This window comes from Paenibacillus kribbensis (assembly GCF_001705305.1).
Taxonomy (GTDB): domain Bacteria; phylum Bacillota; class Bacilli; order Paenibacillales; family Paenibacillaceae; genus Paenibacillus; species Paenibacillus kribbensis_B.
Map to the genome: position 1 here is coordinate 1 of NZ_MCBP01000001.1, position 57,671 is coordinate 57,671.

Below are 57,671 nucleotides of genomic sequence, written 5' to 3' on the forward strand. Positions count from 1 at the left end.
GATTGTTCTGGTACTACTTGATGAGTATACATATCAGCAGATGGTTCCTGTTGGGTAATAGAATCAATCTCCGTTTCAAAGCGTTTTAGTATATCATGTACGTCTATCTGGTATCGGTTTGCCATCATCATAATATTCAACAGTTGGGTAACCCTATCTTGGTCAGTTGTATCTGACGATGCATCAATATATTCTACATAATCATATAAGGCCTTTATATCTCCAGATAAAAGCCTATATGCAAGTATATTAGCTTGTGACCAGTGTTTAAACAAACCGATCCAGTGTTGGGCATCCTCATCGGTCTCTCTAACCCAATCTAAATTGGAGTAGGCGTATGTATAATGTAATGCCAGCTCATAATCACCCTGCTCTTCACATGCATTGGCACACAGCAAATCTGCATAAGCGATGTACACAAACATGGGACGACTCAGCTTCTTAGCAGCCTCATTGAGTTCTCGGCTGTTCTGTTGGTGTTTCAAAGTATATTGGATTTTCGCTTTAGCTCTCATTTTTCTTGCCATTTCATCAACCTTGTCCCATTTACGCAAAGACCTGTACACGTTTGCCAAATCCTTCAATGCGTCAAGCTGCTCTACTTCATCCAGGCGCTCTACAAAAGCTTCAAATATCGAAGCTGCCCTGAGATTTTGATTTTGATCGTCTCCAACACGAATCGTAAACAAACGATACTGGCAAACTGCCAATCTATCTGAATACTGATACTTTTCCCCTTCTGCTACATTTTCATAAAGGTACGCCGCTGCTTCATTATAACCTTTTTTAAAAGAATTCTCGGCTACTTTAAAAAGTGAAGGAAGATAAACAGGATTATCTAGCAACATACCTACAACTCGTCGCAAGCAATCAAGTCGCCCTAACTCCACGCAGCGGTACAAAAAAGGGCTAATTCTTTTCCAGTTGAGCGGTTCTTCTTCAATACATTCATCAATATAACGTTCATAAAAATAGTCCGGTGGTAAATCCATTCCCATAGTAATGCGATCTAGCTGGTAAACAGATAAAGAACGATTGCCTGTGATGATGCCGCTAAGTGTACCTACATTCAAATCAATAATGTGACCAAACTCGGTCATGGTTAATCCTTTCCGTATCAGATAGGTTTGAACTTCTGCCTGTATCGTAGGTGTGATTTGCATGAATAAACCACCCAATCGTCATAGGATGCATACTCAAATAAACTATGAAGCTGAGAAATAAGCAGTAGAACATTTTTTATTGCTCATGATTGTACCATTTTTTAGAATAAAATTATATACCTTTCAGATATTTACTTAAGATACCTTTTCGGATAGTTTGCGATGATTTCGTGATTAAGGGTATCGTCATTTTGCTTATGTATAGTTTATTGTAGGTGTTAATATTGATCAGTAGAGACATAAAAAAACCTAAACGAATTCATGTCTAGGCTGGCTATCTAAAAAGGTATATAATACGCCCATATTGTATACTGCTGGAAAGAACAGAAAGGGTGCGCGGGCCATGCATAACGGAACCATTTTATTAGTTGATGATGAACCCGAAATAATTAAGCTCATGCAAATATATTTGGAAAATGAAGGATACCGACTGCTCATGGCACGGGACGGACTGGAAGCGCTGGAGCAGGTCAGCCGGGAAACGATAGATGTGATGGTGCTTGATGTGATGATGCCCAACATGGATGGGATCGAAGCCTGTATGAAAATCAGGGAAACCGAGCATTTTCCGATCATCATGCTATCTGCGAAGGGACAAGACATGGACAAAATTACGGGACTCAGTGTGGGAGCGGATGATTATGTCACCAAGCCTTTCAGTCCGCTGGAGCTGGTGGCACGCATCAAATCCCAGCTGCGCAGGATACGGAAATATACCCACCCTTCCCCTGCACTGGAGCATGAAATCATACTGGATGAGCTGTCCGTTAACTCTGCTACGCATGAGGTTGCTCTCGCCGGAGAGTCGATTAAGTTGACACCACGCGAATTCGCCATTCTTGAGCTCTTGGCTCGAAATCGTGGTCAAGTGCTGAGCATGGAGCAGATCTATGAGAAGGTCTGGAAGGAGCAATATCTGGAATCCAACAACACGCTAATGGTTCATGTACGTAAAATTCGCGAGAAGATTGAGACTGAGCCGAGGAAACCCAAATACCTGAAAACAGTGTGGGGCATCGGCTACAAAATGGAAAAATTCGATTAATGGAGGACTTGCGTCTTGAAGGCAAAACGATACGATACGCTGGGATGGAAGCTGGCAGCCCTTAGCCTTGCGGCATTCACTTTAACCGGACTGATTTTGATGGTGTTTTATTATGGAGCGTCATTGCTGTTATGGCTGAATCCTTCCCGTTCATTTTTTGGCACTCGTTTGATCCGCTGGACCGTAAATCACATTGGTTCCTCACTGATCATGCTGGTCGGCGGGCTGCCTTTATATATTTATTTCTTTTTCCTTTTTACGAAAAATACGATCGGCTATCTACGCGAAATTACGTCAGGGATGCAGAAGTTCGCGGACGGAAATCTGTCCTATTCGATTCCTGTGTCTTCAGCGGATGAGCTGGCAACCTTGGCAAAAAATATGAACACCATGGCGGACAAGCTCCGTCTCTCTTTGGAAGACGAACGAGCTTCCGCCAAAGCCAAAAACGATCTGATCACTGGCGTATCCCATGATCTTCGCACACCGCTCACATCCGTGATCGGCTTTCTGGAGTATATTGAAACCGACCGCTACCGGGACGAAATTGAGCTGCGCTACTATGTGAATATTGCTTATGAAAAATCACTGACGCTCAAAAAGCTGATCGACGACTTGTTTGAATATACGCGCGTAAGCGGTGGCAGTCTGCCACTGGAGCTGGAGCCTGTAGACCTCGGCAAATTGCTCACTCAGCTTGCTGAGGAATTTGTGCCGTCGCTGGAACAGGCGGACATGTCCTACCGGGTGCGGATCGTCGAGCCTGTCCGAATTTTGGCCGATACGGACGAGCTGGTGCGTCTGTATGAAAATTTATTTTCCAACGCCATTCGCTACGGAAAAGATGGCAAATGTCTCGATATCACCATAGGACGTGAAGGCGATGAGGCGGTCGTGATCTGTACCAATTACGGCACTCCCATTCCGGCAGAAGATATCCCCCACTTGTTTGAACGGTTTTACCGGGTGGACAAATCACGCTCCAAGGCAACCGGAGGCACCGGGCTGGGGCTTGCCATTACAAAAAGCATTACCGAGCTGCACGATGGCCGCATTTCGGTTAGAAGCAATCGCAGACAAACGGATTTTGAAACCCGTTTTCCGCTCTATCATGCTCATTAGGCTGTGTACACACCCTAGCAAATCAATAGCATTCGTATCAGATTCGGCCCCGCTTCCATTCTACTCTTGCATATAAAAAACAAACCGGCCATAGATCGTATCTTTGGCCGGTTTGTTTCTGACTCTTATGGAATGGGGGTACATATCCCTTTATTTTTGCGATTCAAACAATACTTTCCCGTTGGATTCAATAATCTTTTGGTACCAGTAGAAGCTGTTCTTTTTCCTTCTTTCCAGTGTACCCGAACCATCGTTGTTTTTGTCCACATAGATAAAGCCGTACCTTTTTTTCATTTCCCCCGTTCCTGCACTGACAATGTCGATTGGACCCCACCAGGTATAGCCAAGCACTTCGCAGCCATCCTCAATAGCTTCATGCAGCTGGATCAGATGCTTGTTCAGATAGTCTATCCGCTCAGGATCATGAATTGAACCGTCTTCCAGAATTTCATCATGACTGCCGTAGCCGTTCTCTACAACAAATAGAGGCTTCTGGTATCGGTCGTACATTTCATTACACACATAGCGGAAGCCTTTCGGGTCAATCGGCCATCCCCATGGCGTTTTTTCCAAATAGGGATTGTCGAGTCCCATAATTCCCCCTGTATTGCCCAAGATGGGCATCCCTGCTTTATGTGTCGTACTTCGATAATAGCTAAATCCCAAATAATCAGCCGTATGCTCCCGCAGTAATTGTTCATCTCCGGGCTCCATTTGAATCATGATGTTATGCTCTTTCCAGATCCGTTTGGCATAACTTGGATAATAGCCTCTAAGAAGGACATCGGAATAAAATAAGGATCTTCTTCTCAGCTCATAGGCGTCAAACACATCGTCCGGATTGCAGGTATTCGGATAGATCGGACTCAGGGATAACATAGCGCCCATCATCGCGCCCGGGATAATTTCATGACACAGCTTGGTAGCCAGAGCGCTGGCAACGAAAACATGATGACTGGCCTGATAAATCGTCGGCAGTTTGTGCTCATCGTCTTGAACGACAATGCCTCCTGCCGCCAAAGGAATCGTGTGAAAATGGTTGATTTCGTTGAAATTCATCCAGTATTTCACTTTGTTTTTATAACGCTTGAAGACAACTTCCGCATATTTGGTGTAGAATCCGATTAGCTCGCGGCTTTTCCAGCCTTCGTATTTGCGGATCAGATTCAAGGGCAGCTCAAAGTGGGAAATGGTGATGACCGGCTCAATTCCATACTTCAGCAGTTCATCAAACAAATCATCGTAAAATTGCAATCCTTTTTCATTCGGCTCAGCATCATCCCCATTCGGGAAAATTCGGGACCATGCAATGGAAGTCCGAAAGCATTTCATGCCCATCTCCGCAAACAGGGCGATATCTTCTTTGTAACGATGGTAAAAATCAATCGCTTCGTGGCTGGCATAATACTTGTCCTCATCAATCGTATCATCAAATGTTCCGCCTACAATTCCTCCCCGGAATGCGTCGCTGATCGCTGCTCCTTTACCATCCTCGTTCCATGCCCCTTCGGCCTGATTCGCCGCTATAGCACCACCCCACAGAAAATTTTCAGGAAACCTTTTGGCTATATGTTCTGTCATGACTCATTTCCTCCCTTATTTAATGTACTGTGAGCACAACACTTTGCAAATCTACGGATTTTTGCTGTGTCTGGATAACCTTTTGGTAAGCAGTGCTGTTGGTAACGATGATCGGAGTGGTCAGGTCATAACCGGCTGCCTGGATTTTCGGAATATCAAATTCAAGCAGCAAATCGCCCCGCTCAATCCGTTGCCCTTGTTCTACATGCTTCGTGAAATAGTCGCCTTTCAGCTTAACCGTATCCAGTCCCACATGAATTAACAATTCCAGATGGTTGTCGGAGGTGATGGCTACCGCGTGGCCGGTTCGGAATACGAGCGAGACAACGCCGGACACTGGTGAATATACCTTCCCTTCGCTCGGTAAAATGGCTATCCCTTGGCCCATCGCTTCCGTAGAGAATGCCGGATCATTCACTTGACTAAGCGGAACAATTTCGCCATTTATCGGTGCATAGACCTCTTCGCGGACTACGGTTTGTCCAGGTTCTGGCTGTAGGGCGGACACAGATTGGTCTGATTCCGTCTTTCCTGTCTCCGCATCCGTTACCCCGTCTCCTTCATTAAAGCCCAGAATATACGTTAATACGGTCGTAACCACAAATGAAACCGTGATACTGATCAAGTAAAAAGCGATTGTATTTGTAAAGAACGCTGGAATCGTTGTTATGGCCGGGAACACATAAGCAAGCACGGTCGCCTGGAAATGACCGGCGATGGCCCCTCCGACCATTCCTCCGATTACAGCGGCAATCATCGGTCTTTTCAGTTTCACGGACAGACCGTAAACGATAGGTTCCGTGATACCGGCGAACAGTGAAGGGAAAATAGATGACAGTGCGTAAGCTTTTAGTTTTTTGTCCTTGGCTTTCAGAAAGACCCCAAGAGCGACACCGGATTGGGCGAAGGTCGCGGAAGCCATCATAGGTCGGATCGTGTCAAACCCTTTGAGCGAAAGATTGTTGATCATCGCAGGCGCGATCCCCCAATGTAAACCAAACATCACCAGGAAGGTCCAACCGCCTCCCAGGATAGCCCCGGTCAAGAGACCGCTTTGCGTACTCAAAAATTCAATACCATCTGCAATACCTTTACCGGTGTACACTCCGAGCGGGCCAATCACAATGGCAGTAAGCGGAACCATAATTAGTAAGGAAACAAGCGGGACCATAAATAATTCAATGCTTTTCGGAACCACCCGCTTCAGGAATCGTTCCAGATAGGAGTACAGCCAAATGGCTAAAATCGCAGGAATAATGGATGTCGTATAACTCATCAGGACAACGGGAATATGGATAAAGGAAGCAATATCCCCCGTGTTTTCCATCAGCTTGGTAAAGTTAGGCTCCAGCAAAGCGGCCATAATGGCAGCAGATACGATAGGCTGGGTCTTGAACGTTCTCGAAGCTGAAAACGCTAACATCAGTGGCAGAAAGAAAAATACGCCGTTGCCTGCGGCAGCAAGGATAGCATAGGTGCTGGAAGCACTGTCCAGCCACTCTAACTGCGTAAGAATAACCAGGATGGCTTTCAGCATCCCTGCACCAGCCAAAGCAGGTACAATCGGCTGGAAGATAGAGCTCATGACGGTAAAGGCACGACTGATGAAATTACCTTCCTTTGCATCAGCCTCTTTCTTGTCGTTGTCGCCTTTTACCTGAAGGTTATAGTTCTTCGCAATCGTATCATAAACCTCGCTCACATGATTGCCGATCACCACCTGGTACTGCCCTCCGCTTTCGATCACGGAAATGACTCCGTCGGAATTTTCCAAAGCCTGTTTGTTGGCTTTTTGCTTGTCCTTGAGTGTAAATCTCAGACGGGTCATACAATGATACAGATCACGGATATTTTCTTCTCCGCCTACATTCATTACAATGAATTTCGCTAATTCATCATGTTTGCTCATAAAGTCTGCCTCCAATGCTCTCTGGTTGATATAAAAAAACCTGAGTAATCTCTGATACCAAAATGCATTTTAGTATCGAAATCACTCAGGTAATGCCCACGAATGGTAACACCCTGTTAGTTTTCTGTTCTGTTGACCAATCTGGAAATGTGAATCATCAAATACATCATTTCGTCATTGGTTAATTTCTGCTCAAACTGCTTATTCACATAAACCCCTATTTTTTGTACGCATCTGTGCTCTTCCGGAAATTTAATTTTCAGGTCTTCGAACAAATTCATGTACTGTGGGTCTGCCGATTCGTGGGCAAAAAGCCGCTGGGCAAAAAATTTAAGATGAGTTACAAATCGGTTGTAATTCCATGAATCTTCATCAAACTCGACATTAAAGTGATATTTTACAATATCCATAACATCTTTGATGACTTTTGACGTTTTTAGCGTCAGGTCAAGCTTCTGGTTATCCAGGCGGGCGTTGACGAAATGCAGGGCAATAAACCCGGCTTCATTTTCATCGAACGTGATATTGATCCTGTTGCGAATCATCTCCAGCGCATGTTTCCCGATCGCGAATTCTTCGCGATAAAACCGCTTGATTTCCCATAGAAACCGGTTTTCAATCGGGGTCCCCCGTTCATGCCGTTCAATGGCAAATGAAATATGGTCAATCAAGGCCAGATAAATATAGTCACTAATGTCTCCGGCCAGTCTCGGTCTGGCATACTCCACAATTTCATCCGCGATTTCAATACATTCCATCTTTACATCTTTCAGCAAATCCGCCAGCTTCGTGGATAAATCCTGAGTTTTGACAACAAACAGCTTGGTGATTTTCCGCTCATCGATAGTATCTCCCGGCTTCAGGTTGAATGCGATTCCATTCCCTGTCGCAATGACCTCTTGGGCGTCCTCTTCCTCTGCTAATACGACATTGTTGTTAAGCGCTTTCTTCAAAATCATGCGACCACCTGCTTTTTTTTACTGGAAGGCCATTTTTTAAAGAGACTCTGTTAAAAAATGTGAATGCACTAAAAAACCTGAACAGAATTCCGCTTAATAGACGTTATCGCCCATTTACCGGAACTCCATTCAGGTTATGCCTAAAATAGTAACACCCTGAAAATTATGAGATTCATTTTTGTAATCGTTTTCTTGGCTTCATTATAATAGAGTTTCTTTTTTTCTGTCAACCCTTTATTAAAAAAAGCCTTCCATCCGCTTACCGCGGCTTTGGAGCCCCTGAACGGTTCACAATCCAGATGCCCGCCAGCACTAAAATAATGCCAAGCAAGGTAGCCGCTTTGAGTTCCTCATGAAGAAAGATCCAGCCGGATACAACACCGATGATGGGAACCAGCAGAAGCGTAACAGAAGCTTTACTTGCTTCCATTCTGGTGAGAATATGGGTCCACAGCAGGAATGCAAGAGCAGACGCCACAATGCCGGAAAATAAAATATAAAAGATCGACTCGGTGCTAAAGTGCGGCTCCCATCGTTCAAACAACAGGGAATACAATAACAATCCGAGCGCACCGAACGCCATTTGCCAGGTTGTGAACTGGGTTTTATCGCAATGCTGTAGCTTGAGCTTGATAATCAGGTTCGAGAGTGCCCAAGCAATTGCTGAACTCACCCCAAGCAGCATGGCCCACAAATTGCCGCCCAAATGAATGTCCATAGCAAATAATAGTCCCATGATCCCTGTAGCAATTCCGACCGTTTTGCGTGTATTAAGCCGCTCACCCGGAATCATAAAATGAGCCATAATGGATAAAAACAGCGGCATGCTGTACGTAAGCACGGAGGTTAAGCCAGCATTAATGTAGTTCAAGGATATCTGAATTGCAATATTAAAATAGGTCGTCTGGAGAATCCCGCAGAGTATAACCCATTTCATCGTGTGCCTGTCAGGGTTCGGAACCCGTTTCCAAATGAGAATTCCGAACAGGAGCAGCGTGCCTGTGAGAAACCGGAAAGCCGCAAATTGGACGGGTTCAAAGGCTCCATTGCCCAATTTCATGATGACAAAATTAAAGCCCCAGATCAGGCATAAGAGCAGGCTCAAGCCTTTCATGCATCATACGCCTCCGTTTAGAGCACTTCTCCGCCCGATTCAATCACTTTTTTATACCAGTCAAAGCTTTTTTTCTTGTAGCGGTTCAATGTTCCGTTGCCCAGATCATCCTGATCGACGTAGACGAAGCCGTATCTCTTGGATGCCTGTGAGGTCGAAGCACTGATCATGTCGATTGGACCCCAGGCGGTATAGCCGAACAGGTCCACTCCATCCTCAATCGCTTCCCTCATTTGTTCGATATGTCTTTTCAGATAGTCGATGCGGTAATCATCATTAATCGTGCCGTCGGGGTTCATTTGATCTGTCGCACCCACGCCGTTTTCCGAGATGAACAGCGGCTTCTGATAGCGGTCATACAGGTTGTTCAGCGCATAACGTAATCCTTTAGGATCAATCTGCCAGCCCCATTCGGACTGCTCCAGGTAAGGATTTTTCACGCCGCCAATCAGATTTCCGCTTGCTTTGGCATGCTGGTCGGCAGTGGCGCTGGCATTGTTGGACATATAGTAGCTCAGGGACACGAAGTCCACGAGATTATCTCGCAAGATTTCATCGTCGCCGGGTTCTTTATGCAGGACAACGCCCTTTTCCTTGAACATGCGTGCCGTATAGGACGGATAATACCCTCTGGCTTGTACATCGCTGAAAAAGAAGGACACTCGTTCTTCCTTTTGGCATTCAAGCACATCATCCGGATTGCAGGTATTCGGATAAAGCAGCAGATAGCTGATCATGCACCCAATCTGGGAGTTTGGTATAATCTCGTGACAGGCCTTGACTGCCAGCGCACTGGCTATAAACTGATGATGGGCCGATTGATACTTGTCCTGTTCCAGATTCGGGTGATTCTCTTCAATGATCCCGGCGCTGACAAACGGATGGTGTTTGACACAGTTCATTTCGTTAAACGTAATCCAGTATTTTACTTTATCCTTGTAGCGGGTAAATACGGTCTCGGCAAAACGAACGAAAAATTCAATCAGTTTCCGGTTTTTCCAGCCACCATATTCGGTGACAAGATACAAAGGCATATCGTAATGGCTTAGCGAGATGACGGGTTCAATTCCTTTGGCCAGCAGGGCATCAAAAACCTTGTCATAGAATTGCAGCCCTTTCTCATTGGGTTCTGTCTCATCGCCATTCGGGAAAATACGTGTCCAGGAAATAGAAGTACGGAAGCATTTAAAACCCATCTCGGCCATCAGATGAATATCTTCTTCATAACGGTGGTAGAAATCATTTCCCCGACGCTTGGGATAATTTTTGGTGCTGTTTGGGTCCAATGCTTCCTTGACCTGAGCATGGGTCATCATATGCCACTGATCCAGCCAATGCTTTTTGTCGAGTGTCGGATCAAAGGTAAATACATCAGAAATCGAGAGCCCTCTTCCATCTACGTTGTAAGCCCCTTCAATCTGCATGGCAGCGGCTGCTCCGCCCCACAGAAAGTCTTTGGGAAAACCTTTTGCCTGTTCCATGTCGCATTCCTCCAAGTAGGTTATAATTTGTGAAGAAGTATGCGGAACCCGTGTCCCTCAAATGCATTCCGGATTGCTGCATACGCTTTATGCTTTCATGCTACAATCTGGGATGCATTCCAGGTCAAGAACTAAATTTTTGGAGTTGAATGTCATGCACAATATAAAAAGAATTGCTGAAATTGCGGGGGTATCGACAAGTACCGTGTCTCGGGTGCTTAATCATCATCCTTATGTCAGTGAAACTACGCGTACCAGGGTGATGGAAGTCATTCGGGAACTGGATTATATTCCGAATATTAATGCGGTGCAGTTAAAAGTAGGCCGTACCAAGGTGATCGGGATCATGGCCCCAACGATTAACAATTATTACATGCAAATCATCAAGGGAGTATCCAATGCGGGTAAAGAGCAGGATTATCAGGTCCTGATCTACCAGACGGAGGAAAACCGGGATTTGGAAAGCGCGGCTTTAGAGCTGTTGAGGCAGAAAAAAGTGGACGGGATCGTCATTTTACGGCGTATGCTGGATTGGTCTGCTGTGAGGCGTTATACCAAATATGGGCCGATTGTGACCTGCGAGCCATTAAAAAATAAAGAAATTTCATCCATTTATCTCGACCATTATGAAGGATTTCGAATCGGATTGGAGCATTTGGCCGAGCTGGGATTTGAAAAAATCGCCTGCACCGTAGGCAGGAAAAACAGCGTCAACAGCCAAAGAAGACTCCAGGCCTATTATGACCTGCTCGCGGCAAGGAAGCTGCCAGTGAATGAGGAATGGCTGCTCAGCGGTATCCATACGGTGCAGGACGGAATGCAGGCGTTCGCCAAGCTGGAGTCGTTAAAGGAACGTCCGCATGCCATCATGACCACCAACGATCTTGTGGCATGCGGTATAATCTCAGCCGCCCGCAGTAAGGGCTGGAATGTTCCCGGGGATTTGGCGGTAGTTGGTTTTGAAGCTGACGAAAGTCAGGTAGCCGACGCCATGGGACTGACCAATATTACGAACCCGTTGCAGCGAATCGGACAGGAAATGTTCCGTACGTTGTATCGACAGTTGAACGGCCAGCCTCTGGAGCCTGCCTCCCTTGCTTTTGAATTGAGGGTTCGCCAGTCTACCTGCTAATTCCACCTACAAATTAGCCAATCAACAGCGTATAAACGATGCCGGGTCCATGTACGCCGATGGTCAGATCATTTTCAATATCCGATGAGCGGCTGGGTCCGGTAATAAAATGAATGCCTGCGGGCAATTGCTCACGCCCGGCTTCGTCAAAACGTCCTAAAATCTCACCGAGTCGCGTTCGCAGACGCTCCACTGGCAGGAGAATGATCAGCACGGTCGGCAGCAGACTGACCGAGCGGCCCTTCTCCGGCGAGGATAGCACCGCTACCGAGCCGGTGTAGGCGGCGGCCTCATCGGCCATGACGAGGCCGATATCCGCCTCGGCGGCGCGCGCCTTCCAGTCTTCGGCTGGATCGGTGTTCCACACCGACAGTCGGACTTCCGGCAGCGCCGCTTCCAGCTGGAGCGCATCCAGGTCCGGCTCATTCTGCCGGACAATATAGGCCGCTCCCAGCTCTCGCGCCTTGCGCGCGATCCAGTCTGCCGATTGCTCCAGACTCGGCAGACGCACGACATGCCCGCCAACACTTGTAAAATTGGCGGTAAACTCTTCGATGCGCTGCTCCGCGCTCCAATCGAATTCGTGCCAAAAATCAGGTGCGCCGCGAAACGGCTGCACAGGCGGCTCCGTCTGCCGCGGACGCTTGAGCCGCGACGCAATGCCACCCATAAAGCGTGCCTGTTTGGCGCGCGATTCGGCTTCCCGTTGGCGGAGCCATGCTTCGTGGTCCGGCTTCGCCTGTGCAGAAGAATGTGGCCGTTCACTCATGCTGCATTCCTCCTTTATGTCTGTCCGCCAAAATGGCCTCCATTCGGCTGCGAACATTCGATGGCATCACGCTGCGTTCCTGCTCCAGTTCCCGTTCGAGTGTATTCCACTGCTGGCGGAAGGACTTTTTGGCCAGAGAGGGGGCCACACGGTACGTATTCCAGCCCTTTAGCGGACCAAGCTTTAGCGTGACTTCGCCCTTACGGACAACCACCTTCTGGGCAATCTGTCCCAGCCGAATCGCAGCTGTGAAACGTTTCGAGCTGGAAACCACTGTCGCAAACCCCTTCATCCCTGCCCCTTCCAGTTTATCTCCTCGTCCCGCCTCCACCTTGCGTCTACGCAAATAAACCAGCATGTCATGCAACGGTATTTTGACCGGGCAAGCCTCATAACACGCCCCACACAGACTGGACGCACTTGCAATATCGTTCCATTCCTCAATGTTGCCATGCAGAGCAGGTGTAAGTACCGCACCGATAGGGCCGCTATATGTCCCGCCATACGCGTGCCCGCCAATGTGCCGATATACCGGACAGGCATTCAGGCAAGCTCCGCAGCGAATGCAATTCAGCAGCTCTTGAAACTCGGGATTGCCTAGCTGAAGCGAACGTCCGTTATCTACGATGATGATGTGCATTTCCTCCGGTCCATCGGCATCCTGGCTGCGCCGTGGGCCTGAAATACCGGACATGTACATGGTCAGCTTCTGTCCGGTAGCGGAGCGTGGCAGCAATGTGGCCATCACCTCCAAATCTATCCAGGATGGAATAATCCGCTCCATGCCCATCAGCGTAATTTGCGTTTTGGGCAAAGTAGATACCATCCGTGCGTTGCCTTCATTTTCAAACAGAATCATGGAACCTGTCTCGGCGATGGCAAAATTACACCCGGTCATGCCAATATCCGCTTCCAGAAACTTTTCACGCAGCTTTTTGCGGACAAAGCCCGCCAATACCGTCGTATCCGCAGACAGTTCCTCCCCCGCTTCCTTGGACAGCAGCTCGGCAATCTGATAGCGATTTTTGTGAATCGCAGGGATAACGATATGGGACGGGGCTTCCCCTGCCAGTTGAATGATATATTCACCGAGGTCACTTTCAATCGTCTCAATATCTGCCGCTTCCAGCGCCTGATTTAAATGCAGCTCCTCCGACACCATCGACTTGGATTTGACGACAGAACGGGCCTGGCTGTGCGCAGCGATATCCAATGTAATTTGTACGGCATCGGCGGCTGTATCGGCAAAATGAATATGCACCCCGTTGGCACGGGCATTTTCCACGAATAGATTTAAGTAATAGTCCAGATGGGCAATGGTATGCAAACGAATTTGACGGCCTCGCTCACGCCATTCCTCCCAATGTCCATGCTGCGTCGAAGCCACCTGCTTGCCGTTACGTAGCCGCTCTGTGGTAAATCGAACAGCCTTGCGCAAAAAATCATCATTGAGGGCCAGATCTGCACGTTTTCGGACCTTTTGACTCATGGAATGTGAATGTACAGCGGTCATGCGTGCTTCACCCCTTCATACAGCAGCTCAGCCAGATGCATCACCCGGACCGGCTCTTTCCGATACCGGAGATTTCCGGCAATGTTCATCAAGCACGCCATATCCAGTCCGACCAGCACCTCGGCTTCCGTCTCCCTGATATGATCCACCTTTTCCGTTACCATCGCTCCTGAAATATCCGGCATTTTCACCGCAAAAGTGCCCCCAAAGCCACAGCAATCCTCGGCAAAAGGGAGCGGCACCAATTGCAGGCCCTTCACACTGCCGAGCAGTTGCATCGGCTCATCCTTTACGCCGAGCAAACGTGTGCCATGGCAAGACGGATGGTAGGTTACCGTATGCGGAAAAGACGCGCCCACATCGGTCACGCCAAGCACCTGTACCATAAATTGCGTAAATTCATACGTCTTTTGCTCCAGCCTGCGCGCCGAGTCCAGCCATTCGGGCTCATCCTTGAACAGCTCGGGGTAATGGTGAAGCATATATGTGCAGGAACCGGAGGGAGATACGACAAAATCGCTATCATCAAATGCTGTCAGAATCGTTTTGGCCGCTGCCCTCGTTTCATCCCAATAGCCGCTGTTATAGGACGGCTGGCCGCAGCATGTCTGTACCTTTGGAAAATCCAGCTGGACACCATATCTGGCAAGTAAACGTGCCATCGCTTCCCCTACCTTGGGATAAATCGCATCACTCAGGCAGGTAATAAATATAGATACCTTCATACGAGACACCCCTTCCGTCATGGAATAGCTATAATATAAACTGAGCTTAAAAGTTACCTGTTGCGCCACTGCGCAGTCGGATGGTGCTTCCCATCGCCACCGCCCCCGGATTTTTTTAATAATTACTCAATGGTAAAAATCCGGGGACAAAAGCGACCGCTCACGCTTGTACAGCACCATTCCGCCTACTCCGTTTTTATGTGAATTTTTCGAGTTCAGCTTATATGAAAAGTAAACGCTTTCTAATTATCTTGAATGTTGTACCTTTTCCTGTTGAGCTGTCTTAGTTAGTCTAACGTCACTATGTTTGAACCGATACCTACTCATTATCAAAAAATCCACTTATGGAGGATACCAGCGGAGCGGTTCATTTGAATCTGGAGAAGCGTCAGCGCTCGCCTAAAAGCTTTCCAAAGGAAAGCTTTCATCGTAAGCACAAGCTTGCAGTGGGATTCTCACCTATACGTGTTTTACATCATCAAAGAATCCCACTGCAACAGCGATCGTAAGATCAAATGAAACTCGGAGCGGCCTCCACCCCGGCATTTTTAAATTCACACAACCGTAACCGGAATTGACAGCTCCGCGAGCTGACTGCGAATCGGGTCTGACAACCGTGAATCCGTAATGATTTCGGACACTTGCGACAGGTTCACAACATGCGTAAACGCCTGCTGTCCAAATTTGCTCGCATCTGCCAGTAAAATCACACGGTCCGCGATGCTGACCATTTTCTGCTTCAGACGAGCTTGCAGCTCATTCGATTCACTAACGCCACGTTCCAAATGAACCCCCTGGCTGGAAAAAAACAGCTTATCCACATAATAGGTTTCCAATGAACGCTCCGCGAGCGGGCCTACGAACGACAGCGAGCGTTGAAGCAGCTGCCCGCCTGTGGAAATTACCTCGATTTTTTCCTTACCTGCCAGCTCTGTAGCTACCCGAATCGAATTCGTTAATATCGTCAGCGGAATATCCGGCAGACTCGATGCCATATACCAGGCGGTCGTGCTGGCATCCAGCAAAATACGATCATGCGGCTCAATCAGCTTGACCGCTTCCTCGGCAATCCGGCGCTTTTCCTCTGCGTTCATAATTTCCCGTACTGCATAGGGTGTTTCAGGCTGTTCGTTTTTGACGCTGACCGCTCCCCCATGCGAACGACGCAATCGTCCCGCCTGCTCCAGACGGTCCAGATCGCGACGGATCGTTTCCTCCGTTACTTTGCACAGCTCGCTCAATTCCGACACCCGTATGCTGCCTTTTTCATTCACGAGCTGTACAATCATTTCATATCTTTCTGCGACCAGCATGGCAATCTCACTCCACATCTTTAATGTACAAAAAGTCTCGCCACCTGCCGGAATCGACCGTAGGCATCCTCCCACGCCTCTGAATCGGCAGGTTCATATACCTCCACGGCAATAGAATCCGCGATGACCCGGCGTGCTTCCCATATATCGGCGAACTTTCCCTGTGCTATCCATTGTACCGCAAGATTGCCGATTGCGCTTGCTTCTGCTGGTCCTGCCCACACGGGTTTTTGAATCGAATTGGCCGTCCACTGACACAGCAGCCGATTTTGAATGCCGCCACCCACCATATGGAGCCCATTAAACTGCTGCCCCGACACACGCTCCGTCAACTCCAAAACGTAACGGTACTTCAAGGCCAGACTTTCCAAAATACAGCGTGTAATCTCCCCCGGTGTCTCTGGCAAGGGCTGCCCGGTATTGCGGCAGTATTGGCGTATACGTGTTTTCATATCCCCGGCGTGCAAAAACAGTTCATCATCCGGGTCAATCAAACTAGTGAACGCCGGAGCCTGCTCCGCCATGTGAACCAATTCAGGAAAGGAATAGGAGCTTCCCTGCCGCTCCCACTCTCTGCGTGCCTCCTGTAAAATCCACAGTCCCATGATGTTTTTCAGCAGCCTGTAGCTCCGACCCACCCCGCCTTCGTTCGTAAAATTAAAGCGAAGCGTATCATCATTGATTACAGGCTGCGCGGTTTCCGTTCCCATCAGGGACCATGTTCCGCAGCTCAAGTATGCAAACGAGCGCTCCAGCGCAGGTACGGCAGCCACAGCTGATCCTGTGTCGTGCTCTGCTACTGCAATCACAGGAATCGCTCCAATGCCCAGATCGGTCATGACCGATGAACGGATGGTACCTGCAACGCTTCCCGGTTCCAGGACCTTGCCAAACCAGGAGCGGGGAATGCCGATTCCGGACAAAAGCTCATCATCCCAGTCTTGCTGCAACGGATGATATAATTGCGTGCTGGTCGCATTCGAAAACTCGTTGTACATTTCACCTGTCAGAAAATAACGCAGCAGATCAGGAATCATCAAGAAATGCTCTGCCTGCTCCAGCAAGGGTGATTTCATATTGCGCATAGCAGCCAATTGATAAATGGTGTTAAACGTCAAAAACTGAATGCCTGTGCGCTGAAAAATAAACTCTTTTCCCAGCCGTTCCTGTACTTTCTCCATCACCCCGTGGGTATGCCAATCGCGATAATGATAGGGGTTGCCCAGCAATTCTCCGGTTCCTCCGATCAGTCCAAAATCGACCGCCCAGGAGTCAATTGCCAGGCTGGACGGATTCACCCCCATATGCTTGGCTTTGAGCAATCCTTGCTGAACCTCATGATACAGACGCAACATATCCCAGTGCAGGCGTTCGCCAACCTTGACCGGATCATTCGAAAAGCGATGGATTTCCTCCACCTCTATACGTGAATCTGTCAATCGTCCGAGCAGAACCCTGCCGCTGCTTGCCCCCAAATCATAAGCGAGGATGCTCACCAGCTTGCACCACCCTTGCCTCTTTGCAAAATCTGCCTGCCATAATCAGACGCCAGATAGGCCTTCATCGGATCAGCAGGCAAACCTTGCTCTTCACGTATCGCTTTGAGCAGCGGTGCCACATCAAACTCAAACGCCTGGCGTACAGCATCCTCCGCACCCAGCACATCCTGACGGTTGGCCGCCTCTTCCACCTCTGCATGATTAATCAGCAAGGCCTTCGCATATTGAGTCTGCACATTCAGCACCGAGCGAATCATGGCCGGAATTTTGGACTCGATATTGTGCGACTGGTCGATCATATAAGCAATTTTATCCACGGTATGGCGAATATCTGCATCCACATCCTGAGCCGCGTTCAAAATCTGATAAAAGATTAAAAACAGCTCATACGGATTGACGGAGCCCACGATCAGATCATCATCCGCATATTTATAGCTGTTAAAATGGAACCCGCCCAGCCGCTTCTCATCCATTAAAAATGCGACAATATGCTCCACATTGGCTCCCGGCAGGTGATGCCCTGTATCCACAAGCACCTGTGCCTGCGGCCCCAGCTTGGTGGCGTAGTTGTACGCCATGCCCCAATCGGCAATATCCGTATGGTAAAAGGCCGGCTCGAACGCCTTGTATTCAATCAGCATGCGCATATCAGGCGTGAGCGCCTTATACATTTCGCCGAGTGCCTCCAGCATCCAGTTTTTCCGTTTGCGAATGTCTCCCTGACCGGGATAATTCGTTCCATCTGCGAACCATAGGCTAAGATCATTGGAGCCCGTCTCCTTCGCAATATCCACACATTCCAGCAAATGGTTGATGGCCTTGCGGCGGATGGCCGGGTCTACATTCGTAACGCTGCCTAGCATATAGTCCTCGTCTTGAAACAGATTGGGGTTGACCGCACCAATCCGCAGACCGAGACTTTCGGCATGACTGCGGAGCTTGCCGTAATTGTCCACCTTATCCCACGGAATATGAATGGCGACCGATGGACATAAGCCCGTCACGGCATGGACCTGCGCTGCATCCTCCAACTTTTCGAACGGATCACGCGGTACACCCGTTTTCTGAAAAACTTTAAACCGTGTACCTGAGTCACCATAGCCCCAGGATGGCGTTTCTATGCTAAGCGCTTTCAGCTTTGTCTTTACCTGCTCCAGGTCAATACCTCGTTGCTGCTGCTGCTCCTCGAATAAGGCATAGGCTTTGTCACTCATCGTGGTTCCTCCTTGGAAAATAAAGTGAGTTATGGAGGTGGGAGGCCGCTTCACGTGCGGATTGTTCTTCCGATCGCTGTTATCCCCAGGCGAACGCTACGCTTCTTCAGAACAATTCCGCCCGCTCCGCTGCTGACCACCCATAAAGTCACTTCTATTTTTTAAGTGTTAGTGTGTATATATAAAAGGATGCAAACACGTAAATAAGCGTTATTACTTATTTACGTGTTTTTTTTACTAATTAACAAACTCTTCGGAACTATGGTCATGTGGTTTGAATTAGTGAAATGGATCTATCGCTTACTAAGGTTCATTTTAATAAAGCTAGTTCTTGTTTTCATCATGTGTAGCTTTATTGACTGCCCTTCTTTCTTCCTAGCGTGTAAAGGCAGCGGGTACGCCGCCGTCGATGGTCAGCATACAGCCTGTCGTTTTTTCCGCCTTGGATGAGGCGAAAAAGGCTATGCCTTCCGCGATATCCTGCGGATAGATATTGACCAGCAATGTCGTCCGCTTGCGGTAATGCTCCTCCAACTGGTCTGGCTCAATACCATAGGCGGCGGCGCGCTCGTTGCGCCAGTTGGAGTTCCAGATCGCCGAGCCTTGCAGAATAGCGTCCGGCAAAATCGTGTTCACACGGATGCCGTATTCGCCGCCTTCTGCGGCAATACAGCGGGCCAGATGCGCCTCCAGCGCCTTGACCGAGCTGTAGGCCGTTACATTTTTACCTGCGTAGACCGAGTTTTTGGAGCCGACGAACACCATGCTACCGCCAAGCGTCTGTTCCTTCATCAGCTTGAACGCTTCGCGCGCGACCAGAAAATAGCCTGTTCCCAGCACATTCACGTTCAAATTCCATTCCTTTAATGACGTTTCATCGAAGGGACTGGAGGTGGCCAGACCTGCATTATTGACGATGATATCAACACCGCCATAGGTCAACGCAGTTTCTGCATAGGCAGCCTGGATCTGATCCTCCTGCGTTACATCCATTTTTACGGCAATGGCACGGTTTTCTCCGTAGCTGCTATTTATCTCTGCGGCTACCTTTTGCGCACCTTCCAGATTCAGATCTGCCAGTACAACATGCGCACCTTCCTCCACCAAACGTCGTGCAGTTGCACTTCCGATTCCACCTGCTCCGCCCGTAATGAGCGCGATTTTGCGTGAAAATTCAGCTTCTGCCGGCGCGAGTGACAGCTTATAAAGCTCCAGCGGCCAGTACTCCACGTTATACGATTCGTTTTCACTGAGCGAAACAAACTGCCCTAACGCAGTTGCCCCCCTCATAACAGCGATAGCTCGATGATACAAAGCACCGCTCACCTGTGCATTGCTCCAGCTTTTGCCTGTATTGATCATACCAACACCCGGAATCAAAATCACACGCGGCGCAGCCTCAAACCTTACGTCACCCTCATGACGGTTGCGTTCAAAATAAGCTTGGTATTGCTCCTTATAGGCTGCTATACCTTCCGCAAGCTTGATCTTCAAGCCCTCTACGTCCTCCACATCCGGTGTCCATTCCACAAAAAGCGGCTTCATCTTGGTATGAACCAGATGATCCGGGCATGCTGCCCCGACTTGAGATAAAGCAGCAGCGTCATGACCGTTTACAAACTCCAGCACGTCCTCCGCATCGTCAAAGGTGAGGATCATCTTTTTCTCATTACTAACCGCTCCCCGGACGGCTGGCATGACCTGAGCCGCAATGCTGCGGCGCTCCTCGGAAGTAAGCGCTTTATAATTTGCGCCGCCAAACGGCTGTTTTTCCTCTTGACGTGCTTTAATATAGCTCTCTGCTTCCTGAATGATTTCGATCGTTTTTGCATACGCCGCTTCGGACGTATCTCCCCATGTCACCAGGCCGTGCTTTTCCATTAATACCAATTCTGCCTGAGGATGATCCAGTACACCTTGAGCAATCATTTTGGACAGCTTAAAGCCAGGGCGGATATAAGGCACCCATACAAAACGGTCACCGAAAATTTCCTTTGCGATTTCCTTGCCGTTGTGTGCACAGCACAAGCTGATAATCGCGTCCGGGTGTGTATGGTCCACATGTCTAAAAGGCAAAAAAGCATGTAATAGCGTCTCAATCGAGGCACGCGGATGCTTGGCATCAATCATACAATTCGCCAGATAAGCAACCATATCCTCGTCAGACATATCTTCCCGCTCAAACAAAGGACGGATATCTTCCATACGAAGCCCTGTAAAGTTATGCGCTTTCATGGTTGCGAGATCGGAACCACTGCCCTTGACGTACATCACTTCCACTTCACGTCCGCGGAAATCCTGTATCGTTGTTTTGGCCGAAGTATTGCCGCCTCCCCAGTTGCACACGCTTCTATCCGTACCGATAAGGTTAGAACGGTAAACGAGCTGTTCCAGCGTGCTTTTTTGCTCAGATGCTTGTGAAGAATTCCACAGACTTTGTACCATAGGAAAAAGACCTCCAAGTTCTGTTTTGGTTTTGAATTGCTTTATTACAGTGGTTATTTTTGCTTACGGAGACTATAACACTTTTGTTTTAATTTGAAAATATGTAATACAAAAATAATCAAAAATAATTTTTAATTTTTAACAACCTGTAAAACGAATACATTCATCTGTAAAACGGCAATTGCCAGCCAGAAAAGAAAGCGCTTTAATAAATGTGAGCTTGAAAGGTCATCCGGAGCCGCCATTCAACTTACAACAAGCACAACCTTCCCGGTCAATAACACTTAGCCATAAAGCTGGCTGATCGTTGTTCGCAGGAAAGCTGTGCTGCTGATTTTATTCTCTAATCATGCCAAATTGGTATCATAGGGGGTTGCGGAGGAATGAGTATGGTTACAAAGACAGGCATTTGGAAACAGCGTTTAGGCTATGGTGTAGCTGATTTTGCATGTAACTTGATTTGGCAAATGATCACGCTCTATTTAATGTTTTTCTATACAGATGTTATGGGATTACAGGTACTTGCAGTCAGTGCGCTGCTGTTAGTCACACGCATTGTGGATGGTGTAGCAGATGCCATTATGGGGATTATTATCGACAAAACCCGTACGCGCTGGGGAAAATCACGCCCTTATTTTCTGTTCGGCGCCATTCCGTTCGGCATTTTGGGAATCCTTACTTTTTATGTGCCGGATATCGGTCCTGTCGGGAAACTGATTTACGCGTATATCACCTATATGGGCTTATCGCTGGCCTATACGATGGTCAATATTCCAATGGCCTCCATTTTACCGAGTCTGACTCGTGATGGACAGGAACGCACGGTGCTTGCGACCACTCGCATTATCTTTTCTTTCATTGGAGCGACGGCGGTTAGTGTCTTGACGATGCCGCTGGTCCGTATGCTGGGTAACGGCTCACAGGCACACGGATTTTTTTGGACCATGGTCATTTTTTCGATAGTGGGCATGATGTTGTTTTTTGTAACCTTCAAAAACGTGGAAGAAAAGGTAAAGCTACGGCAAGAAAAAGTGACTGTCGCTCAAACCTTTTCGGCGCTCAAGGGAAATACCCCTTGGTACATCTTCGCAATCAACATCATCTTTATGTTCGGAGGCATGTTTTTTCATCAAGGCAGCTTGATTTATTATTTCACGTATTATGTGAATCGGCCCGATCTGATCGGCCTGATCGCAGGGATTGGCTCCTTAGTTCCGATTATCGGCACCTTTATCACCCCATGGCTGGCACGGCATTTGTACAAACGTAATTTGTTTCAAATTGCAAGCGCCATCACTTTGGCAGGCATGCTGATTATGCTTATTTCCGGTACACATATCTTCGGTTTAATTGTTGGTGCGGTCATTTCGGCCTTGGGCAACGGCGTTCGGATGGCGATCTACTTCTCCATGCAGGCGGACCCGGTGGATTACGGGGAATGGAAATCCGGCATCAGCGCAGCAGGCTTTATTTCTTCACTGAATGGTTTTATCGGGAAGGTAGCTCTGGCTTTGGCAGGTGCTGTTTCCGGTGTATTTCTAACATGGGGGAATTATGTTCCCAATCAAACGCAAGGCGCTTCCGCCCTGTTCGCCATTCAACTGAATTATCTCATTATCCCGTTGATTCTGACGATTGTTTCGATGATTATTATGTATTTTTATCGTCTGGATCACATTTTCCCACAAATCCGTAATGACATTCAGGAACGGAATCAGGCGCTGAATGCGTCTCACGGGAAAGACACTCCGGATGTTAGTAAAAATCAAGATACCTTACCTCAATCGGTTTGATGATCACAAAGGAGGCATTCACATGTCAGATCAATCCCCTGTTCAACAAGCTACAAAAACAACGATTCTACGTAACGAAGCTTTTATCAATCTGGCGGTTCAAGCACAACCGCAATTGAATACGTCTACTGTTCACCCACATCAAATGGTGGAGATTGTCCGTGATACAGACGTGATACATGGCTGGAAAACGAGTCCGGTTCAATGCGTTTCCACGCTGTCGCAGCAGCATTATGGCAAGGGAGAGGAATTTATTCTCGACTTTGGCACACATCAGGTGGGATACTTGTCCTTCTCTGTTCGTCCAGTCGGCAGTCCACCGGATGCGCCGCTTCATCTCAAACTGACGTTTGGTGAAATGCCTGTCGAAGTCGCAGAGCCTTTTTCCAACTATACAGGCTGGATCAGCAGCTCATGGCTACAGGAGGAAACAATATATGTCGACGTGCTGCCGGGTGTCATTGAGCTACCACGCCGTTACAGTTTCCGTTATGTGAAATTTGAAATTAAAGATACGTCCAAGAAATATCGTGTAGCCTTCGATGACATCCGAATTCAAGCTGTGACCTCGGCAGATGCCTCACACCTTGTCCCGTTGGAACATGCCGATCCACTTCTGCGTGATATTGATCAAGTCAGCATCCGTACTCTGCAAAACTGTATGCAGGAAGTATTCGAGGATGGCCCCAAACGTGATCGGCGATTGTGGCTGGGTGACTTGCGACTTCAGGCGTTAGCAAATTATGAAACCTTTGGTAATCATGAGCTTGTCAAACGCTGTCTCTACTTGTTCGCAGGAGTACCGAATGACCGGGGCCAAGTCGCGGCCAATCTGTTCATTACGCCATCATTAATACCGGATGATACGTATTTATTCGACTATTCTTTATTGCTCACCATCAGTTTGTACGATTACTATGAGGCCACTCAGGACAGCGATACTTTGCAGGAGTTATGGCCCACTGCCTACCGTCAGGTCGAGCTGGCTCTGGAGTGTCTGAATGAAGAGCATCTTCCACCGCATAATGATGAATGGTGGTCTTTTATCGACTGGCATCAGCAGCTCGATAAGCAAGCCCCTTCACAAGCGATACTTATTTACACGTTAAAACGAGCCATTCCATTGGCTAAACAGATTGATCCTGACAAGCTTCCGTTCCTGAACCGTCGGTTAGATGACGTCACAGCAGCAGCACTTACCCGATTGTGGGATGAAGAACAAGGCTTCTTCGTCAGCGGTCCCAACCGCCAAATTTCATGGGCCGGGCAAATCTGGATGGCTTTAGCCGAAGTGCTGGATACAGAGAGCAATGCTGCTCTCATGCAGCGCCTGCTGTCCGAGCAACCGGAAATCGGCCTGACAACACCATATATGCATCACTATTTGGTCGAAGCTTTGCTGATTACAGGTGACCGGGATGCAGCCGTCAAACACCTCAAGTCCTATTGGGGCGGCATGCTGCGGGACGGAGCCGATACGTTCTGGGAATTGTACGATCCCGATAACAAAGCCTTCTCGCCCTACGGCAGTTATCTGATCAACAGCTATTGTCACGCGTGGAGCTGCACCCCAACCTACTTGATTCGTAAATATAAGCTGTAAATATAAGCTTTAAACTATAATGAAGCTGTGCCAGTATAGGTTATGCGAACCTTGCTGGCACAGCCTTTTTCGGGGGCTATGGTTACTTACCATTTAGATATGATATTGACTTTTGAATTCGAAAATCTCATCAACAGCCTGATGATACCCGCCTGATTTTCGAAAGGATTCCCTAATATTTGCAACAGCTTGCTTGAAAGTTGAGCGGCTTAACACATGATCTACGGCTTCACGCAGCTGATTTGCAGTCAAGCTTTGCATTTGTAATTTAATGCCTGCTCCGATATGGGAGACTTGCTCCGCAATGATCGGCTGATCCGCGCTTTGTGGGATTACAATTAGCGGAACCCCGTAATAGAGACCTTCATGGGTACTGTTCATTCCACCATGTGTAATAAATAATCTAGTGTATTGCAGTACTTCAGTTTGTGGAACATAATTTTTTACGATGAAGTTTTCAGGAATTTCCCCTAAATCAGAGATTTGGGCTTTATTCCCAATAGACATGACAATCGTATGATCAGTGTTCCCAAATACCTCAAAACAAAGCTTATAGAAATCAATGCTTTGGTTAAAGACTGTACCCAATGAAATATAAATTGGGTTTTTGCCCTTGATTGCAGCAAAGTCGAAATTTTCTGGAGTTAATCGTGAAGAGATGGACGGACCCACAAATTTATAAGTTTGGTCGAATGCTTCTCCATAAGGTTGAAACTCCCTTGTTGTATAAACGATTGTAAGTGATGCAGGATTACAAAACACTTCGTAAGGAGAATGGATCTCCACATCATATTTTTCCTTCACCATTGCTGTCAGGCTTTGAAATTTATCGTTTATAGGTTTAACTATTTCTGCAGGGACTTCCTTCGAGAATTGATCCAGCATTTTATCGAATGATACTTTTGTCTGCGCAAAAGAAGTACAAGAATTGATTGCAGGAAGCTTAAGCATTTGAGCAAGTAAACGTCCACAACCAAACATGGAATCATGGATGATATAATCAAAATGCTCTCCTTTGATCTGTTCCAGAACGCTTGGTATAACTATATCTGCCGTAAGTAAAAGACCGTTGATTCTTTCGAATAAATAATCTCTTCCGCCTGAGATAAAGGCTTTTATAAATTTTTGATCGTCAAATGTTTGTACTGAAGCTCCCGTCTTCTCGATGCGCTCCCGAAAAGCTTCTATACAAAAGTACACTACTTCTTCTCCACGCGAAATAAGCTCTTGTACAACTCCAATAGTTGGATTGATATGTCCCTCTGATCCGCCATTAATAAATAAAACACGTGCCATTTCTACCACTCCTTAGGTATACTGTGTCTGATTCAACAGATTCTTGCCCTGTCCATGTCAAACCTGATCCGTCCGTCCCTTACACGCACGATATTGACTTGGCGTATACCCTGAATATTCCCTAAATTTTCGATAAAAAAAGCCCAAACTTTCATATCCTACCTCGTACGCTATTTCGCTAATGTTCTGATCGGTATGACGAAGCAGCGTCTCTGCGCACAGCATTCGCTGGGTTTGAACCAGCTCCCGAAATGTCTTGCCTGTCTGCTCCTTTAACAAATTCCCCAGATAATTAGGGTTAAAATTAAACGCTGCCCCCAATTGGGGAAGTGTGCAATCCCGGTAATGCTGCTCAATGTACTGCAAAATATCAATCATGCTCGCCTTACCCGGCCTGTCGTCCAGCTCAAAATTCATATCCAGCTGATACACCCGCATCAGCTCGGTAAGCAGCAAAGGCACATAATGACTAAGCATCTGCTGGGCATAATCCTGCCCGGACCAAAATTCACACAGCATATTTTTAAAAATATATTGTACATTCTCATAATGCTGGGAATGAAATAAAATATAGCGTTTGTGCTGCCTGTCCCGGGATACCGCGTCAGCCAAAAAATCGGCCACAATGCCTGTATTGCTAAAACGTCCAAAAAAAGTAGTTGAGAACGTTTCCATTTTCATAATCAAATTGACTAAAATATCATTTTCCCCAAGCGCATAAATACTATGCGGCACATTGGTATCCAAAATACATATCTGCCCCTGCTCCAGGCTGATCTCCCTACCATCAATGATCTGTCTGCATCTTCCGGAATACATATAATTCATTTCAATAAAATCATGATTGTGTAAAGGCATGTCCGCAAACCGATGATGCTTGCTCATATAAATGGAACCGCTATCAAAAAAATATTTGCCTTGCATACGAAGAACCTCATGCCCGATTTCACTTTCGGTAATCTGAAACCCTAGTGGTTCCAAATCGTTCACGTTTTTCCCGGTGCGAATCTGTATTTGCTCTACAGCATCCAGGCTTCTCAGAAATTGATCCAACTGCTGGTGGTTCAAGTCGCTCCCTCCTGTTCTCTCCCAGATGTCATGTAGTGAACTACGGATATTTGCTGATTTTAATAATCTGAACAATAGAAGCATACTTCCAGTGTAACTTATGAATGTTTACCTTTCCAGCCTGGCGTTCAAAAGCTGATCATATCCGTACTGCTTGCGTGTAAGCTCCTCCTTACGCTGTTTTTCCATAGCTTTTACCCCCAGGTCCCATGCTTCCTCCGGCTTCACCACAAATACGCCATCGTCATCGCCCAATACGAGGTCACCCGGATGTACACTGACTCCAAACAGGCTTATCGGTGTATTCACCTCCCCCTCCAGTTCCAAAGCGCGTGTAGTCAAAGCGCTAATTCCTTTTGAAAAGACGGGAAATTGCAGTTGATTCAGCACGCTAACATCCGTGACACAGCCGGAAACAATCACTCCGGCCAGTTGTTTTTTCATCGCTACATAGGCTCTGAATTCCCCCCAGCAGGCTCTGGCATCGTCTCCAGACATATCGACGACAAGCACATCACCCGCTTGTGCCAATTCCAGTGCATGACGGATCGCGGTGGAATCCAGATGGGGAAGCCTCACCGTAACCGCATTCCCCAACAAACGAATAGGACGAAACAATGGCTGCGCTCCCTGCATACATCCAAAATCCGTAAAATGCCCTATCGTGGAAGCACTGATATGCTGATAAAGCTCCAGTAGCTCCTTCGTTACACCCTCGACACGAGGTTGAATCCGAAACATGCAAGCCAGCTCCTTTCAGGATCATAGTTTCTGCTTAGCTCGTACAATGTATTTTGGGACAGGTAGGGCAATAGCCGCCCTTGTCCTTCATCTGATAAAAATAACAACAGGTTTTGCGCACACGCACTGCTTTCACAGTGCCAATAGAGACGGTAGATACTGATGACATTGGGGGACGCTGTGTACGAGCAGCCCCCGCATACCGAGCCAGCGGATTGTGCCGTTCTCCAAACAAGTGAGCCGGTGCTTCACAGATCAAATATTCAAAATCCTCTTCTATTCGCAGCCGATCCCCGCCATTCAGTTCCTGCCGGATGCGGTTCTCATACAGCGCATAGACATAGATGGCGGTGTTTTCCCACAATACCGTTCTCGGAATGGAGGCAACAGCAGAAACCGAGCGCCATATCGGGGCCAAATGCTCTGCAAATACCTGCCCGATGACGTAATCACGCCAAGCATAACGCTGGCGCTGGTCCGCATCACCATTGTCCCTGTCCCCATGTTCCATTTCGTTGCCATATTCCGTTTCTTTGTTATATTCACTAACCCGCAGTCTGTTCAAATGCAGCCTTGGAAGCCACGTATCCTTGACAAAATCAGAACGGATCGTACAATCGGCAATCCCGACTCCCAGCGTCTTGTTATATACAGACATCGCATACAGAGCCGGGGATACGATCAAAAAACCGTATCGTTTCGCCAAGGCAGAGGCCGTCACCTTGCGTGAAGAAAAATCATGCAGTTCTGACAGGCGATCCAGATACATCGTACATGAAGAGGCATCCAGCAAATCGCCAGCGGGTAGATCATATCGGCCAATGGGTGCTTGTACATCGCTGCTGATTCGCAGCTTTTCCGTGAGATACGACCATTCCGCAGGCTCAAACAAAGACCTTTTGCCGTACGGCATCCAGCTTCCTCCCCTTTCCATGAGGAATAAACATCGGAGTCCCGTACAACGGATCAGGAATGACTTGACAGCGCAGCTGGAATACCGTTTCTACCGTCTCCGAGGTCATGATTTCTTCCGGCTTTCCCTGCGCATAAATACGCTTATCGTGTACTGCAACCATATGGTGCGCATAACGACAGGCCAAATTCAGATCATGCAGCACCATAACAATAGTCCGTCCTTCGCGTTCGTTCAGATCAAACAGCAGGTCCAAAATCTCAATTTGATGTGTCATGTCCAAATAAGTCGTCGGTTCATCCAATAAAATCATGTCCGTCCCCTGCGCCAAAGTCATGGAAATCCATGCACGCTGACGCTGTCCACCGGATAAAGAATCCACCGGACGGTCCGCAAAGGCCTCCAATTGTGTTGCCCGCAGCGCATTTTGCACCTGCTCCTCATCCTCTACCGACCACTGTTTGAGCCAGCTCTGATGCGGATATCTGCCCTGCTTGACCAACTGATATACCGTTAGCCCTTCCGGGGCCGAGGGTCCCTGCGGCAAAATGGACAGCCTTTTGGCAATTTGCTTGGAGGGGAGCTGGGCAATCGCCTGCCCATCCAGCAGCACCGCTCCCGCTGCAGGCTTTAACAGCCGTGCCATGGCACGTAAAATCGTCGATTTTCCACAGCCATTACTACCGACCAGTACCGTAATCTTTCCCTCCGGAATTTGCAGGTCCAGCTCTTGAATAACCGGATCTGTCCCATAGTTAATCATCAGGTCCTTCATCTCTAACCCCATACAGCTTCCCTCCCATATCGTGAAGTCATCTATTTTAGTCGTACAAACGTCTATTCAAATATCCAAAATTTCAAAAGCGCTTCAGCTCGCCCTTAATGCCGATTCCGTCGCTGAACCAGCAAATACAGAAAAAACGGTGCCCCTACTCCAGCTGTAAAAATGCCTGCGGGAACATCAATCGGATAAAAGGCCGTGCGGGCCAGCAAATCAGCGAGATACACCAGCAATCCCCCTACCAGTGCTGACACCAGCGTCAGTCCGCCCATGGAGCGGCCTACCAATCGACGTGCAATATGTGGCGCAATTAATCCAACAAAGCCAATCGCTCCCGCGACTGCTACCGCAGTTCCGGCGAGAATTACACTGAGCAGCAGCAGTATCACACGGTGCCGCTGCACCTCTACGCCCAGCCCGGTGGCTACATCATCCCCCAGCTCCTGTGTATTGAGACTGCGTGCAAAATAGAGAACCAGAGGTGTACAGACCCCAATGGCGATCAACATCGTATATACGTTGTTCCACGATGCCCCATACACGCTGCCCGTCAGCCAAATGTAAGCCTTGCCGGCTGTAAAGGACGAGCTCATAACCAGCATCAGCGTCGTAACCGAACTCATGGCAGAAGCCAAAGCAATCCCCACCAGCACCAGTCGGATTGGTGTTACGCCGTCCTTCCAGGCCAGCATGTACACCAGCAGCGATACGACCAGTGCGCCAGCTACAGCCGCCACAGGCAGCCATTGGAAGCTCAAAACAGCTCCTCCATAAGCAATGAACGTCACTGCTGCAGCAGATGCCCCGCCTGTAATGCCCAGGATATCCGGGGATGCCAACGGATTGCGAATAATGCCCTGAAGCACCGCCCCCGCGATGCCCAAAGCCGCGCCAACCAGCACTCCCGTAACCGCTCGCGGGAACCGCAGCCTGTACAAAATAAAGTCATGTTCGCCTGAACTGCGTCCCCATATCGCTCGAAGCACTTCCCAAGGATGTACATACGTATCTCCCCAGCCCACACTGATTACACCCATGATCAGAAGCGCCAAGGCCAAACCACCCATCATCCATAACACTTTCTTTTCCAACTGGATATGAAATTGGCCGTTCCTGCTCCGCAGCGTTACATAACGCTTCTTGTTCAACCTACCTGTGCTGGCACCATGCTTCACCTTCATAAGCTTCATTTCCACGCCCCTCCTTTACGGGCAATGTAGATGAAAAAAGGAACCCCGATCAAAGCCGTAATCACGCCAATCGGAATTTCCTGCGGTGAAATCAGCACTCTGGCGGCAGTATCAGCCGATACCAATAGCAAAGCACCCAATACCGCCGAAAAAGGGGTACTCCAGCGGTAATCCGCACCAACCAAAGCACGCGCCACATGCGGAATGATCAGACCGACAAAGCCAATCGCCCCTGCAATCGCAACAGAGCATCCAGCCAGCACCACAACAATGAGGCCCATGGCACATTTTACCCATAAGGTATTTTGTCCCAAGCCCTTCGCTACATCTTCCCCGGTCACAAGCAGATTCACCGCTCTCCCCATCAACATCGCCGAGATCCCCGCCACCAGCATAAAAGGAAATAAAGGCTGCAGCATCTCCAGCGAACGTCCGCTCACAGAGCCAGCCATCCAGAACAACACATTTTGCATCCCCGTTTCATTCATCACCAAAATAATCTGGATCATGGACATAAACAAGGCGTGAATGGCGGAGCCAGACAATACAATCTTGATCGGTGTCAAGCCATCCCGACCTAATGATCCGATGACATATACCAGCACAGCCGCCAGTCCTGCACCGATCAAGGCAAAGCCCATCAGAGACATCATAGACTCGACCGAAAACACGACCGCAGCGATAGAGACGAAAAACAAAGCACCCGCATTGATACCGAACGTGCTGGGCGAAGCCAACGGATTGCGAGTAAGCGCCTGCATGAAGGCTCCTGCGATCGCCAAGCTCGCGCCTACAACAGCAGCAATGATTGTGCGCGGCAAACGTTCGGTATGTATCAGCACATGCTCTACATTTTGAGCATCATAATACAGTAGAGAAGATATCATCAATTGCGGTGGAATCAGCGTTCTGCCCAACAGCAGGCCAAGGAACAAGGCGCCCGCGAGCAGGAGCAGACATACGCCAAGTCCGGTCCATTTTCTTATAATCGTCGTTAGCATCGTTGCATATCCTCACTCTTTCAGCAGCAATGTACAACACAAAAGAAGGATGAGAGATATAGACCCCTCACCCCTCTGCTGTATTTCCGTCTTGCTTTGTGATATTTATTTATAATTTCAGATCATACAATTGATAAAGATCATCCAGCATCAGATTTGCGCTCAAATAGCCACCGGCCAGATTCCAATTCACTTCATTAACCTTGAAAATGCTTTTTTTCTTGTATGCATCAAGGTTTTTCCACAAAGGATGGCTTGTCCAGGCCTCATAATTTTTTTCAATAGCAGCCTGATCCTTACCCGAGTTAAACACGAACAACGTATCTGCATTCATGTCAGGTATGCTTTCCTTGCTGTTGACTTTGATTCCCCATTTGTCCCCTTCTTGCTCAGGAGGGCGGGTGAAACCCAGTTCCTTCAGAATCTGTCCTGCGAAGCCCATATAATAAATACGCGCATGGTCTGCCCGGAAATTAACGATGGAAGCCTTGATCGGCAGGCGATCACCCATTTTCTTTTTAAAGTCCGCTACACGCTGATCCCAATCCGCCAGCAATTGTGCTCCCTTGTCCTCCTGATTCAACACTTGCCCGATCAGCTTCACCGTATCTTTCCACTCATATAGCTGATCGACTGCAACCGTAGGTGCGATTTCCGACAATTGCTGGTACGTCGCTTCGTTACGGAATTTGGTTGCAATGATGACATCCGGCTTCAGCTTATAGATTTCCTCCATATTCGGCTGTGTCTCCAGACCAACTGTTGGAATCCCTTCAAGATCCTTTTTCAAATAATCATATACCGGCTCGGTTCCACTCGCCTCCACAATCCCCACAGGCTTTATACCATAAGCGATCATAACATCGTTGGCTCCGTTATACAGCGTTACGACCCGCTTGGGTGTACCCTTAATTTCGGTTTTACCCAAGACATGCTCGATGGTGCGTACGGAGTCGGTTGAGGCAGCTTCTGGCGCTCCACCGGAATTCGTACTCGTACCCGCGCCTCCAGCACCGCAGCCTGATAAAAGCAGCAATACAACCATGAGTGCAACCCATATACTCCCTTTGCTTGATGCTCGAAACATTTCTCTATTCCCCCTATTTAGATCGCCAATAATGATATTCATTCTCATTATTAATTATAAAGAGGGGTCTTAGCATGACCATGGACGTTAACGTCCTTTATTTGGACGAATCAGACAACAGCAGCTCTAACGATTTGTCCAATAACAGATCGTGAGACAACGAAGTATAGCATGTATACAGGTGCCTGCTATCACACATATGGTGTACGGCCCCATTCCGTACCGCCTTTAGCTGCTGCCATTCGGGAGAACGCCACAGAGCCAGACACTCCTGCTGAATTGCTTGTTCTTCACAGGCGTTGCCATAATGGCGATAACACGTCAGCAGAATGCGGTCTGCATCAAATTCATTCAGCTCACTCACCGTTACCTCACGGTAATGGGCGATATTTTCGACCCCCGCAGGCATCACCAGCTTCAAGTCTCCATACAAAACCGATCCCACATTCCGCTGTCCATACACACACATTTTCTGGTTCCCAACCCCAACGATCAGCACGCTCTCCCCACCGAGCTTTTGCCTGACCTTTCGGGAAATCCGTTCTGCTTTTGTTTCATATCGCTCCAGCCATTCCACCGCTTCCACATCCTTGCCGACAATACGGGCAATCGACTGAAAATGAGTACGCCAGCTTTGGAAAAAGGGTACGGTGACGGTAGGCGCAATCTGCTCGTACATCTTCTCCTTTTTTGATTTCTCAAAATCCCTGAATTCACAGGTTAAAATCAGCTCAGGCCGGGCCGACATCAGCCTTTCCAGATCGGGCTGAACCTCACCTACTGATATCGTGTTGCAAAAGCCTTCGGTGACAGGGTAAGCCTTGTTAATCACCGCCGCATATGGCTCTATGCCCAGTGCAATCAAATGTCCGGTTAACAGATGCTTGAGCGAAGCGATTTTGTCCGTATATCGAATCGTATTGACGTAGGCTGAGGGAGAGCGTCCAGTGGCGGCTTTAAATTTACGGCTAAAATAGAACTCATCGCTAAAGCCGACACCGTGAGCAATGGTGCGAAAAGAATCACGAGTGAGCACCAGCGCTTGCTTCGCGTGATTCATACGAATGTCTGTCAAATATTCCATCGGGCTTTTGCCGATCATTTTTTTGAACATACGCGAATAATAATCAGCGCTCATTCCTGCCAGCTCTGCCAGCTTGTCCCGCGTAATATCGGAAGCGTAATGCTGCTCCATGTAGTGGAGCGTCAAGGTCACCGCCTGCTGCACGTCCGGCTTCTGATCCCGGCTCGCATGCTGAAACAATGACATCAGCATTTCCTGAAATAAAATATTGGCCTTCATTTGGTCCCATATACGATCACAATGATGCTTCTTCTTGATTTCTTCGACCCTGTCCATCACAAAACGAAAGTGGGGAATGTTCCATTCTTGTGGCCCGATGGCCTCTGCAGGTATGTAACAGTCCAGCTCCCCCGACGGCTGTAATGCCAGAAAACGGATGACATAATAATCCGCCGGAGCGCCGGACAACAGATGGAGCTTCATGACTGCGCCAGGAGCGAGCATAAAGCCCTTTTGACGGTAAAGAGGATACGTCATTCCATCAATAACGATATCCCCTTCCCCTTCATTGAATAATAACAGCGTATGAAAAGACGTTTCTTGCCGGGAGAAAGAACGGCCAGAGCACACATGCTGAATATCTTGCAGTTTATAAAGAAATGAAGTAAAGGATTGATCCTGCGTATTCATGGCTCCCAGCCTTTCTATATATTGATCATTATTCTCAATGCTATGAGAACTCTTTTCATTATATATAGACTGAGTCGGATTTTGCAAAATGGAATTGCGCTCAAGCTTATAAAGGATCTAAATTTTTGGAATGATCAATATTCAAATGATAAAACGGGTTCTGTATACGGCTTTGACCAGACGGCATACTGCCGGGTACGCCGGACTGCTCCAGCAAAGGTTTAACCAGCAGCTTGAGCGGCCACTCCGGATTTTCAAATACCATTTGCTTGATTTCCCGGCGAACGTCAGCCTTGAAGGGCACGCGGTGGATGGCGTTCTCCAATTGTTGCCTTAATACAGACCACAGGGACGGTTCGTCTATGCCATAAATATCTGAAAGTGTATCTATAATCGCGTACAGATTTACTTGAATGCCCAGCGTTTGCAGGTAGAATAGCAATTTCTTTGGTGTTTCATTGTACAGGCTGTTGGAATAGCCGGGTCGGATTTGGTATTCAGGATCGGCAATCCCATGCTCTGTCAGCCAGGGTAGATGCAGACGAACAGAGTCATGGTCGCGTAGCAAAATGTGTTCGATCTTTCCGTTTTTCCAAACCAGCACACAGTTTTGTCCATGGATCTCAGGCATAAGCCCGATGCGGTACAGGCGCAACATGATTTCAAAAAACGTCAGGCAGACTTCACCGAACAGCTGTTTTACCGAAGTTGATGTGTCAGGAAGTCCGCGTTCAGCAGCCCATTCCCGGAAAAAATAATGCTGCTTTGCAGCCAATGCAGACATGGGAATAAGGCGAACGGCAGGATCATGGATTAATTCGTGCGGATACATCCGCGCCATCGCAGCCAAATGCCGGGGTGGATCGTCATACAGGCTGCCGTTTTTCGGCATATAAGCCCACCAGGAGCCTTCATCGCATAAAAACAATCGCTCCTGAAGCTGCGGGTCACGTGCTTTGGCCTGCTGCAATAAGGCTTGTCCGCGATCCCCGTTAATCAGCTTCACAGCAGGCAAATAGCGGGATGCCCCCAGTGAAAATACGCCTAGCGGCAGCTTCACATAATTGGGACCGCCATCCTTCGGAGACAAGGAGCGTACAGACGAGGTCGCCTGAAAGGTTCCAGCCTTTACATCCAGCGGAACCCACACTTTGTCTGCCTGCTCGGCGTGCAGATGTTGGGGCAGCATATACGTGAGCTGCCACGGATGAACAGGTATCGCGATATAGTCGGCAGACAGTCCGCGTTCCTGCATCTCCTGCTCTACCAGTTGACGTTCGGAGCTGGACAGAAGAAGGTCGTCAGGCTGCTGTCCATCGTATGGACGTTGTATGTCCAGTTCAGCTTCGGTTGCTGTTGCTTCTGCTTCTGTGCCCGCAAAATGAGGCCCCTGTGTGATGCCCGCTCCGGTCATAATCGCGTCCTTGCAAAGTGCTACCCAGCTTAGCGTGATATCCTGTCCAAATTCAGCGATATATTTTCGATAGTCCTGCTCGTTCAAGCCTGTTTTAGCTTTGGATACGGGGTGAAAAGGGCGATCACGCAACGAGGAATGCTGTTCCAGGCGTTGAAAAGCCTCAGTGGGTGATATTCCCAGGATATTGTCATCTGCCAGTCCACTATCCAGCGACCATGCGGTTTGCTGAATTGTCTGCTCCAGTAGCTGAACAAACCGCCCCACTCCTTCCTGGCGACGATATTCCTCGTCCAGACATTCCTCAATTACACGTTGCATCAGCGTCACCGGGTGAAGCCATTGGGCATAGAATTCTTCTTCCTCTGGATGCCGCTGAATTTCGTACACACCACCTGACCGCAAGTAGCGATAGGGCTGAACCACCGCAGCGTGTACAGGGAATAAGATACTGTGCTGCTGCTCCCGATCCACCCACCAGCGGTAAAGGCTAATCGGACCGCCATTTGCAGCCCTATCCCCATTGGAGTCAGCAGCTTCATTCTCCTTAAAAGAAAACAAGTCGCTTAATTCAGGCTGAACGCTAGCATAGTAGCTTTGCCATTGCGGGATAGACAACAGTTCAGCATCGGCATGCTCCCAAAACCCTTCCGCCAGTAATGTGTTTACAAGATCCTGCATAACATGGCTTTCAGCCTGTTTTTGTCTTTGCAGACGCGTTGCTTCTTCGGATGAAAGCACCGGGTTCGTGTTTAATGTGGACTTCATACAGATTCATTCCTCCTTCTTCATGTTAGATGGGAAGCACCATCTGTCTGCGCAGTGGCACTAAAGGTAACTCTCAAGTTTGGTTTATCAAGTCTGGTTTATATAGTAGAAACGCGGATGGGGATGGCTGAGGAAGTCATGATGCGAAATCGTCCAGCCGTAGGCCCCGGCAATGTGGAACAGCAGAACGTCTCCGATCCGCAAATGCTCTACGTGCACCTCGTGTGCAAGCACATCCTTGGGGGTACAGAGCTCTCCTGCAATCGTCACCGCTGTCTGTCGCCGCTCTGTTCGCGGGAAAGGATATGCCCAATTGTCAACAGTAATTACCTCAAAAGGCTGATTATGCTGCCACGACACCGGCAAACGAAAGTGGTGGGTTCCCCCGCGAATAATGGCGTAATGCTGATCATGATTGGTTTTGAGGTCGATTACTTCTGCCGCATAATACCCGCAGTGTGCCACGATGTAGCGCCCGGACTCAAAAATCAGCTGGATGCCGGGAATACGATAGTCCTCCAATACTTGCTGCAATTCCTCTATAAAATCATTCCATTCGAACCTGCGCTCCAGATCGGTATACGAAATGCCAAAGCCGCCGCCTGCATTCAGATAGCGGATGGATAGATCATGCTCCTGAATCCAGCCCTGCACGCATTGCAAATACGTAGCAACCATGCGGGCGTGTAGCCTGGCATCCAGGTTGTTGGAGAGGGAATGCATGTGAAAGCCCTCCAGCTGCACAAACGGCAGACTTTGAACAAGTCGGATTGCTTCCGGTACTTGAATTTCGTCTATGCCAAATTGAGTAGGCCGACCGGACATTGTAATGCTCGCCTCTGGCAAAGTACGCCGCAAATTAATGCGCAGCAAAATAGCTACATGCTGTTGTCTGCGTTCTGCAATCCAGCCGATACGCTGCAGCTCATGCAGACTTTCGGCATGAATCAGCATCACATTGCGCTCTAGCGCTTCCTCGATTTCAGCGTCCTTTTTCCCCGGACCGCCAAAAATAATCGGCACATCGGCTGATACTTCACGGATGATACGAATTTCTCCGATGGATGCCGCTTCAAAGCCTTTCACAATGGGAAGCAGGCTGGCGATCAATTGAGGATCGGGATTGGCTTTGACCGCGTAAAACAAACTGCAATCGTCGGGCAAGCTGCTCACACAACGTTGTGCCCGTTCCCTCAGTGCACCCAGGTCATAGATATAGGCGCATACCGGTTGCTGCTCTCGTTCCCGTGTTTGCTGGATAAGCTTTTCCACATACGAAACGATCTGCCTCCCAGACAGTGCTGTAACAAGCTGACTCATGTTCATCCTCCTTTAATGTTGCGAGCTAGCATAGGCCGGACCTTCTTGCTTGCAGGGCACGAAAAGCAATTCCCCGCTCATCACCCAGCACGAAGGCATGGACCCCTTGCTCCACCCATGCACTGTATTCCCCGTCCCTTCGCGGAATGGCACAGTACGGAATATTGGCTTCCCGTGCAGCTTCAAAGACCCGCTGTAATCCCTCCTGTACAATCGCCGCATCAGTCTGCCATGGCACACCGTACGATTGCGATAAATCTGCGGCTCCTTCCAGCACCATGCCAAGGCCTGGTACGGATAAAATATCTGCAATACGCTTCACGCCTAGTTCGCTCTCAATCATCGGCACCAGCATGATCTGATCATTGGCCTGCTTCATGTAATCCACCAAACTTCCCTTGCCAAATGCGGCAGGTCTGCCACTGTTCAGGCTTCGCTTGCCCTTCGGGCTATATTTTGCAGCCTGCACCAGTTCCTCCATCTGCTTCCTGCTCTCCACATGCGGAACGACGATCCCCTGTGCTCCGCTGTCCAGCACCCGTAATATGACCTTCGCATCGACCTCGGGCACACGCACCAAGGGCGTGATTTGTGCGGCTTCCGCAGCACGGATCATATGCTCTACGGTCTCGGGATTGATCATGACATGCTCCATATCAATGATGACAAAGTCATATCCGGCATGTCCGATCATCTCGACCGTAAGCGCCGCCGGGATGGAGGCAATCAGGCCGAATACCTCCTGCCCTTTCCGCAGCTTCTCCTGAAGCCGATTGATCGTTAGCATTGGGGCTCCCGGTGTGCATACAACGGATTGGTCCCCGGCTTGAAGTGAAGATCCTCATCCCCGAGCAGACGTCTTTTCATCAATTCTTCAATTTGTACGGTTGGGGCAAACAAGTCAAACAAGTGGAAACGCTCCTCGTGCTGAGGATGCTGGCGCTGATAATCATGAATGACCTGCGCAGACATCTGCCAAAATCGCTGCTCGTCCAGTTGATAATGCTCGGCAAGAAACATCGCCAGTTCGGCGGCTGCAATAAAGAAAAAAGCATCGTAAGTAAAGTCGCGTACATCCTCCGGATTATTCGTTTTGATAAAGGAATTACGGTTAATGCGGGCATGACTTGGCGGCTCAGGATGAAGATGCGGACATTGATCCGGCTCCGTCAGATGGTTCACGGAAAACCTGACGCCATCATGGAAATCCTTAAGTGCCACCCGCGTCGGTTGTCCGTTTCGGTGAATCAAAATCAAATTCTGACCATGAGATTCCATACCGATCCCATGCGCATACAGCATATGAATAAGCGGCGATATGGTAGCCTCCAGCACCCGGCGGGTCCATTCCTCTACGCCGAATTGCTGTACCCATGGATCAATGAGCGGAACCCCGTTTTTCTGCACATAACATAATCCGTTAAAAGGTATCGCGTCCTCATCCGGCTGCAAATAGCCGTGAATACTTTCCCGCCACACCGTCCCCAGCGAGCCGTACGTTTTCGCCTGACGGTATTCGGGCAGCTGCTCGTAGTCAAATGTGATACCCAAAACCTCACGCAAAACAAAGAATCCCTGTTGAGCGGCGTATTCATCGTGCTCCAGCAGTCCATGCAGCCAGTCCGTGATGAGTGCCCCGTTCAGCACGGTATGCCCAGCCATGATCCGGCTGGTCGAGGTGTTCGTAATACTGAGCGACAGCTTCACATAAGCGCGCTCCGGTGTCGTTCGGTTGGACAATGTGCGGATCGACTGCTGCGCCTGATACACATCGCTTGCTTCACCGAGCCATATGATCTGCTGCTCCGCCAGCTCTTGATGGAACCGGGGCAAAATGACCTGCTGCCACTGCCACGGATGCACAGGCATGAGCCGATATGCCTCCGGTTGCTGACCGTAGCTGGTCAACAAGGCTTGGAAGCGCGCAACTTCACTTTCTCCCAGCTCCTGGTGAATAAATGTCTCATAATCAATCGCCTGCGATTGTCCCGCCAGACTGTGGCTTTTGGCAATGGCCAGCCACACAGGACGAATCGGCTGCTTGAACTCTGGACCATACAGCTCATTATCTGTCAGCGTGAATCCAATTCTGGATTTATAGCATGGATGATACGGATGTCCGTCCCCCAAATTGCCTTCCAGCTCATCATATCGACGCTGGTCATCTGCGAGAGATGGCGCTGTCAAATAACTTTGCGCCTGTACATCCTTGAGTAAAGTTTGCTCCAGCTCTTCTATAAAGCGTTGAAGTCGTTCTCCCTGCTGTGCGGCGCTGAGGACTTCGTTCGCAAAATCTGCCAGCGTAGCCGTCGTTTCGCTTCCGTCTGTCCCGACCCGTATGACTGGAATACGAACCAGCCGAATACGCCCAAAGCTGTTCATTCGTTTTCCGACAGAACGGTATTGAACGGGCTGCCCTGAGGTGTCCTTGCCGTATAATATATAATGCTGGCGACCATCTTCCACAGCATCGCCGCAAGTGTCATAAGGCAAAATTTCTTCATATAACAATGCCTGAATCAGTTGTCGGATGATGCGCTGCTCGACCTGTGTAAAGGTATCTGAGCGAAGCGCTTGAATGAAGCGCTGAGTGGCCGAAGCGGTGCCAGAGGAAGTTGTAGAAAGATTGCTTGTGGACAAGTTATCTGAATTGTTAGTTCCAGAATTGTCAGTTCCAGGAGTGTTGGTTATAGTCATGAAGTCACCTCACGAATCTGAATTGGATTAGGAATCGGGATAAACGAAGGTGTATCCCCTCTGGATTGAAAGCAGCTTATAAAATTGGCTTTGGCGGGCAGTGTAGGATTAGTCAATAAATCCTGGATATACGCGGCTAGACGTACACGAGCGTCTGAATCTTGCTTCGAGCCTGTTTCCCGCTCCTGTTGTACTTGTACTTCATCCTGTGCTTCTAGTTGTTCCTGTAATTGCTCCAACACCTTGCGGACCACTCCCCAATACTCCTGCTCACTATGCTGTTGATGAACCGCAAGGGCATGAATCAAAGCACCCAAGTGATTCACAAAAAAATAATAACGGGTACGCAGCCACGGCTCTTGTGCACCATATAAGACAGGACTATCCTCAGAAATCAGTGAACCGACCCATCCGGCTGCCTCAGCCTGTTCACGTACAATACTCACACCCTCCAAATCACGTACATAGTAGCATTCCGGCCATCCGTCCTGAAGGGACAGAAGCGAATTTTGCACATGGGCTTCGAAGGCGATCCCTTTCACCGCAAGCAAACGCAGCATGGGGACCATGGATATGTGGAGATACCGCTCCAGCCAAGCTGACAGGTTCGGCTGCTCTCCAACGTTACTCGAAGAATGGTCCCGAATCACTCCAATCAGCCGCGGCTCCTGTTCACCAGGCAGCGGCTCCAGCAAGGATGCCATGACATAGGTTGATTCAGCGTTCAAGTCCATCGGACGGTAAAGAACCGTAAACTGGTCCGACAGCTGCTCCAGCTCGTGAACCGCTGCTGTTCCTTCTTCTAGTGCCACTGGACCAGACTCCTGTCCGGCATCATATTTTGCATCCGAACCTCCCACCCATTCTGTCTCGTTATTCGGCTTGAAGCATACACGGCTATAGCCCGTTTCTGTCAGCACCTTGAAGGCCTCGGATTGGATATGGGATGACCATTCGGCTGAAAGATCATGGATGACCTTCGCAGCATCCAAGGTACGCCGAGCCTGTTCCTGCGTATTATCGCGCACCAGATTCGTAATTCGGACATGCAACGGCAGCTTGTAGCCGTTTCCGGTTTCTACATTCCATACTGTTCGTATGGAAGAAGTCGGATAAAAAACAGGGCCTAGCGCTCCCATAGGAATCAGTTGCCGCTGTCGTATCAGGCTTTGAATATACGGTTGCCGCAACACATGCTTGGCCTGCCAAGGATGCATTGGCAACATACAATAGTGTTTCAGTTCCTCTCCCCATTGGCGCTCGGCATGCAGTCGTACAGACGGGTCGATGGCGCCCCTGCGATACTCTTCACCAATCCATTCCTCCTGTACGTTATTCTTATGAACCGCGAAATAATACAGCTGGAACACCGCGCTCATCTCGGGACTGTATAATGGAAGCTCATCATCGGCAAATCCCTCCGTGCTTTTCGGAAAAGGATGAAAGGGATGTCCGATCAGCAAAGACTGCTCCGAGTCTATATACGTTAAGTCTACTTCTTGGCTTGAGCCTGTGGATGTACTCCCGTTTGCAAGCTTCAGATGCTTGCCCATAAAAAGCGTCATTTTGTGCAGGCTGTTGCGAATGCGCTGCTTCATCTTTTGCTGCTCCGCTTCTCGCTGCTCGGGATTGGCGTGGTAGCCCAACTCGTCCAGCAGCCATTGTATGATCTCATCCATCTCAAGCAGTCTGCCGGCTCCTTCTTCCTCCGCCTCGTACCACTCGTTCCCATACACATGTTGTCCGGTCGTAGAAAAATGAAGCAGCGTACCTCTGACCTGTCGCCCGGTCCGTGGCAGAATCATCCTCACATCCTGTGCCACCGCATCCATTCTCGGGTCAAATTGCTGCGTTTCCCGCAGATAGCTGTTAACCAAGGCCCGCAGTGTCGCTTGTTCCGCCCAAATTCTGCTCTTGGACCATTCTCCAGCGGCAGCGGAAGCCTCCTTTGATTGTGTCAGCATGTATTTATTCTCTCCCTTCCTGTTCAAGCTTTAGGTGCAGACGCAGGCGCTTTCACTTCCGAGGTATCACGGGATGCACGACGCGCTTCTTTTTCAGGAAGGAATGCGGGTGGCTTGAGGAAAAAAGCGGCGGGAATCGTGAGTAAAATGAGTATGCTCATTCCAATAAAGCCTTCCCGGATCGCTTGCAGCGTCCCCGTTTCCACCGAATAGCCCGCCACCAGCAGCTGAGCCTTGCGAACCTCAAAATAAATCGAAATGACGACCATTCCAAGCGAGGAGGTCAGTCTGCGCATTACATTATTCATCGCCGAGCCTTGGGCTACAAGCTTATCGGGAATCGCATTCAATCCGGCGGTGGTGGCAGGCATATTGGACAGCCCCAATCCAATTCCCCGCAGCATCATGAGGACAAAAATAACCCAGAGCGGTGAATGGAGCTGGAGCATACCGAGCATCGCCGTAGCCGCACACGTAAGGATGAGCCCCGTGCTGATAATCCCTTTAGGCCCCTTGCGATCCAGTTGCTTACCTGCAAGGGTGACGAACCAGCCTGTGCATATAGCAGAAGGCAAAAACACAAGCCCTGTCATCATGGCGTCATAGCCATATACTTGTTGAACCAGCATCGGAACCAGAAAAATGCTGCCAAACATCGCAATCGCCTGTACACTCGCCACGATCACGCTGAGGCTGTAGGTAGATATTTTAAAAACGTGTACATTCAGCAAGGGCTGTTCCTTGATCAGCTCCATTCGTACAAACACCACCAGCAAAATCCCCCCGACAAGGAACAGCAAAATATGCAGCGGGTCAACTACATCTGCCGCCGTCGTTGTTCTACCCAGCGCAAACAGAATGAATCCTACCCCCAAGGTGATCGTTATAAATCCGCTGCGATCAAAGGTGCGCGACGGATTACTGCGCGTGGCGGCCAAGTAGCGTATTCCCAGCAGCAATCCCAGCAGTCCAGTTGGCACATTCATAAGGAAAAGTACCTGCCAGCTGCTAAGCGACAGAACGACTCCTCCAACTGTAGGCCCAAGCATCGGGGCTGCCATAATCGCGATCCCCCATATTCCCGTAACCCTGCCGCGTTCCTCTTTGGGAAAGGCTTCAAAAATCAGCGCCAGCGACAACGGAATCATCAGTCCGCCCGCTATCCCTTGCAGTCCACGACACATGATTACAGCAGTGAGCCCCCATGATATCGAACCAAGCAAGGAGCCTGTAACAAAAAGTGCGAGTCCCCCCAGGTAGATTTTCTTTTTTCCAAAGCGATCCGCCAAATATCCGGTTAAAGGCATAGTCATCCCCATCGTGATTAGAAAAATGGTAATGAGCCAGCTCGCCGTAGCAGCGTTCGTATCGAACACCTTAATGAAGGACGGAATCGCCGGATTCAGCGAACTGTTATTCAGCAAAACCGTAAAGGTGCCGAGCATCACCGTGATGACGACCTTCCATTGATCAGCCACAGCATGGTTTTTCATCCCGTAGCCTGCTTAGTCGTGTTCGTGCTGCAACCCGGCATAGGCTGCATGTACCGCTTCATTGAAAATAAGGAATATGTCGTCAATTTGGCGCTCCGTTACAATCAACGGTGGTAAAAAGCGAATCACGGCAGAATGCCTTCCCCCAACCTCCAAAATGAGTCCACGTTTCAGGCATTCCTGCTGTATTTGAGCAGCCAGCTTCTTGTGGGCTGGATGATGTCCCAAATGATCCACCGGTTGTCGGTCGTCCACAATCTCTACCCCGATCATAAGCCCCCGGCCGCGTACATCTCCGATGCAGCCTGTTTGCTGCTTCAAGATGTTCAGGCGGCCCATTAATTGTTCGCCTCTGGCTGCAGCATGGTCGGGTATATGGTGCTCCTTTATATATTTCAGCGTAGCCAGTCCGGCAGCCATGGCCATCTGATTGCCACGAAAAGTACCGATATGCGCGCCCGGATTCCATACATCCAGTGCTTCGTTATAAATGACCACCGACAGCGGCAGACTACCGCCAATCGCTTTGGACAAGATCAATACATCGGGGATAATATCCGCATGCTCAAAAGCAAACAGCTTGCCTGTACGTCCAAGACCGGTCTGGACTTCATCAATAATCAACGGGATATTCCGTTCCCTGGTAATGCGGCGAATTTCCCGAATCCACTCGACAGGCGCAGGAATAGAACCGCCTTCCCCTTGAACAACCTCCAGAATAAAAGCACATGGCGTAACGATCCCGCTCTCGGGATCATCCAGCAGATTCTCAATATAACGACTGCTAAGCGCATGCGTCTGCTCTCCACCTACTCCAAATGGGCATCGATACGCATAGGGATAGGGCATAAAATGAACATCCGGTATTAAGCCCTGCACCCGCTCTTTTTGTCCCAAAGTCCCGCTGAGACTCATCGTTGCGTGGGTCGAGCCATGATAACCGCCTTGGAAGGAAAAAATGCTTCGACGGCCCGTAGCCGTTTTGACCAGCTTGATCGCAGCTTCCACCGCATCGCCTCCGGTTGGACCACAAAATTGGATTTTGGCTTGACGGGCAAATTCAGGAGGCAGACTGGCGAATAGCTCTTCTACAAATTGCTCCTTCACTGGCGTGGTCAAATCCAGCGTATGCAGAGGTCGTTTTTGATCCAGCAGCTCTCTGATCGCTTCCAGGACCACTGGATGGTTATGACCGAGTGCCAAAGTTCCGGCCCCGGCCAGGCAGTCAATATAGTTTTTTCCATCCATATCCTTGACATAGATGCCTTCTGCTTCGGCGATGGCTATCGGAATACGCCGGGGGTAGGATCTGGCATTGGATTCCCGTGCAGCCTGGCTTTCCAGGTAACGGGTGTTTTGCGAGATAGCAGTTGCAGCTTTTGACAACTCGATCACTCCTTTGATATTGATAATCATTTTCATTAGATTCACCTCCTTATTATATGGAATAAATACCCTGATTCCATGGACATTTCAGACCGGAATTTGGACAAAAACTATTTTAATTCCTAAAATAGAATAAAAAACCACAGTAAAAATCGTCATTTCGACCATTTTCACCGTGGTTCTGTGGCTTTCCATCCTAAAGAATCAGGAACGTGGTTTTTTATATGAGATTTTCGCTATGGCATCATGCAGATGAATGGATTCTTCATTTCGGCACTCCACCGTGAAGGCACGAACGGCCTTCAGCTCGACCAAATCAGCGGCAATTAGCCTCACCATATCCTCGACAAAACGCGGATTTTCATACGCTTTTTCAGTTATCGCCTTCTCGTCCGGGCGCTTAAGGATCGGATGCAGCGGAGCGCTGGCATTGGATTCTGCTGCATTCAGCAGCATGACCTTCCAGTCCTGCTCCATGTCCAGTTCATCTATGCGCGCTTCCATAGTTACCACGCCACGCTGATTGTGGGCGCTGTACTCGCTGATTTCCTTGGAGCACGGACACAAGGTTGTTACCGCCACTGTCAGACCAACCACGACACGGCTTCCCCGTCCTTCCTCATAGGTGATTCGGATTAGCCCCTCGGCATGGTTCAGTCCCGTTTTCCCCAGCATAGGGGAATGCCGTTCGTAGAACCACGGGAACGAAAGCTCCAGTTCAGCCCGTTCCTGATTCATCCGCGCAGTCAGACCTCTTGCAAAACGGGCGAGCTGCGCCAAATCCGTTGTTCCACCCTGCTGCCGATACTCCTCCAAGTGCTCTGTCAGACGGCTCATGTTAATTCCTTTGGCCTCACGATTCAACGAGGTTGTTAGCTTAAAGATTCCGATGCTTACCTGTGAAGCAGGGGCTAAACCCGCCTCCACGGTAATGGGGTGCTTTACTCTGGCGATGCCCACCTGTTCAATGTCGAACAAATAGTTGCGCTGCTCATTTTGCAAATCGGACATATGCTCTTTTAATGTGGGCTTATCTCCCGGAATAGGGTCCACCGAACCGAACAGCCGATGACGCTCTGCCTTGGAAGGCAGTTTCGAGGTTACTCTATTTTCTCTCACACTGATGACTCCTTCAATTATAATTGCCCAAGGCTACCAGAAGCTGTTCTCACCATCTTGTCTTTAATTGTAATAATTACGATTAATCTATATTACTACAAAAGAAACCCACGGTAAACCTTCATAATCCTCTCTCCAACGAAAAAAGCCGCCAATATGGCGACGTCCTCTATTCACTCTATGATTTTATTTAACGGACCCACCCACCTTGGACCTGATTTATGCTTGACTGGTCTTTTTTACGCTCTAATATTATTCTGCTCGATGTGCCGCTTTAGCAAGTGCGCTGTTTGCTCCGGTTGCGAGATCGGAAAATGATGTGCTGCCGGAATATGCAGCGTGTGAAAGCCATGAAATTGTTCGGGCAGCTTATAAATTTGATCCTTCATTCCCCATACAATCGAAATCTTCTCCTTGGACGGTGGCCCGGGGATCTCGGATGCAAACCGAAAATTATCCGCTCTTGTTAACATGGCCAGCGTTTCCGCAGTCGTCTTTCTTACGCGGGGAGAACGCAATTCCTCAAGGACATACGTGATGTATGCTGGCGGGATTTCCTCCATGTTTTCAAAACAAATCTGCGACAGCAATTGCTTGCGCAAGCCTGACTCGTTGAGTCTGCCCAGCACGCTCTCCGTAATTCGTGCACTCCGATATCTGCGCGGAGCGGGATGGAATACAGGCTGCAACAAATGCAAGCTGCTAAGGCGCTCAGGTACACGTTCCCACACTTTGACAGCCAATAATCCGCCGAAGGAATGACCAACAAGGTTGATCGGTGTTTCAAAAGTTTCGATCGCTTGTACTAACGATTCGATGTGACCCTCCAGTACATCCTCCTGATGATGGTAAGGAGATCGCCCAAACCCGGGGAGATCCACCAGGCAAACGGAGGATTCCGGAAACTGCTCGGCCAGCGGTATCAAGCAATCCGCCCCACTCAAAGTACCGTGGACAAACACCATCGGTGGATTTTCATTTTCCACTCTTCGTTCTAGCGTAGCCAAAGGCCCGCGCCTGCTGCGGACATATCCATCTGTATCCATGCGGGAATGTGTAATTCTGTAATCAAGGTCCGTAATGACAAATGGGAAAATGTCCGTATTTACCGTCTGTGTCAATCCGTGTTTATGCTGAATCCCTCGCGTCGCATCCAGTGGGTAGTCCACATCCACAATAAAATCGAGTGACTCCTTTGGAATCCCCAGCTTTCGCCCCATTGGAGTGCCCAGAATGCCGGATAGCCAAGCGGGTGAAATGGAGCCCCACGGTTTCCGAACTCGAAGCTCCTTCGCCATACTCGTTCCCAGCTCCATCATGGTCGGGCTCTGCTGCCTTTCATCCATTAGGTAGTATGTTTCACTGACAGGGTGTGTTTCCTTGGCAAGCACACTGATGAATTCGGCTGCATGATCTACGTGAACCATAGGAAGCCAATGAGACTTGCCGCCCGGAATAAGACCCATGAGCTTGCGCGCTGTAGAAGCCACAAGAATGCCAAGCCCACCGGTTTGAGGCGTATCCCCGTGTGCTGAGTCACCAATGACCACGCTCAAATGGATAACCGACAGTGGAAATCCTTCTTTGTGCGCCCCCTGACGGATACGCAAATCAGCCAGGAATTTCATACGCTCATAGGGAGGAGCCTGTTCCAAATGAGCAATGACAGGCTCCGGGGCATTCCAGTTATGATGATTAAAAGGGCTTTTGAATCCAACCAAATGGATAAAATGTCGTAACCCCTTGCTCGCATGAATATGTGCAGCCAACGTCAGCAGCTCTTCTGCTGCTTGCAAAAAAGCGCCTCTCGCCTCCTCCTCTCCCAGCAATATGTCCATCGGTCCTCCTGCGTGAATCACCACATCTACTGTCTCAACCCGCTTCCTGTCAGAAGAACTCAGCCCCAGAGCGGGTGCACTTAAGTCACCGATAACCGGTGTTAACTTCCCCGTATGCCATGCGGTCTCCAGATTCATTTGCCTGCATATTTGTTCCCACTTCTTCAGCGAGCGGACAAGAACGGTAACGGTATGCTCCTCCCGGGAAAGTTGCTGTAGCGTATGCATGCCGATAAAACCTGTACCGCCCGTGATCAAGATATGTGCCATAAATATAACCTGCTTTCTATATTTTTTAGTACTATATAGTGCTAATCATGATTAAAAAAAATCACTTTAGCAGAAACGCTAAAGTCATTTTTAAATTTACAAGTATGCCTGGGTCTTGACCTGCATGTTGTAAAAAGAGTGCGCCTTCGATAGCTGAGACAATGAATTCAGCCGTCGATCTGGCAGGAAGTTCAGCCCGAATCTCCAAACTCTCCATCCCCTCGTTTAACAACGCTTCCACCGTGGTGATTTGGCTTTGAAAAAATCGGCTCACTTTCTCTCGAAACAAGGGAATATCCCGAGGCATTTGCGTGTACAGAGTAATAAAGGGACAGCCGCCTAAATAATCTGTCTCTTGTTGAGTCAGCAATTGAAGAAGGGTCTCCAGACGTTCCTGCACAGATTGATCCTTACGTGAAACCACCTCAAAAATCAGCTCGTTATACGTTCGAATCAGTTGGTCCAGAATAGCTGACAGCAGCTCTTCCTTGCTTTTAAAATAATAGTAAATGTTCGTTTTGGATACATTGCTGACAGCCACAATTTCGTCCATGCTTGTTGTATGATAGCCTTTAGTAAGGAACAATGAAGTCGCAATGCTCAGAACAACATCCCGATTGGTCGTTTTATTTTTTTTCATCATAATTAGCACTATACGGTACTAAAATGTACTTGTCAAACTTCACTTGTATTTGTCTGCCCCAAAATATTAGTTTTCGGCCAGCACCCGGTCACCTCTAGTCGCAGGCTGAGAGATCACCAAAAACTCAACATCCTCATTCGTTTCATTAAACATCTGATGAGCGATCAAAGGAGGAATCTCACAGCCTTCCTGAGATCCTAACTGGATTCGTTCGCCATCCACTTCAAGTATCGCTGTACCTGATAAAATAAAGAAAAATTGACGGGCATGATGATGATAATGTCTGACCTCGTGTGTATTGCCAGGCATACGCTCATGAATAATGCTCAAATCTTTATGATTCACCAAACGCCAACCATCACATTGATCTCCCCATATATAGTGTTCAGCATTGCTTTTGCTTACTTTCAAATTGAATTCCTCCTTCTTTTTGCAGCTACTGCTTCATTTTAAACGTGAGCTTAAACGACTACAATCCTATTGTTGCTATATATTCGCCTCGATAATTTCCTCCAGCTTAATCCAGCTAAAGTCCTCTTCTCCGCGGGACAGCTTCACTTCTCGCCGACTCGTGTTAATCACCGTTACAATCCCACACAACTCCTCGTCATCAAACGGATTAAATACCCGCAGCGTAATAGACTTCCGTTCATTATAGGAAATGATAAGGGCCTGTTCAATCTGCCACATTTCCTGATCGTCCAGTGTCGGCTTGTCACGTCTGCCCTGCTCCTTCATTAGTCTCAGATACGCATCCCGATGCTCAGGCAAGATCATGCGCGAGCTTTCCCATATGCCATTCCCTTCAAGCTTTTTCCCCATCGTAAACGCCTCCTATGCTGTTTGGGTTACAGGATGCCATGCCAGTACATGGTCTAATCGAAAAACGCGTGGCTGGCCTGTCAGTAAACAGGCAGCCCGTATCAAACCATTTTGCACACGATGCACCTCAATGCGCCGATGAGACAGTTTGCCCTTTCGGTCCATATACACGATTTCCACGATCTGCCCCACGTATTTTTCCAGCATGATCCTTCACTCCTTATCAGAACGTTTGTTTGTATTATATGCGAACATGCGTTTGATTATCAATGTAAAAAATCCCCTGAGGGATTTGACTCTCTCAAGGGATTTTGATACCTGGGAATTATGCAATGGCATATATAACTTTAAAATTCATAGGTGGACAGCTTAATATCCTCTTTATTCAAATCTTTTAATGGATAAACAGGTCCATTCCAATAAGTCAAAATATCAACGGACTCACTCGTGCCATGTTTTTTTAAAGTAAGAGCCAGTTCAAGCAACAAATGAGGAAGCTGATAAGAACTTGTTATAAACTGCACCTCTTCCGGACTTTCACAGTCCTCTGCTCGATAGAACACAAAGTACCCCTCGGTATGGTCCCCCATGAGTACAATATAACGAGCCAGGAATATAATTTCACCATTGGAAAAAGGAATGGAATGCGTCGAAGCAGGAATCAAATCCGTCTTTAATCCCTCTATACGCAACGTGAGCTCATTGTTAAGAGCATCCGTTCTATCTCTATGTTCGCTTATGAGCTGTTCATAATTTACAGGAACAAGCCCTCCATTCCTGATCGTAGTGATCAGTTCATCTATAAATACTTTTTGAGACAATACCCGATTGCTCATCCTCTTCATCTCCATATTCGTGAAAATAGCCATGGATTTCTTATTTCAAATTGTTCAATTTTTATGTATTAAAATCTGTATTTGTTAACTAACCAAGCATTTTTGAGACTGCATTTACGACCCTTTCCATCTCAAATGGCTTAACAATAAAGTCTTTTGCGCCTGCCTGAAATGCTTTTATAATCGCTTCGTGCTGACCCAAAGCAGAACACATTAGAATATTGGCTTTTGGATCAAGCTCGGCAATTTTTTTAACGGCCTCAAGTCCATCCATCTTAGGCATATTGATATCCATGGTGATTAAGTCTGGACGAAAGTGCGCGTATTTCAACACAGCATCATACCCATTTTCTGCCTCTGCAATTACAGAGTGACCTAAATCCAAAAAAATATCTTTAAGCACAGATCGCATAAATAAAGAATCATCCACTATTACAACTGTTGCCAAAATAATCGCTCCAATCTGTTATAAGATTATATCTATCTCCAAAGTTCAATATCGGTGAAAAAACGAGCATAATTAATAGAAAAAATCTGTAAAAACAAAAACGCTACCATTGAATTATAAAAGCAATTGGAAACTAGATACTATTGAATTAGTTTTCAAAAAATCGTTTCACAATGACGTAATTCGTTCCTGTAGGGTAAAGATCACAAAGTACTAGGTATTCAGTGAAACCTTAGCACTATTTTAAAAAGTTACCTATTGTGCCACTTCGCAGACGGATGGTGCTTCCCATCGCCACCGTCCCCGGATTTCCGGAATAAAAACTTTCGCTTGTACAGCACCATTCCGCCTACTCCGTTTTCATGTAATTTACGAACCCGTTTTGATTAAACATTTTCTTGTATCTTTACGGATATGTCTCCTGTTAGACAAGATGCTAATTGAATAGATGCAGTGCTCCGATCCTCCACGTAAAAACGATGCAAACCCGTTTGATAAATTCTCTCCACTCTTGCCAAATGAACAGCGCCAGTTAGAACATACATAGCCTGGCTTAATAAGATAAGCCTCGCTCGTTTCATAATCAAGTTCTTCCTCTTCCCATACATGAACAATCACGATCTTCTCAAGCACAGCAATGTCTGACATGCCTTATCATGGTGAAAGAGCAGGTATTAAATTGCATGTTGCCTTGCAGGCTGACAGCCTACAACCTCTGAAAGTAAGCGAAAGTATTGGCTCTTAACATGACAGACCAATGAGTGAGAATTTGGCCCGCGTTAATTACATTATGGTAATGGACCGAGCTTATGGGAAATTAGAACGCTTGGATCGCTATAAAGAAGATGGACAGTCGTTCGTTGTTCCCTTAAGAGACAACGTCCCTCAGTGTCGCTCTAAAAACCACCACTATCTCCACATTATAGTGTAAAGCTGAAATTTTCGTACTATGTGCCTTTATACCTTTGAAAATCCGTTGAAATACTTAAGGAAGGCGGAACGTGTACTCATCCAAAATAACCTGATAAAAACAAGCCGGAGGCACATGTTGGACAGCACTCCGGCTTATTTTTATATGTTGAGGTTCATCCTGCTCGTAAGTAAGATAAAATCACTCTTGCTATAAGTCGTAATTTAAGATATATTATTAATTAAATAATCGATCATTTAATTAATTAAAGTTTAGTTTAAAGAGAGGGGAATACATTTGGCAAGACCCATCAATGAAGAAAAAAGACTGGAACGGCGTAAACGTATCCTAGAAGAAGCTGTTGTCCTGTTCGCAGAAAGTGGATATTCTAATACCACAACGGCTATCATTGCGCAGAGTGTGGGAGTGACTCCTGGAACCATTTTTCAATATTTCCCTAGCAAAGAAGCTTTATACTACGCCGCTGTCCTTGAGCCGCTTGCTGATATTCAGGCGAAATCGCTTGCTTGTCTACAACAAGAGGGGACGCCGGGTGTATTGATTAAGAACATGGTGGCAGAACAATTCAACCATATCTACTTCTATATAAATGAATTGCGGCTTGTTCAATCTGTCTTAGGACAACGAATAAGATTCCCTGAACTTACACAGAAGGTCCTTGAAAGTATAAAGGTAATGACAGATGCGATCGAATGCGTCTATGCCAAGGGACAGTTAATGGGAGAATTCAACAAAAGCTTTTCCCCAGCAATGATCTCTCGTGCCTATATCTCTTTCTTAAATGGAGTGGGCTTAACTCTTGGAGAAAGTATTATTCATCATCCCGAGTGGGAAAATCTGAAGGGGCATGCCTTTTATTTGTTTGCACCCATACAACCTAAAGAAAAACTGGAGGAGTCTGAATGAGTCAAACATCATTACAACCCGATCTGACATTTAACGTTCGTGTGAAAAAACGGAAGAAAATTTTATGGAGCCTAGGAATCGTGCTTTTGCTTGTGATGGCTCTTGTATTTTTTATATCTTATAAAGTAATAGACACCTTGTTGCACCATCCTAGAGACACTAATGTCAGCTACGAATTGAATATCGATAAGACTCCCTACGAAGAGGTCGAGTTCAAGAGTTTGAAAAATGATAATACGATTAGAGGTTCCTTCTTTCCTGCAAGTGGTCTTTCTGGTAAAGCAAGTAATAAGACGATTATTGTCGTCCATGGATATACGAGCAATCGTTTAGTCAAAGGGCGGACCCCAAAGTTAGTAGAGCATTTCGTTCCGAAAGGCTACAATGTATTGGCATTTGACCTCAGCTCGCAAGGTAAATCCGATGGTGATTTGATTACACTGGGCCTCAATGAAAAATACGATTTGCTAGGAGCTGTAAGCTATTTAAAATCCAGAGACCATACGGGTGATAACATTGGAGTTATCGGCTTTTCAATGGGTGCTGTTACTTCTTTGCTAGCCGCAAGTGAAAGTGATGACATCAAAGCCGTAATTGCGGATAGTCCTTTTCGTAATGCTGGTCTATTTCTGAGAGAGGGTTTGCCCTTCTTTTCAGGTTTACCTGCGTTTCCATTCAGTTATACATCGACATGGATGGCAAATTGGGCCTTTAAGGTTGATCTTGATTCCATATCTCCTATGGATGCGGTAAAAAAGATGCAAGACAAGCCAGTTATGCTCATTCATGGTACTGGAGATCAGCAAATTAGTTATAAAAATACAGAAATTATTTACGAGTCCTTAAAAGATAATCCAAGTGCAGAAGTATGGTACCCGCAAAATACGGAGCACATCGATGCCATCAACCATTACCCCACTGAATATTTCCAAAGAGTAGATCGCTTTTTGGATGAGTATGTAGGAAAATAAATTCAATCCAAGAGAGCCAGCTAGTGGAGAAGCTTGTCCTGACGAAGTAAAAATACCCAATAATATCAAGCATTTTTAGCCTGTAGTGTAGAAAACCACTACAGGCTTTTATTTGCGTTTTAAATGAAAATACATCACGCCTGTTGATTAATCATTTTCTAGGTTATTCAGGAACGACAAATAGACGTTAAGAGATTGAACAAGGTTTGTAAACGTGGTAGACTTTTTCATGAGGTCGCCTCTTTCAAATCAACTTCTGTGGTGGAATTGATTTTACAGAAAGAGCGACCTTTTTTCAATTTTTAAATTCCTATATTTTGCTTAATCAACAGGCGTGGTGATAGTCCTTTCTTTTGTATTTATTCATTATTATTGTTTATTATAGAATTTGAACTCGAAAAATGGACATTAAAACGAAGCAGCCGGAATGGTGCTGTACAAGCGAAGCGGTGGCGATGGGAAGCACCATCCGGATGCGCGGTGGCACGATAAGTAACTTTTAAGTTCAGCTTATATAGAATAAAAAACTGACACCGTGGTCATACCGATGTCAGTTTACAGACTTTATTCATTCAGAGCTTTCTTCAAAGCCTCCAGATTGTTTTTCATCACACCAAGATAGTCCAGGTTGTTCTGTTTGTCTTCATCTGTCAGTCCTTCGAGCGGATTCAGAACATCCGTTTTGGCACCGATTTCAGTGGCTACGGTCTGAGCCACCTTTGGATCTACGAGGGTTTCAAAGAAAATGGTTTTTACATTGTTTGCTTTGGAAAATTTGATGATGCCTGCCAGTTTGTCCGGTGTAGGCTCTTGCTCGGGAGAAAGTCCGGCAATCGGCACTTGAGTCAAACCATATTGCTTGGCCAAATAACCAAAAGCAGCATGCTGTGTAATAAAGTCTTTGCGTTTTGCATCCTTCAGACCTGTTTTGAACGCTGTATCCAGATCCTTCAGCTTGGCAATATAAGCGTCAGCGTTTTTTTCGTAATCGGCTTTATTGGCAGGATCGGCTTTTACAAGACCCGCTTCAATAGCCTCTACTTCCTTTTGCGCCAATACGGGATCAAGCCATACATGAGGGTCCAGCACATGATCGTGACTATGACCTTCCTCTGCGTGTGCTTCGCCTTCTTCCTCCTCAGCAGTGCCTTCCATCAGGTTCAGCCCTTTACTCGCTTCAACTACAGCACGCTTGTCGTTGGCTGCGCTGCTCAAAGCCTGCTCTGCCCAGCCTTCGACGATACCATTATAGACAAATACGTCAGCGTCCTTGATCTGTGCCATATCCTTGGCGCTTGGTTCCCAGTCATGGGGCTCGGCACCAGCAGGAATCAGGGCCGTTACGTTCGCATGATCTCCGGCAACCTGTCTTGTAAATTCATACATCGGATAAAAAGTGGTGATCACGTTCAGCTTGTTAACGTTTTGTGCCGTACCCGGCTCGGTTGGGGAAGGTTTTGAAGCTGTATGATCAGATTGGGCTCCACAGCCGGACAAAATAAGTGCCAGCCCCGCAGACAATACAAATGATTTTTTGAACCATGTATTCATGTTCATAACTCCTTTAACTGTTTATTCTATATAAGCTGAACTTAAAAGTTTCATATCGTGCCACTACGCAGTCGGATGGTGCTTCCCATCGCCACCGCCCCCGGATTTCTTGAATTAAGCCTATGAACAGGGGAGAAATCCAGGGAAGTGATGCTTCCGAAGCGAGCTTTCCTACGGAAAGCTTTGAAAGCGACCGCTTCGCTTGTACAGCACCATTCCGCCTACTCCGTTTTAATGTACATTTTTCGAGTTCAACCTATATAGTTACTATTTTTAATTGCTCTCACTGCGTGCCGCATTTTTCCGCCCGGAAGCCTGCTGCTTGCTCAGCTTGCGGACCAGCTTATGAATACCAATTCCCATGATCAGGAATAATAACAATACCATGGCAATGGTTCCTCCTGGGGGCGTGCTCAGCTCATACGAGGCAGTTAACCCCATAAATACGCCGATCAAGGCAGTTATCATAGATATCCAGATGGCCGCCGCGAAGCTCGGTGCAATTCGTATGGCCAGCGCAGCGGGAAGTACGATTAGTGAAGAGACAAGCAGCACACCAACAATCGGCATGGCAGCAGCTACAATCATCCCCGTCAAAATACTAAACGCAAATGAAATGGACTTGACGGGAAGTCCGTTTGTTTTCGCCGTTTCTTCATCAAAGGTGATTTGGTACAAGGGACGCCGGAAGACGAAAAAGAAAATGCCTCCGATCACAGCCACTACGATCATCAACATCAATTCTGTCTGATTGACCGCTACCACCGAACCGAACAAATAAGCGGAAAACCCTTTATTAATGCTCTGATTCAGATTCATTAAAATAACAGCCGTCGATAAACCGCCGACCATAATAATAGCCACAGAAATCTCACTATACGTTTTATACGACCTGCGGACATATTCAACGATAATCGCGCCGATCACAGCTACAATAAAACCGGTAATCGTCGGGTTTATGCCCAAATAGGCACCCGCTGCCACCCCTGCCAGCGATACATGCGACAGCATGTCCGCCATCAGAGCCTGACGCCGCAGCATCAGGTACACTCCAAGCACCGAGGCCAGCAGTGCAATTACCCCACCGGCACAAAATGCCCGCTGCATGAAGTCGTAGTGCAGCATTTCCATCCGCCATCTTCCTTCCTCTCAAGCTCAATAATACGATCCAAATAATGTTGCACTTCCGATAGTCCATGCGTGACCATGACCACCGTTCTTCCATATTCCTTGACCTGCTGATTCATCAAGTCATAGAAGTGATGACGGCTTTCCTGATCCATACCTGTTGTAGGCTCATCCAAAATAAGCAAATCCGATTCCTGGGCGAGCGCGCGTGCTACACAAATGCGCTGCTTCTGTCCACCGGACAATTCGCCAATCTTACGATGGCGCAAATCCCACATCCCTACCTGACGAAGCGCCTGCTCCGTCAAGGCATGATCCTCAGGCCGCATACGGCGCAGCCAGGAGCCATGCGTGTATCTTCCTGAACGGACAAATTCCAGAATCGTACTTGGAAATCCACCATTGAAGGCAGCGATTTGTTGCGATACAAATCCAACAACGAGCTTCTTGCCTTCACCTGTGCGGTCAGACATAAACACCTTGCCCTGCCAAGGCTGCAGCAAACCCAGCAACAGCTTAAGCATGGTTGATTTGGAAGCACCATTCGGTCCGGTAATTGCCACAAATTCTCCGGAAAAAATTTCAACATTGGCATCCACCAAGTTAGGAACATCTCCGTAGCCAAAAGTGACTTGTTCCAATGAGGCCAATAACATGACGCAAATCTCCCTTTCCTTTAAAAAGCCTGGAGCCACCCGAGCAATCATCATTGCGCAGATTCTCCAGGTCGTTTATGATCATTAAACCATCTACCGTAATTATTACGATTTGGTATTAAAAAAAGAAGCGCTCGATAAACGTAACCTTTACGCATTAGCAAGTTTAACAGTTTAGGCAAGGTTCGTCAATGCTTTGACAACTCTTTTGTTTGTTTACTTCACTTTGTCCGGGTACAGACCTGCGGCCAAGGTTTTCAATGCAATCGGTGCGCGTATGCCTTCCGCCGCTGCAGACAGGGGCAGTACTATAAAACGTTTGTTTTTGATCGCTTCCAC

General features: G+C 47.9%; 48 protein-coding genes (1 of these 48 running past the window's edge). 7 read left to right on the forward strand and 41 right to left on the reverse strand.

Annotated features, from left to right (window positions below):
* On the reverse strand, window positions 1–1,163 hold a 1,163-nt coding region (locus BAZ21_RS00005), incomplete at its 3' end, for a helix-turn-helix domain-containing protein (protein WP_176718077.1).
* 343 nt (window positions 1,164–1,506) lie between these two features.
* On the opposite strand from BAZ21_RS00005, the gene BAZ21_RS00010 reads away from it, so the two are divergent.
* Both BAZ21_RS00010 and BAZ21_RS00015 read left to right on the forward strand, forming a co-directional pair.
* Window positions 1,507–2,208: a response regulator transcription factor gene (locus tag BAZ21_RS00010; protein WP_068496061.1), complete on the forward strand. Its 702-nt coding sequence runs from the start codon at window positions 1,507–1,509 to the stop codon at window positions 2,206–2,208.
* Window positions 2,209–2,223: 15 nt separating this feature from the next.
* Window positions 2,224–3,330 carry a sensor histidine kinase gene (locus BAZ21_RS00015; protein WP_068496062.1) on the forward strand — a complete coding sequence of 369 codons (1,107 nt, stop codon included), beginning with the start codon at window positions 2,224–2,226 and terminating at the stop codon, window positions 3,328–3,330.
* Between the two features lie 150 nt (window positions 3,331–3,480).
* Here BAZ21_RS00015 and BAZ21_RS00020 read toward each other — a convergent pair whose 3' ends face one another.
* The 5 genes from BAZ21_RS00020 to BAZ21_RS00040 all read right to left on the reverse strand — a co-directional run bounded on the left by BAZ21_RS00020 (window position 3,481) and on the right by BAZ21_RS00040 (window position 10,374).
* The gene (locus tag BAZ21_RS00020) at window positions 3,481–4,911 is read right to left on the reverse strand and encodes a glycoside hydrolase family 1 protein (protein WP_068496063.1); all 1,431 of its coding nucleotides are present in this window, start codon (window positions 4,909–4,911) and stop codon (window positions 3,481–3,483) included.
* Between the two features lie 19 nt (window positions 4,912–4,930).
* Complete coding sequence (locus tag BAZ21_RS00025; RefSeq protein WP_068496064.1) at window positions 4,931–6,820, reverse strand: beta-glucoside-specific PTS transporter subunit IIABC; 1,890 nt, start codon at window positions 6,818–6,820, stop codon at window positions 4,931–4,933.
* 116 nt (window positions 6,821–6,936) lie between these two features.
* Entirely contained in the window at window positions 6,937–7,779 is an 843-nt protein-coding gene (licT, locus tag BAZ21_RS00030; protein ID WP_068496065.1) for a BglG family transcription antiterminator LicT, read from the reverse strand.
* Between the two features lie 259 nt (window positions 7,780–8,038).
* Window positions 8,039–8,893 (reverse strand): DMT family transporter, encoded by an 855-nt coding sequence (locus tag BAZ21_RS00035; protein WP_068496066.1) that lies wholly within the window; start codon window positions 8,891–8,893, stop codon window positions 8,039–8,041.
* 17 nt (window positions 8,894–8,910) lie between these two features.
* Window positions 8,911–10,374, reverse strand: a complete 1,464-nt coding sequence (locus BAZ21_RS00040; RefSeq protein ID WP_068496067.1) for a glycoside hydrolase family 1 protein — start codon at window positions 10,372–10,374, stop codon at window positions 8,911–8,913.
* A gap of 154 nt (window positions 10,375–10,528) precedes the next feature.
* Here BAZ21_RS00040 and BAZ21_RS00045 point away from each other — a divergent pair, with 154 nt between their 5' ends.
* Entirely contained in the window at window positions 10,529–11,506 is a 978-nt protein-coding gene (locus BAZ21_RS00045; RefSeq protein ID WP_068496068.1) for a LacI family DNA-binding transcriptional regulator, read from the forward strand.
* Window positions 11,507–11,519: 13 nt separating this feature from the next.
* On the opposite strand, the gene BAZ21_RS00050 is transcribed toward BAZ21_RS00045, so the two are convergent.
* From BAZ21_RS00050 to BAZ21_RS00080, 7 genes are all read right to left on the reverse strand, one after another.
* The gene (locus tag BAZ21_RS00050) at window positions 11,520–12,275 is read right to left on the reverse strand and encodes a LutC/YkgG family protein (protein ID WP_068496069.1); all 756 of its coding nucleotides are present in this window, start codon (window positions 12,273–12,275) and stop codon (window positions 11,520–11,522) included.
* The gene (locus tag BAZ21_RS00055) at window positions 12,268–13,788 is read right to left on the reverse strand and encodes a LutB/LldF family L-lactate oxidation iron-sulfur protein (protein WP_068496070.1); all 1,521 of its coding nucleotides are present in this window, start codon (window positions 13,786–13,788) and stop codon (window positions 12,268–12,270) included. The genes BAZ21_RS00050 and BAZ21_RS00055 overlap by 8 nt, the downstream gene beginning before the upstream one ends.
* Window positions 13,785–14,513, reverse strand: coding sequence for a (Fe-S)-binding protein (locus BAZ21_RS00060; protein ID WP_068496071.1), 729 nt, complete (start codon window positions 14,511–14,513; stop codon window positions 13,785–13,787). Before BAZ21_RS00060 ends, BAZ21_RS00055 begins: the two co-directional genes overlap by 4 nt.
* 554 nt (window positions 14,514–15,067) lie before the next feature.
* Entirely contained in the window at window positions 15,068–15,826 is a 759-nt protein-coding gene (locus BAZ21_RS00065; RefSeq protein WP_068497025.1) for a DeoR/GlpR family DNA-binding transcription regulator, read from the reverse strand.
* Between the two features lie 20 nt (window positions 15,827–15,846).
* Window positions 15,847–17,322 (reverse strand): rhamnulokinase, encoded by a 1,476-nt coding sequence (rhaB, locus tag BAZ21_RS00070; RefSeq protein WP_068496072.1) that lies wholly within the window; start codon window positions 17,320–17,322, stop codon window positions 15,847–15,849.
* On the reverse strand, window positions 17,319–18,539 hold the full coding sequence (gene rhaI / locus BAZ21_RS00075; protein WP_068496073.1) for an L-rhamnose isomerase: 1,221 nt from the start codon (window positions 18,537–18,539) through the stop codon (window positions 17,319–17,321). Before rhaI ends, rhaB begins: the two co-directional genes overlap by 4 nt.
* 375 nt (window positions 18,540–18,914) lie before the next feature.
* Window positions 18,915–20,984: a bifunctional aldolase/short-chain dehydrogenase gene (locus tag BAZ21_RS00080; protein ID WP_068496074.1), complete on the reverse strand. Its 2,070-nt coding sequence runs from the start codon at window positions 20,982–20,984 to the stop codon at window positions 18,915–18,917.
* 383 nt (window positions 20,985–21,367) lie between these two features.
* Between BAZ21_RS00080 and BAZ21_RS00085 the strand changes: the two genes are divergently transcribed.
* Both BAZ21_RS00085 and BAZ21_RS00090 read left to right on the forward strand, forming a co-directional pair.
* Entirely contained in the window at window positions 21,368–22,777 is a 1,410-nt protein-coding gene (locus BAZ21_RS00085) for a glycoside-pentoside-hexuronide (GPH):cation symporter (RefSeq protein ID WP_084011473.1), read from the forward strand.
* Window positions 22,778–22,799: 22 nt separating this feature from the next.
* Window positions 22,800–24,380: an alpha-L-rhamnosidase-related protein gene (locus tag BAZ21_RS00090; RefSeq protein ID WP_068496075.1), complete on the forward strand. Its 1,581-nt coding sequence runs from the start codon at window positions 22,800–22,802 to the stop codon at window positions 24,378–24,380.
* Window positions 24,381–24,473: 93 nt separating this feature from the next.
* Here the strand turns inward: BAZ21_RS00090 and BAZ21_RS00095 are convergent, their stop codons facing one another.
* The 24 genes from BAZ21_RS00095 to BAZ21_RS00210 form a co-directional block, all read right to left on the reverse strand.
* Window positions 24,474–25,676 carry a macrolide family glycosyltransferase gene (locus BAZ21_RS00095; protein ID WP_068496076.1) on the reverse strand — a complete coding sequence of 401 codons (1,203 nt, stop codon included), beginning with the start codon at window positions 25,674–25,676 and terminating at the stop codon, window positions 24,474–24,476.
* Between the two features lie 57 nt (window positions 25,677–25,733).
* Window positions 25,734–26,744, reverse strand: coding sequence for an AraC family transcriptional regulator (locus BAZ21_RS00100; protein WP_068496077.1), 1,011 nt, complete (start codon window positions 26,742–26,744; stop codon window positions 25,734–25,736).
* A 108-nt stretch (window positions 26,745–26,852) separates the two neighbouring features.
* Window positions 26,853–27,485, reverse strand: a complete 633-nt coding sequence (locus BAZ21_RS00105; protein WP_068496078.1) for an RraA family protein — start codon at window positions 27,483–27,485, stop codon at window positions 26,853–26,855.
* A gap of 34 nt (window positions 27,486–27,519) precedes the next feature.
* The gene (locus tag BAZ21_RS00110; protein ID WP_068496079.1) at window positions 27,520–28,398 is read right to left on the reverse strand and encodes an IucA/IucC family C-terminal-domain containing protein; all 879 of its coding nucleotides are present in this window, start codon (window positions 28,396–28,398) and stop codon (window positions 27,520–27,522) included.
* Window positions 28,370–29,185 carry an ABC transporter ATP-binding protein gene (locus tag BAZ21_RS00115; protein WP_068496080.1) on the reverse strand — a complete coding sequence of 272 codons (816 nt, stop codon included), beginning with the start codon at window positions 29,183–29,185 and terminating at the stop codon, window positions 28,370–28,372. The genes BAZ21_RS00110 and BAZ21_RS00115 overlap by 29 nt, the downstream gene beginning before the upstream one ends.
* Window positions 29,186–29,277: 92 nt before the next feature.
* The gene (locus BAZ21_RS00120) at window positions 29,278–30,369 is read right to left on the reverse strand and encodes a FecCD family ABC transporter permease (protein ID WP_084011475.1); all 1,092 of its coding nucleotides are present in this window, start codon (window positions 30,367–30,369) and stop codon (window positions 29,278–29,280) included.
* Window positions 30,366–31,370, reverse strand: coding sequence for a FecCD family ABC transporter permease (locus BAZ21_RS00125; RefSeq protein WP_068496081.1), 1,005 nt, complete (start codon window positions 31,368–31,370; stop codon window positions 30,366–30,368). Before BAZ21_RS00125 ends, BAZ21_RS00120 begins: the two co-directional genes overlap by 4 nt.
* A gap of 109 nt (window positions 31,371–31,479) precedes the next feature.
* Entirely contained in the window at window positions 31,480–32,457 is a 978-nt protein-coding gene (locus tag BAZ21_RS00130) for an ABC transporter substrate-binding protein (RefSeq protein WP_068496082.1), read from the reverse strand.
* Window positions 32,458–32,554: 97 nt separating this feature from the next.
* Window positions 32,555–34,171, reverse strand: coding sequence for an AraC family transcriptional regulator (locus BAZ21_RS00135; protein WP_068496083.1), 1,617 nt, complete (start codon window positions 34,169–34,171; stop codon window positions 32,555–32,557).
* A 106-nt stretch (window positions 34,172–34,277) separates the two neighbouring features.
* A complete protein-coding gene (locus tag BAZ21_RS00140; RefSeq protein WP_084011476.1) occupies window positions 34,278–36,353 on the reverse strand; it encodes an IucA/IucC family protein in 2,076 nt (691 codons plus the stop codon).
* An 87-nt stretch (window positions 36,354–36,440) separates the two neighbouring features.
* Entirely contained in the window at window positions 36,441–37,673 is a 1,233-nt protein-coding gene (locus BAZ21_RS00145; RefSeq protein WP_068496084.1) for a type III PLP-dependent enzyme, read from the reverse strand.
* A gap of 25 nt (window positions 37,674–37,698) precedes the next feature.
* Window positions 37,699–38,460 carry an HpcH/HpaI aldolase family protein gene (locus tag BAZ21_RS00150; RefSeq protein WP_068496085.1) on the reverse strand — a complete coding sequence of 254 codons (762 nt, stop codon included), beginning with the start codon at window positions 38,458–38,460 and terminating at the stop codon, window positions 37,699–37,701.
* Window positions 38,454–40,370: an IucA/IucC family protein gene (locus tag BAZ21_RS00155; RefSeq protein WP_084011477.1), complete on the reverse strand. Its 1,917-nt coding sequence runs from the start codon at window positions 40,368–40,370 to the stop codon at window positions 38,454–38,456. Before BAZ21_RS00155 ends, BAZ21_RS00150 begins: the two co-directional genes overlap by 7 nt.
* Window positions 40,367–42,334: an IucA/IucC family protein gene (locus BAZ21_RS00160; protein ID WP_068496086.1), complete on the reverse strand. Its 1,968-nt coding sequence runs from the start codon at window positions 42,332–42,334 to the stop codon at window positions 40,367–40,369. Before BAZ21_RS00160 ends, BAZ21_RS00155 begins: the two co-directional genes overlap by 4 nt.
* Before the next feature lie 23 nt (window positions 42,335–42,357).
* Entirely contained in the window at window positions 42,358–43,827 is a 1,470-nt protein-coding gene (locus BAZ21_RS00165; RefSeq protein ID WP_068496087.1) for an MDR family MFS transporter, read from the reverse strand.
* Between the two features lie 12 nt (window positions 43,828–43,839).
* Window positions 43,840–45,249 carry an aspartate aminotransferase family protein gene (locus tag BAZ21_RS00170; RefSeq protein WP_068496088.1) on the reverse strand — a complete coding sequence of 470 codons (1,410 nt, stop codon included), beginning with the start codon at window positions 45,247–45,249 and terminating at the stop codon, window positions 43,840–43,842.
* A 168-nt stretch (window positions 45,250–45,417) separates the two neighbouring features.
* Window positions 45,418–46,332, reverse strand: a complete 915-nt coding sequence (gene folE2 / locus BAZ21_RS00175) for a GTP cyclohydrolase FolE2 (RefSeq protein WP_068496089.1) — start codon at window positions 46,330–46,332, stop codon at window positions 45,418–45,420.
* 239 nt (window positions 46,333–46,571) lie between these two features.
* A complete protein-coding gene (locus BAZ21_RS00180) occupies window positions 46,572–48,440 on the reverse strand; it encodes an alpha/beta fold hydrolase (RefSeq protein ID WP_068496090.1) in 1,869 nt (622 codons plus the stop codon).
* 61 nt (window positions 48,441–48,501) lie between these two features.
* Window positions 48,502–49,080, reverse strand: a complete 579-nt coding sequence (locus BAZ21_RS00185) for a TetR/AcrR family transcriptional regulator (protein ID WP_068496091.1) — start codon at window positions 49,078–49,080, stop codon at window positions 48,502–48,504.
* A 69-nt stretch (window positions 49,081–49,149) separates the two neighbouring features.
* On the reverse strand, window positions 49,150–49,494 hold the full coding sequence (locus tag BAZ21_RS00190; RefSeq protein WP_007430290.1) for a cupin domain-containing protein: 345 nt from the start codon (window positions 49,492–49,494) through the stop codon (window positions 49,150–49,152).
* Between the two features lie 75 nt (window positions 49,495–49,569).
* Window positions 49,570–49,905 (reverse strand): YolD-like family protein, encoded by a 336-nt coding sequence (locus tag BAZ21_RS00195; protein WP_068496092.1) that lies wholly within the window; start codon window positions 49,903–49,905, stop codon window positions 49,570–49,572.
* 12 nt (window positions 49,906–49,917) lie between these two features.
* Entirely contained in the window at window positions 49,918–50,112 is a 195-nt protein-coding gene (locus BAZ21_RS00200; protein ID WP_007430288.1) for a hypothetical protein, read from the reverse strand.
* Window positions 50,113–50,252: 140 nt separating this feature from the next.
* Window positions 50,253–50,741 carry a hypothetical protein gene (locus tag BAZ21_RS00205; protein ID WP_068496093.1) on the reverse strand — a complete coding sequence of 163 codons (489 nt, stop codon included), beginning with the start codon at window positions 50,739–50,741 and terminating at the stop codon, window positions 50,253–50,255.
* An 88-nt stretch (window positions 50,742–50,829) separates the two neighbouring features.
* Complete coding sequence (locus BAZ21_RS00210; protein ID WP_068496094.1) at window positions 50,830–51,189, reverse strand: response regulator; 360 nt, start codon at window positions 51,187–51,189, stop codon at window positions 50,830–50,832.
* Between the two features lie 1,207 nt (window positions 51,190–52,396).
* Here BAZ21_RS00210 and BAZ21_RS00220 point away from each other — a divergent pair.
* Both BAZ21_RS00220 and BAZ21_RS00225 read left to right on the forward strand, forming a co-directional pair.
* A complete protein-coding gene (locus BAZ21_RS00220) occupies window positions 52,397–53,026 on the forward strand; it encodes a TetR/AcrR family transcriptional regulator (protein WP_068496096.1) in 630 nt (209 codons plus the stop codon).
* Window positions 53,023–53,997: an alpha/beta hydrolase gene (locus BAZ21_RS00225; RefSeq protein ID WP_068496097.1), complete on the forward strand. Its 975-nt coding sequence runs from the start codon at window positions 53,023–53,025 to the stop codon at window positions 53,995–53,997. The genes BAZ21_RS00220 and BAZ21_RS00225 overlap by 4 nt, the downstream gene beginning before the upstream one ends.
* A 564-nt stretch (window positions 53,998–54,561) precedes the next feature.
* On the opposite strand, the gene BAZ21_RS00230 is transcribed toward BAZ21_RS00225, so the two are convergent.
* The 4 genes from BAZ21_RS00230 to BAZ21_RS00245 form a co-directional block, all read right to left on the reverse strand.
* Window positions 54,562–55,548, reverse strand: coding sequence for a metal ABC transporter substrate-binding protein (locus BAZ21_RS00230; RefSeq protein ID WP_068496098.1), 987 nt, complete (start codon window positions 55,546–55,548; stop codon window positions 54,562–54,564).
* Between the two features lie 273 nt (window positions 55,549–55,821).
* Window positions 55,822–56,679 (reverse strand): metal ABC transporter permease, encoded by an 858-nt coding sequence (locus BAZ21_RS00235; protein ID WP_068496099.1) that lies wholly within the window; start codon window positions 56,677–56,679, stop codon window positions 55,822–55,824.
* Entirely contained in the window at window positions 56,625–57,332 is a 708-nt protein-coding gene (locus tag BAZ21_RS00240; RefSeq protein ID WP_176718078.1) for a metal ABC transporter ATP-binding protein, read from the reverse strand. Before BAZ21_RS00240 ends, BAZ21_RS00235 begins: the two co-directional genes overlap by 55 nt.
* A gap of 216 nt (window positions 57,333–57,548) precedes the next feature.
* On the reverse strand, window positions 57,549–57,671 hold the end of the coding sequence (locus tag BAZ21_RS00245; protein WP_068496101.1) for an ABC transporter substrate-binding protein. The gene runs 900 nt beyond the window's last position; the window shows 123 of its 1,023 coding nt (coding positions 901–1,023); the start codon falls outside the window, past its right edge; the stop codon is at window positions 57,549–57,551.

Excerpts from the sequence above, each read along its gene's own strand:
- BAZ21_RS00165 (WP_068496087.1), bottom strand. The coding sequence starts at position 43,827 with ATGAAAAACCATGCTGTGGCTGATCAATGGAAGGTCGTCATCACGGTG.
- BAZ21_RS00155 (WP_084011477.1), bottom strand. The coding sequence starts at position 40,370 with ATGACTATAACCAACACTCCTGGAACTGACAATTCTGGAACTAACAAT.
- BAZ21_RS00095 (WP_068496076.1), bottom strand. The coding sequence starts at position 25,676 with ATGGCACGTGTTTTATTTATTAATGGCGGATCAGAGGGACATATCAAT.
- BAZ21_RS00025 (WP_068496064.1), bottom strand. The coding sequence starts at position 6,820 with ATGAGCAAACATGATGAATTAGCGAAATTCATTGTAATGAATGTAGGC.
- BAZ21_RS00180 (WP_068496090.1), bottom strand. The coding sequence starts at position 48,440 with ATGGCACATATCTTGATCACGGGCGGTACAGGTTTTATCGGCATGCAT.
- BAZ21_RS00115 (WP_068496080.1), bottom strand. The coding sequence starts at position 29,185 with ATGGGGTTAGAGATGAAGGACCTGATGATTAACTATGGGACAGATCCG.
- rhaI (WP_068496073.1), bottom strand. The coding sequence starts at position 18,539 with ATGAGTGACAAAGCCTATGCCTTATTCGAGGAGCAGCAGCAGCAACGA.
- BAZ21_RS00050 (WP_068496069.1), bottom strand. The coding sequence starts at position 12,275 with ATGAGTGAACGGCCACATTCTTCTGCACAGGCGAAGCCGGACCACGAA.
- BAZ21_RS00235 (WP_068496099.1), bottom strand. The coding sequence starts at position 56,679 with ATGGAAATGCTGCACTACGACTTCATGCAGCGGGCATTTTGTGCCGGT.
- BAZ21_RS00080 (WP_068496074.1), bottom strand. The coding sequence starts at position 20,984 with ATGGTACAAAGTCTGTGGAATTCTTCACAAGCATCTGAGCAAAAAAGC.
- BAZ21_RS00045 (WP_068496068.1), top strand. The coding sequence starts at position 10,529 with ATGCACAATATAAAAAGAATTGCTGAAATTGCGGGGGTATCGACAAGT.
- BAZ21_RS00065 (WP_068497025.1), bottom strand. The coding sequence starts at position 15,826 with ATGCTGGTCGCAGAAAGATATGAAATGATTGTACAGCTCGTGAATGAA.
- BAZ21_RS00130 (WP_068496082.1), bottom strand. The coding sequence starts at position 32,457 with ATGTTTCGAGCATCAAGCAAAGGGAGTATATGGGTTGCACTCATGGTT.
- BAZ21_RS00090 (WP_068496075.1), top strand. The coding sequence starts at position 22,800 with ATGTCAGATCAATCCCCTGTTCAACAAGCTACAAAAACAACGATTCTA.
- licT (WP_068496065.1), bottom strand. The coding sequence starts at position 7,779 with ATGATTTTGAAGAAAGCGCTTAACAACAATGTCGTATTAGCAGAGGAA.
- BAZ21_RS00085 (WP_084011473.1), top strand. The coding sequence starts at position 21,368 with ATGAGTATGGTTACAAAGACAGGCATTTGGAAACAGCGTTTAGGCTAT.
- BAZ21_RS00105 (WP_068496078.1), bottom strand. The coding sequence starts at position 27,485 with ATGTTTCGGATTCAACCTCGTGTCGAGGGTGTAACGAAGGAGCTACTG.
- BAZ21_RS00060 (WP_068496071.1), bottom strand. The coding sequence starts at position 14,513 with ATGAAGGTATCTATATTTATTACCTGCCTGAGTGATGCGATTTATCCC.
- BAZ21_RS00135 (WP_068496083.1), bottom strand. The coding sequence starts at position 34,171 with ATGAATACGCAGGATCAATCCTTTACTTCATTTCTTTATAAACTGCAA.
- BAZ21_RS00110 (WP_068496079.1), bottom strand. The coding sequence starts at position 28,398 with ATGCCGTACGGCAAAAGGTCTTTGTTTGAGCCTGCGGAATGGTCGTAT.
- BAZ21_RS00035 (WP_068496066.1), bottom strand. The coding sequence starts at position 8,893 with ATGAAAGGCTTGAGCCTGCTCTTATGCCTGATCTGGGGCTTTAATTTT.
- BAZ21_RS00040 (WP_068496067.1), bottom strand. The coding sequence starts at position 10,374 with ATGGAACAGGCAAAAGGTTTTCCCAAAGACTTTCTGTGGGGCGGAGCA.
- BAZ21_RS00240 (WP_176718078.1), bottom strand. The coding sequence starts at position 57,332 with ATGTTATTGGCCTCATTGGAACAAGTCACTTTTGGCTACGGAGATGTT.
- BAZ21_RS00205 (WP_068496093.1), bottom strand. The coding sequence starts at position 50,741 with ATGAGCAATCGGGTATTGTCTCAAAAAGTATTTATAGATGAACTGATC.
- BAZ21_RS00195 (WP_068496092.1), bottom strand. The coding sequence starts at position 49,905 with ATGGGGAAAAAGCTTGAAGGGAATGGCATATGGGAAAGCTCGCGCATG.
- BAZ21_RS00185 (WP_068496091.1), bottom strand. The coding sequence starts at position 49,080 with ATGAAAAAAAATAAAACGACCAATCGGGATGTTGTTCTGAGCATTGCG.
- BAZ21_RS00120 (WP_084011475.1), bottom strand. The coding sequence starts at position 30,369 with ATGAAGCTTATGAAGGTGAAGCATGGTGCCAGCACAGGTAGGTTGAAC.
- BAZ21_RS00170 (WP_068496088.1), bottom strand. The coding sequence starts at position 45,249 with ATGAAAATGATTATCAATATCAAAGGAGTGATCGAGTTGTCAAAAGCT.
- BAZ21_RS00010 (WP_068496061.1), top strand. The coding sequence starts at position 1,507 with ATGCATAACGGAACCATTTTATTAGTTGATGATGAACCCGAAATAATT.
- BAZ21_RS00160 (WP_068496086.1), bottom strand. The coding sequence starts at position 42,334 with ATGCTGACACAATCAAAGGAGGCTTCCGCTGCCGCTGGAGAATGGTCC.
- BAZ21_RS00140 (WP_084011476.1), bottom strand. The coding sequence starts at position 36,353 with ATGAAGTCCACATTAAACACGAACCCGGTGCTTTCATCCGAAGAAGCA.
- BAZ21_RS00125 (WP_068496081.1), bottom strand. The coding sequence starts at position 31,370 with ATGCTAACGACGATTATAAGAAAATGGACCGGACTTGGCGTATGTCTG.
- BAZ21_RS00150 (WP_068496085.1), bottom strand. The coding sequence starts at position 38,460 with ATGCTAACGATCAATCGGCTTCAGGAGAAGCTGCGGAAAGGGCAGGAG.
- BAZ21_RS00055 (WP_068496070.1), bottom strand. The coding sequence starts at position 13,788 with ATGACCGCTGTACATTCACATTCCATGAGTCAAAAGGTCCGAAAACGT.
- BAZ21_RS00225 (WP_068496097.1), top strand. The coding sequence starts at position 53,023 with ATGAGTCAAACATCATTACAACCCGATCTGACATTTAACGTTCGTGTG.
- BAZ21_RS00020 (WP_068496063.1), bottom strand. The coding sequence starts at position 4,911 with ATGACAGAACATATAGCCAAAAGGTTTCCTGAAAATTTTCTGTGGGGT.
- BAZ21_RS00200 (WP_007430288.1), bottom strand. The coding sequence starts at position 50,112 with ATGCTGGAAAAATACGTGGGGCAGATCGTGGAAATCGTGTATATGGAC.
- BAZ21_RS00230 (WP_068496098.1), bottom strand. The coding sequence starts at position 55,548 with ATGAATACATGGTTCAAAAAATCATTTGTATTGTCTGCGGGGCTGGCA.
- BAZ21_RS00145 (WP_068496084.1), bottom strand. The coding sequence starts at position 37,673 with ATGAGTCAGCTTGTTACAGCACTGTCTGGGAGGCAGATCGTTTCGTAT.